The sequence below is a fragment of the Burkholderia sp. KL41 genome (genome assembly GCF_057005415.2).
This window is the reverse complement of sequence record NZ_CM189268.1, coordinates 287,545-344,327: the sequence shown is the minus strand read 5'-3', so window position 1 is coordinate 344,327 and position 56,783 is coordinate 287,545. Positions and strand designations below refer to the sequence as shown.

Annotated in this window: 50 protein-coding genes and 3 pseudogenes (2 of these 53 only partly in view); 22 read left to right on the top strand and 31 right to left on the bottom strand. The window is 67.8% G+C overall.

Annotated features, from left to right (window positions below):
- The 3 genes from PQB87_RS35615 to PQB87_RS35605 all read left to right on the top strand — a co-directional run.
- Positions 1–941 carry the 3' portion of an MFS transporter gene (locus PQB87_RS35615; RefSeq protein WP_489244991.1) on the top strand. Its footprint begins 541 nt before the window's first position, so the window shows 941 of its 1,482 coding nt (coding positions 542–1,482); its start codon lies beyond the left edge, outside the window; its stop codon occupies positions 939–941.
- Positions 942–1,011: 70 nt separating this feature from the next.
- On the top strand, positions 1,012–1,320 hold the full coding sequence (locus PQB87_RS35610) for an EthD family reductase (protein ID WP_059555396.1): 309 nt from the start codon (positions 1,012–1,014) through the stop codon (positions 1,318–1,320).
- 128 nt (positions 1,321–1,448) lie between these two features.
- The gene (locus PQB87_RS35605) at positions 1,449–1,748 is read left to right on the top strand and encodes a hypothetical protein (RefSeq protein WP_059699531.1); all 300 of its coding nucleotides are present in this window, start codon (positions 1,449–1,451) and stop codon (positions 1,746–1,748) included.
- A 122-nt stretch (positions 1,749–1,870) separates the two neighbouring features.
- Here PQB87_RS35605 and PQB87_RS35600 read toward each other — a convergent pair.
- A pseudogene (locus tag PQB87_RS35600) lies at positions 1,871–2,065 on the bottom strand (response regulator transcription factor); the annotation flags it as partial.
- A 338-nt stretch (positions 2,066–2,403) separates the two neighbouring features.
- On the opposite strand from PQB87_RS35600, the pseudogene PQB87_RS35595 reads away from it, so the two are divergent.
- From PQB87_RS35595 to PQB87_RS35580, 4 genes and pseudogenes are all read left to right on the top strand, one after another.
- Positions 2,404–2,565 (top strand): annotated as a pseudogene (locus PQB87_RS35595) (transposase domain-containing protein); the annotation flags it as partial.
- 81 nt (positions 2,566–2,646) lie between these two features.
- Entirely contained in the window at positions 2,647–2,856 is a 210-nt protein-coding gene (locus PQB87_RS35590) for a hypothetical protein (protein ID WP_059813205.1), read from the top strand.
- A gap of 199 nt (positions 2,857–3,055) precedes the next feature.
- Positions 3,056–3,628: a hypothetical protein gene (locus tag PQB87_RS35585; protein WP_133295599.1), complete on the top strand. Its 573-nt coding sequence runs from the start codon at positions 3,056–3,058 to the stop codon at positions 3,626–3,628.
- 161 nt (positions 3,629–3,789) lie between these two features.
- The gene (locus PQB87_RS35580) at positions 3,790–4,434 is read left to right on the top strand and encodes an NUDIX hydrolase (protein ID WP_489244989.1); all 645 of its coding nucleotides are present in this window, start codon (positions 3,790–3,792) and stop codon (positions 4,432–4,434) included.
- A 97-nt stretch (positions 4,435–4,531) separates the two neighbouring features.
- On the opposite strand, the gene PQB87_RS35575 is transcribed toward PQB87_RS35580, so the two are convergent.
- A complete protein-coding gene (locus tag PQB87_RS35575; RefSeq protein WP_489244987.1) occupies positions 4,532–5,044 on the bottom strand; it encodes a hypothetical protein in 513 nt (170 codons plus the stop codon).
- A gap of 45 nt (positions 5,045–5,089) precedes the next feature.
- On the bottom strand, positions 5,090–5,740 hold the full coding sequence (locus PQB87_RS35570) for a GntR family transcriptional regulator (protein ID WP_502291569.1): 651 nt from the start codon (positions 5,738–5,740) through the stop codon (positions 5,090–5,092).
- A gap of 53 nt (positions 5,741–5,793) precedes the next feature.
- Between PQB87_RS35570 and PQB87_RS35565 the strand changes: the two genes are divergently transcribed.
- Positions 5,794–6,960 carry a pyridoxal phosphate-dependent aminotransferase gene (locus PQB87_RS35565; RefSeq protein ID WP_489244984.1) on the top strand — a complete coding sequence of 389 codons (1,167 nt, stop codon included), beginning with the start codon at positions 5,794–5,796 and terminating at the stop codon, positions 6,958–6,960.
- A 177-nt stretch (positions 6,961–7,137) separates the two neighbouring features.
- Here PQB87_RS35565 and PQB87_RS35560 read toward each other — a convergent pair whose 3' ends face one another.
- The gene (locus tag PQB87_RS35560; protein ID WP_060067447.1) at positions 7,138–8,484 is read right to left on the bottom strand and encodes an MFS transporter; all 1,347 of its coding nucleotides are present in this window, start codon (positions 8,482–8,484) and stop codon (positions 7,138–7,140) included.
- Positions 8,485–8,781: 297 nt separating this feature from the next.
- Here PQB87_RS35560 and PQB87_RS35555 point away from each other — a divergent pair, with 297 nt between their 5' ends.
- The 3 genes from PQB87_RS35555 to PQB87_RS35545 all read left to right on the top strand — a co-directional run bounded on the left by PQB87_RS35555 (position 8,782) and on the right by PQB87_RS35545 (position 13,000).
- Complete coding sequence (locus PQB87_RS35555) at positions 8,782–9,819, top strand: LacI family DNA-binding transcriptional regulator (protein ID WP_174392705.1); 1,038 nt, start codon at positions 8,782–8,784, stop codon at positions 9,817–9,819.
- A gap of 189 nt (positions 9,820–10,008) precedes the next feature.
- Positions 10,009–11,790, top strand: a complete 1,782-nt coding sequence (locus PQB87_RS35550; RefSeq protein WP_048027410.1) for an IlvD/Edd family dehydratase — start codon at positions 10,009–10,011, stop codon at positions 11,788–11,790.
- A 31-nt stretch (positions 11,791–11,821) separates the two neighbouring features.
- Positions 11,822–13,000: a fumarylacetoacetate hydrolase family protein gene (locus tag PQB87_RS35545; protein WP_489244982.1), complete on the top strand. Its 1,179-nt coding sequence runs from the start codon at positions 11,822–11,824 to the stop codon at positions 12,998–13,000.
- Between the two features lie 186 nt (positions 13,001–13,186).
- On the opposite strand, the pseudogene PQB87_RS35540 reads toward PQB87_RS35545, so the two are convergent.
- Positions 13,187–14,161: pseudogene (locus PQB87_RS35540) on the bottom strand (methyl-accepting chemotaxis protein); the annotation flags it as partial.
- 291 nt (positions 14,162–14,452) lie between these two features.
- On the opposite strand from PQB87_RS35540, the gene PQB87_RS35535 reads away from it, so the two are divergent.
- Both PQB87_RS35535 and PQB87_RS35530 read left to right on the top strand, forming a co-directional pair.
- Positions 14,453–16,039 (top strand): methyl-accepting chemotaxis protein, encoded by a 1,587-nt coding sequence (locus PQB87_RS35535; protein ID WP_489244980.1) that lies wholly within the window; start codon positions 14,453–14,455, stop codon positions 16,037–16,039.
- A gap of 476 nt (positions 16,040–16,515) precedes the next feature.
- Positions 16,516–18,621: a TonB-dependent siderophore receptor gene (locus tag PQB87_RS35530; RefSeq protein ID WP_233345082.1), complete on the top strand. Its 2,106-nt coding sequence runs from the start codon at positions 16,516–16,518 to the stop codon at positions 18,619–18,621.
- Positions 18,622–18,657: 36 nt separating this feature from the next.
- Here the strand turns inward: PQB87_RS35530 and PQB87_RS35525 are convergent, their stop codons facing one another.
- From PQB87_RS35525 to PQB87_RS35500, 6 genes are all read right to left on the bottom strand, one after another.
- On the bottom strand, positions 18,658–19,911 hold the full coding sequence (locus tag PQB87_RS35525; RefSeq protein ID WP_059686181.1) for an arsenic transporter: 1,254 nt from the start codon (positions 19,909–19,911) through the stop codon (positions 18,658–18,660).
- Between the two features lie 37 nt (positions 19,912–19,948).
- Positions 19,949–21,214: an MFS transporter gene (locus PQB87_RS35520; RefSeq protein WP_111939616.1), complete on the bottom strand. Its 1,266-nt coding sequence runs from the start codon at positions 21,212–21,214 to the stop codon at positions 19,949–19,951.
- Positions 21,215–21,227: 13 nt separating this feature from the next.
- Positions 21,228–21,773: a hypothetical protein gene (locus PQB87_RS35515; RefSeq protein ID WP_021163229.1), complete on the bottom strand. Its 546-nt coding sequence runs from the start codon at positions 21,771–21,773 to the stop codon at positions 21,228–21,230.
- A 40-nt stretch (positions 21,774–21,813) separates the two neighbouring features.
- Positions 21,814–22,584, bottom strand: coding sequence for a hypothetical protein (locus tag PQB87_RS35510; RefSeq protein ID WP_489244978.1), 771 nt, complete (start codon positions 22,582–22,584; stop codon positions 21,814–21,816).
- A 168-nt stretch (positions 22,585–22,752) separates the two neighbouring features.
- Entirely contained in the window at positions 22,753–24,138 is a 1,386-nt protein-coding gene (locus tag PQB87_RS35505) for a sigma-54-dependent transcriptional regulator (RefSeq protein ID WP_489244977.1), read from the bottom strand.
- Entirely contained in the window at positions 24,120–25,616 is a 1,497-nt protein-coding gene (locus tag PQB87_RS35500) for a sensor histidine kinase (RefSeq protein ID WP_489244975.1), read from the bottom strand. The genes PQB87_RS35505 and PQB87_RS35500 overlap by 19 nt, the downstream gene beginning before the upstream one ends.
- A 193-nt stretch (positions 25,617–25,809) precedes the next feature.
- Between PQB87_RS35500 and PQB87_RS35495 the strand changes: the two genes are divergently transcribed.
- Positions 25,810–26,766, top strand: coding sequence for a mannuronate-specific alginate lyase (locus tag PQB87_RS35495; protein ID WP_489244973.1), 957 nt, complete (start codon positions 25,810–25,812; stop codon positions 26,764–26,766).
- 189 nt (positions 26,767–26,955) lie between these two features.
- Here PQB87_RS35495 and PQB87_RS35490 read toward each other — a convergent pair whose 3' ends face one another.
- From PQB87_RS35490 to xylA, 6 genes are all read right to left on the bottom strand, one after another.
- Positions 26,956–27,285: a hypothetical protein gene (locus PQB87_RS35490; RefSeq protein ID WP_059686194.1), complete on the bottom strand. Its 330-nt coding sequence runs from the start codon at positions 27,283–27,285 to the stop codon at positions 26,956–26,958.
- Between the two features lie 38 nt (positions 27,286–27,323).
- A complete protein-coding gene (locus PQB87_RS35485; protein ID WP_059686195.1) occupies positions 27,324–28,559 on the bottom strand; it encodes a sugar ABC transporter permease in 1,236 nt (411 codons plus the stop codon).
- Positions 28,556–30,115 carry a D-xylose ABC transporter ATP-binding protein gene (xylG, locus tag PQB87_RS35480; protein WP_060372528.1) on the bottom strand — a complete coding sequence of 520 codons (1,560 nt, stop codon included), beginning with the start codon at positions 30,113–30,115 and terminating at the stop codon, positions 28,556–28,558. Before xylG ends, PQB87_RS35485 begins: the two co-directional genes overlap by 4 nt.
- A gap of 60 nt (positions 30,116–30,175) precedes the next feature.
- Positions 30,176–31,204 carry a D-xylose ABC transporter substrate-binding protein gene (gene xylF / locus PQB87_RS35475; protein ID WP_489244970.1) on the bottom strand — a complete coding sequence of 343 codons (1,029 nt, stop codon included), beginning with the start codon at positions 31,202–31,204 and terminating at the stop codon, positions 30,176–30,178.
- A 109-nt stretch (positions 31,205–31,313) separates the two neighbouring features.
- Complete coding sequence (gene xylB, locus PQB87_RS35470) at positions 31,314–32,792, bottom strand: xylulokinase (RefSeq protein ID WP_489244968.1); 1,479 nt, start codon at positions 32,790–32,792, stop codon at positions 31,314–31,316.
- A gap of 4 nt (positions 32,793–32,796) precedes the next feature.
- Positions 32,797–34,119, bottom strand: a complete 1,323-nt coding sequence (xylA, locus tag PQB87_RS35465; protein ID WP_489244966.1) for a xylose isomerase — start codon at positions 34,117–34,119, stop codon at positions 32,797–32,799.
- 264 nt (positions 34,120–34,383) lie between these two features.
- Between xylA and PQB87_RS35460 the strand changes: the two genes are divergently transcribed.
- Both PQB87_RS35460 and PQB87_RS35455 read left to right on the top strand, forming a co-directional pair.
- A complete protein-coding gene (locus PQB87_RS35460) occupies positions 34,384–35,577 on the top strand; it encodes a XylR family transcriptional regulator (protein ID WP_153491436.1) in 1,194 nt (397 codons plus the stop codon).
- Positions 35,578–35,604: 27 nt separating this feature from the next.
- Positions 35,605–36,693, top strand: a complete 1,089-nt coding sequence (locus PQB87_RS35455) for an aldose epimerase family protein (RefSeq protein WP_060316254.1) — start codon at positions 35,605–35,607, stop codon at positions 36,691–36,693.
- Positions 36,694–36,803: 110 nt separating this feature from the next.
- Here PQB87_RS35455 and yjfF read toward each other — a convergent pair whose 3' ends face one another.
- The 4 genes from yjfF to PQB87_RS35435 form a co-directional block, all read right to left on the bottom strand.
- On the bottom strand, positions 36,804–37,892 hold the full coding sequence (gene yjfF / locus PQB87_RS35450) for a galactofuranose ABC transporter, permease protein YjfF (protein WP_060198959.1): 1,089 nt from the start codon (positions 37,890–37,892) through the stop codon (positions 36,804–36,806).
- Positions 37,889–38,929, bottom strand: coding sequence for an ABC transporter permease (locus PQB87_RS35445; RefSeq protein ID WP_060067481.1), 1,041 nt, complete (start codon positions 38,927–38,929; stop codon positions 37,889–37,891). The genes yjfF and PQB87_RS35445 overlap by 4 nt, the downstream gene beginning before the upstream one ends.
- The gene (locus PQB87_RS35440; RefSeq protein ID WP_489244962.1) at positions 38,926–40,440 is read right to left on the bottom strand and encodes a sugar ABC transporter ATP-binding protein; all 1,515 of its coding nucleotides are present in this window, start codon (positions 40,438–40,440) and stop codon (positions 38,926–38,928) included. The genes PQB87_RS35445 and PQB87_RS35440 overlap by 4 nt, the downstream gene beginning before the upstream one ends.
- Positions 40,441–40,512: 72 nt before the next feature.
- Entirely contained in the window at positions 40,513–41,475 is a 963-nt protein-coding gene (locus PQB87_RS35435; protein ID WP_060067485.1) for an ABC transporter substrate-binding protein, read from the bottom strand.
- A 234-nt stretch (positions 41,476–41,709) separates the two neighbouring features.
- On the opposite strand from PQB87_RS35435, the gene PQB87_RS35430 reads away from it, so the two are divergent.
- Together PQB87_RS35430 and PQB87_RS35425 are read left to right on the top strand one after the other, a co-directional pair.
- On the top strand, positions 41,710–41,937 hold the full coding sequence (locus tag PQB87_RS35430; RefSeq protein ID WP_489244960.1) for an MFS transporter: 228 nt from the start codon (positions 41,710–41,712) through the stop codon (positions 41,935–41,937).
- Positions 41,934–42,233: a hypothetical protein gene (locus tag PQB87_RS35425; protein ID WP_502291568.1), complete on the top strand. Its 300-nt coding sequence runs from the start codon at positions 41,934–41,936 to the stop codon at positions 42,231–42,233. Before PQB87_RS35430 ends, PQB87_RS35425 begins: the two co-directional genes overlap by 4 nt.
- A gap of 74 nt (positions 42,234–42,307) precedes the next feature.
- Here PQB87_RS35425 and PQB87_RS35420 read toward each other — a convergent pair whose 3' ends face one another.
- From PQB87_RS35420 to PQB87_RS35400, 5 genes are all read right to left on the bottom strand, one after another.
- A complete protein-coding gene (locus PQB87_RS35420) occupies positions 42,308–43,006 on the bottom strand; it encodes a hypothetical protein (protein ID WP_489244956.1) in 699 nt (232 codons plus the stop codon).
- A complete protein-coding gene (locus tag PQB87_RS35415) occupies positions 43,003–43,338 on the bottom strand; it encodes a C40 family peptidase (protein WP_489244955.1) in 336 nt (111 codons plus the stop codon). Before PQB87_RS35415 ends, PQB87_RS35420 begins: the two co-directional genes overlap by 4 nt.
- Before the next feature lie 131 nt (positions 43,339–43,469).
- The gene (locus PQB87_RS35410) at positions 43,470–43,649 is read right to left on the bottom strand and encodes a LysM peptidoglycan-binding domain-containing protein (RefSeq protein ID WP_489244953.1); all 180 of its coding nucleotides are present in this window, start codon (positions 43,647–43,649) and stop codon (positions 43,470–43,472) included.
- 47 nt (positions 43,650–43,696) lie between these two features.
- On the bottom strand, positions 43,697–43,960 hold the full coding sequence (locus PQB87_RS35405; protein ID WP_153491431.1) for a hypothetical protein: 264 nt from the start codon (positions 43,958–43,960) through the stop codon (positions 43,697–43,699).
- Between the two features lie 14 nt (positions 43,961–43,974).
- Complete coding sequence (locus PQB87_RS35400; protein WP_059686220.1) at positions 43,975–44,253, bottom strand: DUF4148 domain-containing protein; 279 nt, start codon at positions 44,251–44,253, stop codon at positions 43,975–43,977.
- Between the two features lie 269 nt (positions 44,254–44,522).
- Between PQB87_RS35400 and PQB87_RS35395 the strand changes: the two genes are divergently transcribed.
- The 3 genes from PQB87_RS35395 to PQB87_RS35385 all read left to right on the top strand — a co-directional run bounded on the left by PQB87_RS35395 (position 44,523) and on the right by PQB87_RS35385 (position 50,782).
- Positions 44,523–47,750: an efflux RND transporter permease subunit gene (locus PQB87_RS35395; protein WP_489244951.1), complete on the top strand. Its 3,228-nt coding sequence runs from the start codon at positions 44,523–44,525 to the stop codon at positions 47,748–47,750.
- Between the two features lie 65 nt (positions 47,751–47,815).
- Positions 47,816–49,195 carry an efflux RND transporter periplasmic adaptor subunit gene (locus PQB87_RS35390; RefSeq protein WP_489244949.1) on the top strand — a complete coding sequence of 460 codons (1,380 nt, stop codon included), beginning with the start codon at positions 47,816–47,818 and terminating at the stop codon, positions 49,193–49,195.
- A gap of 30 nt (positions 49,196–49,225) precedes the next feature.
- Positions 49,226–50,782 (top strand): efflux transporter outer membrane subunit, encoded by a 1,557-nt coding sequence (locus PQB87_RS35385; protein ID WP_489245172.1) that lies wholly within the window; start codon positions 49,226–49,228, stop codon positions 50,780–50,782.
- Here PQB87_RS35385 and PQB87_RS35380 read toward each other — a convergent pair.
- Complete coding sequence (locus PQB87_RS35380; RefSeq protein ID WP_489244947.1) at positions 50,763–52,295, bottom strand: heavy metal sensor histidine kinase; 1,533 nt, start codon at positions 52,293–52,295, stop codon at positions 50,763–50,765. The two genes, PQB87_RS35385 and PQB87_RS35380, sit on opposite strands and share 20 nt — an antisense overlap.
- A complete protein-coding gene (locus PQB87_RS35375) occupies positions 52,292–52,969 on the bottom strand; it encodes a heavy metal response regulator transcription factor (RefSeq protein ID WP_021160488.1) in 678 nt (225 codons plus the stop codon). Before PQB87_RS35375 ends, PQB87_RS35380 begins: the two co-directional genes overlap by 4 nt.
- A gap of 200 nt (positions 52,970–53,169) precedes the next feature.
- On the opposite strand from PQB87_RS35375, the gene PQB87_RS35370 reads away from it, so the two are divergent.
- Entirely contained in the window at positions 53,170–53,427 is a 258-nt protein-coding gene (locus PQB87_RS35370) for a DUF4148 domain-containing protein (RefSeq protein ID WP_489244946.1), read from the top strand.
- Positions 53,428–53,704: 277 nt separating this feature from the next.
- Here PQB87_RS35370 and prnD read toward each other — a convergent pair whose 3' ends face one another.
- The 3 genes in view from prnD to prnB are tightly spaced (at most 58 nt apart) and all read right to left on the bottom strand, a layout consistent with a single transcriptional unit that may run on beyond the window.
- On the bottom strand, positions 53,705–54,817 hold the full coding sequence (gene prnD / locus PQB87_RS35365; RefSeq protein ID WP_431208859.1) for an aminopyrrolnitrin oxygenase PrnD: 1,113 nt from the start codon (positions 54,815–54,817) through the stop codon (positions 53,705–53,707).
- 24 nt (positions 54,818–54,841) lie between these two features.
- The gene (gene prnC / locus PQB87_RS35360) at positions 54,842–56,542 is read right to left on the bottom strand and encodes a monodechloroaminopyrrolnitrin halogenase PrnC (protein WP_021160484.1); all 1,701 of its coding nucleotides are present in this window, start codon (positions 56,540–56,542) and stop codon (positions 54,842–54,844) included.
- A 58-nt stretch (positions 56,543–56,600) separates the two neighbouring features.
- Positions 56,601–56,783, bottom strand: the end of a protein-coding gene (gene prnB, locus PQB87_RS35355; protein WP_060223802.1) for a monodechloroaminopyrrolnitrin synthase PrnB. 903 nt of this gene lie beyond the right edge of the window; 183 of the gene's 1,086 nt are visible here — the last part of the coding sequence; its start codon lies beyond the right edge, outside the window; its stop codon occupies positions 56,601–56,603.

The window sequence follows — 56,783 nt, the reverse complement described above, 5'->3', positions numbered from 1 at the left end:
CGCTGGCGATGCTGGTCGTCCTGTTCGGGATTCCGCTGTTGAAGGAAACGCGTGCGCAGCATGCGCGCAAGCTCGACCTCGGCGGCACGGCGCTGTCGATGCTGACGCTGGGCGCGCTGATCGTGCCGCTGATCGAGGGGCGCGAGGCAGGCTGGCCCGTATGGGCATGGGTGTCGCTGCTCGCGGTGCCGGCCCTCGCCGGGTTCTTCTGGCGCTACGAGCGCCGGCTGGGCAGCCGCGGCGGCGCACCGCTGCTCGATCCGGCCGCGCTGCGCGCACCGGGGCTCGGCCGCGCGTTGCTGATCGCGCTGCTGCTGTACTCGATCGGCGCGTTCTTCCTGCTGTTCTCGGTGTATCTGCAGAATGCGTTGCACGTCGACGCACTGAGCGCGGGCCTCGTGTTCTTGCCGTTCGGCGTCGGGTTCCTGCTCGGCCCGTTGTCGACGCCTGCCTGCACGCGTGTCATCGGCGCTTACGTCAATCCGTTCGGCATGAGTCTGGAGATCGTCGGGCTCGTCGGCCTCGCGTGGTTGATCGATGCCACGCCGATCGGGATGCCGCTCGCTGCCGCGCCGCTCGCCGTCGTGCTCTTCGTCATCGGTTTCGGACAAGGTCTCGCGCTGCCGACGCTCATGCGCATGGTGACGGGGCGCGTCGCACCGGCGCTGTCCGGCATGATCGCCGGCATCGCCAGCTCGACGCTGCAGGTCAGCACGTCGCTGAGCGTGGCGATCATCGGCGGCATTTTCTATACGACGCTCGGCACGCGCCACGATCCGGCGGCCATCGCGCATGCGTTCATCGTCGCACTGCTGTCGATCTCGGTGTTCCTCGCCGTGGGCGCCGCGCTGGGCATCTCGCTTGCACGGGCGGGCGCCGCGCACACGTCGATGCGGGCCGCCGCGCGTCCGCGCTTCGGCCCCGAACGCGAACGGCCGTGATCGTTTGTATTTGCCCGTATTTTCCCGTACCGACATTCATCGCCGCGTCAGTCCGACCTGGAGGTTCTTCGTGTATTTCATCGTCTCCTATCGCCGAGCCGCGGGCACGCGATTCGATGCCCGTTACTACGTCGAACGACACATTCCGCTGGTGGAAAAATCCTGGAAGCCGTACGGGCTCGACGCTATCGACGCTTTCTTTCCAGCACGTGAGGATAGCGAACTGATCGTCGTGGCGATGTGCCGTTTCAAGGACAGTGCTGCGCTGGACGCTGCGTTCGCGTCCGCGGAGACGGCAGACGTCATGGCAGATATCGATGCGTTCACCGACATCGAACCCGATCGACTCATCACGGACGTGTTCCCGCGCGTGTCGTAGTGGCGATCGCGCGCCGCCATGCATCGGTTTCGGCCGGCGCCATCGGTCACTTGTCCGATGGCGCCGCGAACGATCGGGTGTCAGGATAGGCAACCGTCACGCGATACCGGACCGGGAGGATCACTGCAATGTCGGGACGTCAGATCTTCATCGTCGCATTGGCGAGCGGCCTGCCGCGTGCGTTCGGCGTGCTCGCTATCGTGTCGGGCCTGTTTCGGATCGGCACCGCAGTGCATCGCGGGAAACACGCCGACGCGCCGGCGCAAATGGTCTCGGGTGGAGCGCGAATGGCGCTGGCCGGTGCGCTGCTTTCCTGCGAAGCCGTCGGTGCCGTCTACTTCGCAATCGCGACGTTGGGGTACGGTTGGGCCGACACCGACGCGACAGCCTCGGATCGCAGGGAGCGGATCAACGACTGGTCGACTTGAATGGTGCAACCGCCATCTTCGATACGCGGGATAAGCCACCGGACAGGCGGAGCGTCAAAGGTCGCGCCGGCCCGACGGGCCGTCCGCGCACACACGAAAGCGAATCCGCGTCGCGGAGCGCGTCAGAGCAGCCCCAGCGCCGACGCCTTGAGGGTCGCCGCGGCGCGCGTCGAACATTCGAGCTTGCGGAACGCCTTCTCGACATGGGTGCGCACCGTGCTCGGACTCATCGCGAGCGCCTGCGCAACCTGCTTGTTGCTCGCGCCGCGGGAAATTGCCCGCAGGACGTCGATTTCCCGCGCGGACAGGCGCGGGCCAACGGCCGACGTCGGGATGTGCTGCGCGGTACGGAAAACGTCACGCATATCACGGTGGAGGGTCGGCCTGTCGAATCGGCCCGGCACGCGGCGATTGCGCGCCCTGCCCCACGGGTTAAGGGTCAGGAGCAAGTGTAGCCGGGAATCTGACAAGCAAAAGTCGCCCATCTGATAATAGGAGTTATCAGATGTGCAGGTTCTAGGACCTCCCCTAAAAAAGCAGCCGCGCCCCCTGTTTTTCCCGCCCAGAGTGACTGATGATCCGGATAGCCCCGGCGTCGACGCGACGCAAGCGACCGCCCGGCCTAATACGTCGATCCAGCAACGCCACGTCCCCTAACGCGAGTGCCAATCTGTACTCGCTCGTCGAGACCTGCAAGGCCAACGGCATCGACCCGTATCGCTATCTCACCTGGCTGTTCCAACGCCTCCCGCTGGCGACCACCGTCGACGACTACGACGCGCTGCTGCCCTGGAAAATGCCGGCCGACCTGCGCTGATCCACTTCCTTACCGCACCTCAAGCGCTCCACCGATTTACTCTGAGGGACGTCGTTCGTGGATCGCAGTTTGGATCGCCACATGCAACTCACACCGCACTTCACACTCAAGGAATTTACGCGCAGCGATACCGCGCGCGCTCGGCAGGTCGACAACACACCGTCGCCTGCGGCCGCTGCGATCTTGCGGCGGCTCGCGCAGACCCTTGAGCAGGGCGACCGCGGGGGTGTGCGGCAACACGCCTCCCGGTTGTTTTTGGTGCGTGCTATGTGGGGTACTCGTTATTGCTGAATGGCGAGTTATTTTATTTCTTAATTTATATTTATTTCGTGTAATTGAGTGTAATTGATCTTCCGCGCACGAGCTTCTATATTTTTTTGTGCGCGGGCTTTCTTATTTTGCGCCGTGAATTCAAGCGGATTTGAATTTTTTGCCAAAATCATGATGGCTAGGTCGCATTCGTCGTCAAATTGAAAACCGGAGAACGAAAATGTCAAATTATGTGCAATATGGCAAGAATATCCGCATTAGCAATCTTTACGGAGGTGAAGGTAATCCCAGCTATCTCGGCATCAATACCAAACAGACTACGAGTATAACCAGCGCCCTGGACCCCATTGGAACGTACAAGTCATTTAGCGATTATGTAAATGAAACGCAATGGACAATAGGGTTGGTGGAATCCTCTGGTGACGGCAGCTCCGTTTATAGTGGCGATACGATTACCCTGGTAAATGCTAGTGATGGTGGTAATTTGGCATTATTCAACAGCTATGCCCCGAGCGATTCCGGCTACCCCGTGGCAACAACCACTGATACGGATGATGCTCTGGTTACTATCAACTGGACCATCATTATTACCACCAAAAAAAGCGGCAAAGATGTCGGCTTGAATTACGAGGACAACATAATTTTGGTGGCTAATTTTAATAATTTGGCAGGCGTTCTGGACACCAACGGCGCAGGTAATAATAAACCCTTCCAATATTTGGTCACGGGTTCGCGTCTCGCCAATCGTGACGGCGGCAGCGGCACATGGAAGGTACTGACAGTGCAGGGCTGAGCTTAAATTTCGTGAACCTCAACTGTTGGGGACACTGATGGCGGGCGTAGCCCGCCATCGGCAGAGCGGAAATAGATCGGTCAAATCTCGCAACATCGATCGTTCGGCAGTCGAATCAATGCGGAACGGCATCGTGCACAAAATAAAATTTTGGAGGCATCATGGCTTCTGTTTATGCCGTCTTATACGATAAAAGCGGTACGTTTCTAATGGCTAAAAAGCAGATGAAGTCATATTATACCCAAGCCGGCGGGGGGAAGGTCAATGCGCTTGGGTGGACGATAAATAGCGGTCCCGGAGAATATGCATTGCCTGGAGGCAAGCTAGAGGAACCTAACATCGAGGACGGTGCTAGGCGCGAGTTCCTGGAGGAAACTGGATTCAATTTGCCGCTTAGCCCCGATAATAATCCGCCGGAAACAGTGAAATTCAATGTGAACGGTGAGGCATTGCCGCCCAATGCAACGAACTATGCTTTTTCGGCAGTATATTTTTGCGCAAGCGAAGAAGATGTGAAAAATACGTGGAGTAATATATCAGAAATCGCCCTACCTAATTCCAGGGATATTGTCGGGGCGATTATGCGCAGAGACATTAAAACGTATTCAGAAATAACTTTATATGCAAGGAAGCACGGTATAAAAGAGTGGCCGGCCGATAACGAGCTGAAATGGGTTTGGCGCTGGAGTTTTTCTAACAAAAATGACTGGGCCAATATAGAATCAATGAAGAACGATGACAATATAGGTTGGTACTACTGCATTTTGGAGTATTTGTGTTTTCACATTCTAAATCGCAAGGCGTAAGGTTTTCGGGTGAATGTTAGTTCGATCCGAATGACGGCATCTGGCCGAATGCCGATCAATACGACAGGGGAGCCATTCCGAGGCGGCGGTCACCATCTCAATCCTCGTCTTCGACCCAGAGACAACCGGACTGAAGGGCACCGATCACGAGGACCCCTGTGTCGAACGTGGCTTCGGTAACCGAATACCCGTTATGGGTGAAGTACCGAGCTTGAGCGCCGAACTGCTCAAGAAATTCTGCTGTCAGCTGTTCCGCCTGAGCCGCGGTCATTAATTCAGCGCGGTACGCTTGGTCGCGATGTAGCGCCTCAGCAATAATCCAACGTGCCTCACTTTCATCGATTTCGCGGTAACAGGCGTCGTCATCGCGCAACTCGAACGCTTTCGCTACAGCAGCGGGACTCGGCGCCGGAAATGGTAAAACTCCGCAGCGTACAATGCCGCAGCCGCGTATATCCCAGATGTCTTCGTTTATTCCCAAGGTAATTCTCTCCGGTTCAAACAACTCGTCGACGATCTGCGCTGGCCTGTCGACTGACCGCATCTGGCCGGATGCCGCCCGACGCGTTTGACTATAGCTACCCCAGAGAAAACGCCAGCCATTCCCCATACCAGCCTTCCGCACCGGTCAATGCCCCCGGCCTGACCCACATCCCTACCGCCCACGCAACGCCTGAGCCAGCGCATCCCCCGCAGCCAGAATATGCGCGGACAGCGCCGCACACGCCGCGTCCACATCCCCCTCGCGTATCGCCCGAACGATGTCCCGATGTTCGTCGTTCGAGCGATCCTGCCAGTCGAGTTGCTGCCACGTCGCATACAGATGCCGTGAACTGGCCCGATGCATGTCGCCGATCGCGGCGACGAGCCGCGGCATCCCGCACGGCGCGGTCAACGCCCGATGAAACCTCAGGTTCAGCGTGCCCAGCACGGCTATGCCGCGCGCCGCGGCCTCTTGATCGAGGATCACATCGAGTTCCTCCAGCGCCCGTGCGTCGAGCGCGGGAATCGCCTCACGCAGCGCCAGCGCCTCGAAAGCCGCACGCATCTTCGCCATTTCAAGCACGTCCGCCGGCTCGAGCGGCGCCGCCCGCACGCCCCGTCGCGGTTCCACCACGGCCAACCCCTGCGCTTCCAGCCGTCTGAACGCCTCGCGTACCGGCACATGACTCGCGCCGAACTCTGCCGCGATGTGGTCCTGACGCAGCCACTCCCCCGGCGCGATGACGCCCGAGATGATGCGGTCCGCCAATGCGCTGGCGATCCGATCGGCCAGCGAGCGATCCTCCTTGACTTCCAAATTCATTCCGACCACCATGCATAGATTATCTATTAAATTGTAACAAACCCGGAGGCTCGATGCGCCACCACCGTCCTGTCCGTCTGCAGCACATTGCCGGCATCGGCGTCGATCGCATGGGGTCGATCGCCGATCATGCCGACGTCGACTTTTTGCGACTCGAAAATCTCGACACCGACCTCCCACCCACTTCAGAAGCGCTGGCCTTCACCCGAGAAGCCATCCAGCGAGACTCGGCCAACTCCTATTTGCCCTTCGTCGGTCAGGATCGGCTGCGCGCGAGCGCTGCCGCCCACGTGTCGGCGCTTTCGGGGCAGCGCTTCACGGCCGACCAGGTGGTGGTGTCGGCGGGCGGACTCTCCGGCATTCTGAATACGCTGCTCGCCACCGTCGAGACGGGCGACGAAATCATCGTCACCGATCCGACGTACGCCGGTCTGCTGAACCGCATCCGCCTGGCGGGCGGTGTGCCCAAGCAAGTCCCGTTCACCTTCACGCCGGGCGGCGAATGGAAGCTGGACCAGGCAGCACTGCGGGCAGCAATCGGTCCGAAAACGCGGGCCATGCTGCTGATGTCGCCGTCGATGCCGTCGGGCGGCTTTTTCGATGCGTCCGACTGGCAACTGATCGCGAGCCTGTGCGTGCAGAACGATCTGCTGCTGATCCTCGACAGCGCGATGGAACGGCTGCTCTTCGACGGACGCACGGTCATCCATCCCGCCGGCCTGCCCGGCATGGCCGAGCGTACGGTCACGGTCGGCGCGGCGTCGAAAGAGTTGCGCATGATCGGCTGGCGGGTCGGCTGGATCGTCGCGCCGGAATGGCTGATTCCGGATCTGGTGGCCGTGTCGCTCGCCAACGTCGTGGTACCGGTCGGCATAGCCCAGGAGGCCGCGGCGGTTGCGCTCGAACATTCCGCATCCGATCTGCCTGGCTACGTGAGCGAACTGGAGAGACGGCGGGATACGGTCGCCGCCGAACTGTCGGGACTCCCGTTCGGCATGCCGGCGGGCGGCTGGTCGATGCTGCTGCGCGTCGCCGATTTCGGTCTGACCGGATCGCAGATGTCGGAGCGGTTGCTGCGCCGGGGCGTATGTGCGACGGCCATGACCGGATGGGGCGTCGCCCACGGCGAGCAGTACGTCCGTTTCGTGTTCTCGAACGAACCGGTCGACCGGTTGCGCACGCTCGGGGACAAGGTGCGCTTCGCACTGGAGGACGCATGACGGCCGCTCACGAGAAAGCGGAGTCGCGCGCCGGGCGTCCCTGGGTGGAAGTAGACGGAATACCGCGTGTGGTGGGCGAGCAAACTCACACAAGATCGATCCGCGCGACGTGATGCATCCGGCGCCGAGGCGGCACGATGCCCCCGCCCCGGCCGGACGTAACGTCGCGCGAACGCCCTACCGCCCCACCGGCGGCCGCAGGATATCGCTCGGAATCGACGCGATCAACACGCAGCTGATTAGCAAGCAAGCGCCCAGCGCATAAGTCCCGTTGTTGATGTTGCCGGTCATCTGCTTGGCGACGCCGGTGATCATCGAGCCCGTGAAGCCGGACAGGTTCCCCACCGAATTGATCAGTGCGATGCCGGCGGCCGCGGCCGTGCCGGACAGGATCTGCCCCGGAAAGGTCCAGTAGATCGGCATCAGCGCGAGGATGCCGCAGGTGGCAATGGTCAGGAATACGATCGACAGCGCCACGTTGTGCGCGAACGCCGCGCTCAGGATCAGGAAGACGCCGCCGATCAGCGCGGGAATCGCCGCATGCAGGCGGCGTTCGCCGGTCTTGCGCGAGTGCGACGCGTTCCACACCATCGCGAAGATCGCCGTCAGGTAAGGAATGGCCGTCAGCACGCCGATGTGCAGCGGGCTGTGCACGCCCGACGCGCGGATGATCGACGGCAGCCAGAAGGCCAGCCCGTAGAAACCGGTATTGAACGTCAGCAGAATGAAGGTGAGCAACCAGACGCGCGGGCTGCGCAGCGCGGCGCCGATGCTGTGCGACTTGTGCGCGGCCTCGGATTCGAGGTTGCGCGACAGCACCGCCTTTTCGTCGGCGGACAGCCACTTCGCCGTCTGCGGGCCGTCGCCGAGGCAGGCCAGCACGATGAACGCCACCACGATCGACGGCAGCCCTTCGAGCAGCAGCATCCATTGCCAGCCGCTCATGCCCGACAGGCCGTGCGTCTGCTCCATCAGCCAGCCGGACAGCACGCTGCCGAGCGTCAGGCTCAGCGGGATCGCGACCAGGAAGCCCGACATCGCCACGCTCTGGCGCCGCGCCGGGAACCAGTAGTTCAGGTACAGGATGACGCCCGGGAAAAAACCCGCTTCGCACAGCCCCAGCAGGAAGCGCAGCGTGTAGAACATCGTGGTCGTCTGCACGTGGAAGAACTGCGCGAGCGGCACGATGAACGCCATCGACGACGACACGATGCCCCACGTGATCATGATCCGCGCGATCCAGAAGCGCGCGCCGTAGCGGTGCAGCAGCAGGTTGCTGGGCATCTCGAACAGGAAATAGCCCCAGAAGAAGATGCTGGCGCCGAGCGCATAGACGCCGTCGCTCAGGTTCAGGTCGTCGAGCATCTGCAGCTTCGCGAAGCCCACGTTGACGCGGTCCAGGTAGGCCACGACGTAACAGAGCAGCAGCAACGGCAGGATGCGCCGCATGACCTTGCGGTAAAGGGCGTCTTCGGACGAGTCGGCCGCGGCCGGTGCGGCAGCGGCCTGCGTAAGGGATGGCATCGGTCTGTCTCCTGATTGGGTCGATCTTCTTCGTACCGTCGCGTGCGCTGCGCGCATCGATGTTACCGGTAACATCCGGTACCCAAAAAAAGCCGACGAGGCGACGGGAGCGATCGGCAAGCTGATACCGGTAACACATTCGAAGGTAGCATGCGGCGACACGCGTGTACAAGTGCCGCCGGACGCGTGGTTTCCCTAGTGCGACTCTCACCGCGGCGGGCACGCCGCGCCCCGCCTGCGCGGTATGCCGCACCGGTATGATGTAGCCTTTCCGGCCTTCTCCCGATCGCGATTCCGATGCCCAGTCCCACCGCCGTCCGGCCCGCCGGGCCGCCACGCATGTCCGACGTAGCGCGCCTCGCCGGCGTATCGAAGATGACGGTGTCGCGCGTGCTCGCCGGCCACAGCGTGGCCGCCGAGACGCGCGCACGGGTCTGCGAGGCCATCGACCAGCTCGGCTACGTGGCGGATGCCGCTGCCGGTGCGCTGTCGTCGGGGCGCTCGGAATTCGTCGCGGTGCTGGTGCCGTCGCTGTCGAGTTCCAACTTCTCGGACACCGTGCGCGGCCTGACCGATGCGCTCGAGCCGCATGGTTTGCAATTGCTGCTCGGCGATACCGACTACGACCTCGAACGGGAAGAACGGCTCGTGCGGTCGATGCTGCGACACCAGCCGCGCTGCATCGCGCTGACGGGGTCGCAGCACACCGATGCGACGCGCAAGGTATTGGAGCGCTCGGCAATTCCAGTGGTCGAGATGTGGGACCTGCCCACGCGCCCGATCGACACCGCCGTCGGCTTCTCGAACGTGCGCGCCGCCCGTGCGATGGTGCGCCACCTGGCCGAGCGCGGTTACCGGCGCATCGGCTTTCTGGTCGGCGCGAGCGAACTGGATCGCCGCGGCCTGGACCGGCTCAAGGGCTACCAGGCGGAGATCAAGGCGCAGGGGCTGGGCGAACCGCGCGTCGTGCGGCTGGGCGAATCGCCGATCACGATGAGCCACGGCGGGCCGGCGATGGCCGCGCTGCTGGAGCAATGGCCGGATACCGACGCGGTGATGTGCGTGAGCGACATGTCGGCGTTCGGCGCGATCATGGAGTGTCACCGGCGCGGGCTCGCCGTGCCGGCCGACATCGCCGTAGCCGGCTTCGGGAACTTCGAAGTGGCGACCTGCTGCCATCCGACCATCACGACCGTCTCGGTCGACGCGTACGGCATCGGGCTGCGCACGGGCGAAGCGTTGCTGGCGGCGCTGCAAGCGCGTGACGGCGGCGAGCGGACCGAATCGAAAAGCATCCGTATCGACTACACGATCATCGCGCGGGAAAGCGCCTGACGGGCCGACGGCCGCACGCATCCCGACCGCCACGCGCGCGGCTTCGTACCGCCCCCTGCCCTCATCACCTTCGCCACGCGCGCACGAAATCCCTTCCGCTGCGCAAAAAACCCGTGCTAACATCCAAACGATGTTACCGGTACCATCCGGCATGCAGAATGAAAAAAGCCCCTCAGGAGACAGCCTGCCATGTCACACACCCCTCGCCGCCTGCGCAGCCAGGAATGGTTCGACGACCCCGCGCACGCGGACATGACGGCACTCTATGTCGAGCGCTTCATGAACTACGGGTTGACGCGCGAGGAACTGCAGTCGGGCCGCCCCATTATCGGCATCGCGCAGACGGGCAGCGATCTCGCGCCGTGCAACCGCCATCACATCGAGCTGGCCGAACGCACCAAGGCGGGCATCCGCGACGCGGGCGGCATTCCGATGGAGTTCCCCGTGCATCCGCTCGCCGAGCAAAGCCGCCGGCCCACCGCCGCGCTCGACCGCAATCTCGCGTACCTCGGGCTGGTGGAAGTGCTGCACGGCTTTCCGCTGGACGGTGTGGTGCTGACGACCGGCTGCGACAAAACCACGCCCGCGTGCCTGATGGCGGCTGCCACCGTCGACATGCCCGCGATCGTGCTGTCGGGCGGCCCGATGCTCGACGGCTGGCACGAGGGCAAGCGGGTCGGATCGGGCACGGTGATCTGGCATGCGCGCAACCTGCTCGCGGCGGGCGAGATCGACTACGAAGGCTTCATGCAGCTGACCACGGCCTCGTCGCCGTCGATCGGCCATTGCAACACCATGGGCACCGCGCTGTCGATGAACAGCCTCGCCGAGGCGCTGGGCATGTCGCTGCCCGGCTGCGCGAGCATTCCCGCCGCCTATCGCGAGCGCGGCCAGATGGCTTACGCGACCGGCAAGCGCGCGGTCGAGCTCGTTCGCGAAGACCTGCGCCCGTCGACAATCATGACGCGCGCGGCATTCGAGAATGCGATCGTCGTCGCGTCCGCGCTGGGCGCATCGACCAACTGCCCGCCGCACCTGATCGCGATTGCGCGCCACATGGGCGTCGAACTGAGCCTGGACGACTGGCAGCGCCTGGGTGAATCGGTGCCGCTGCTCGTCAACTGCATGCCGGCCGGCGACTACCTCGGCGAGAGCTTCCACCGCGCCGGCGGCGTGCCCGCCGTGCTGCGCCAGCTCGATTCGGCCGGGCTGCTGAGGCGCGACTGCCTGACCGTATCGGGCCGTGCGATCGGCGAGATCGCCGACACCGCGCAGGACGCCGACCGCGACGTGATCCGCACGCCCGACGCGCCGCTCAAGCATGGCGCCGGCTTCATGGTGCTGTCGGGCAACTTCTTCGACAGCGCGATCATGAAGATGTCGGTGGTGGGCGACGCGTTCCGCCGCACCTACCTGTCCGAGCCGGGCGCGGAGAATACGTTCGAGGCGCGCGCGATCGTGTTCGACGGCCCCGAGGACTATCACGCGCGCATCAACGATCCCGCGCTGAACATCGACGAGCGCTGCATCCTCGTGATCCGCGGCTGCGGCACGGTCGGCTACCCGGGCAGTTCCGAAGTCGTGAACATGGCGCCGCCTGCCGAACTGGTGAAGCGCGGCGTGACGTCGCTGCCGTGCATGGGTGACGGACGCCAGAGCGGCACATCGGCCAGCCCGTCGATCCTGAACATGTCGCCGGAAGCGGCGGTCGGCGGCGGCCTCGCGCTGCTGCGCACGAACGATCGCGTGCGCGTGGACCTGAATCGCCGCAGCGTCGACGTGCTCGTCGACGAGGACGAACTCGCGCGCCGCCGCGAAACCGAAAGCTTCACCGTGCCGCAGGCGCAAACGCCGTGGCAGGAACTCTATCGCCGGTTCGTCGGCCAGCTGTCCACCGGCGGCTGCCTCGAACCGGCCACGCTGTACCTGAAGGTGATCGAGCAGCGCGGCAACCCGCGCCATTCGCACTGACCCACCGCCCCCGACTCTTGCCGAGCTGACCATGCATACGCCTTCCGTTTCCGATTGCCTGCCGCACGACCTCGACCACGCGCTGCTGATCGGCCGCGTCTGGCGGCACGACGGCGCCCACGCGGGCCCGAGCGTCGTCGCCGTGCGCGGCGGCGAAGTGTTCGACATCACGCGCACCGTGCCGACCACCGCCGACCTGTTCGATCGCCCCGATGCAGCCGCCATCGCGCGCACCGCTGCCGGCGATTCGCTCGGCCGTGTCGAGCCGTTGTTGCAGGCCGCGCTGGACGGCACGCCGGGCGCGACGCACCTGCTCGCGCCGTGCGACGTGCAGGCGATCAAGGCGTGCGGCGTGACCTTTGCGGTCAGCCTGATCGAGCGCGTGATCGAGGAACAGGCGGGCGGCGATCCGGCCAAAGCGCGCGAGGTACGCGACACCATCGCCGCGACCATCGGCACCGATCTATCGAAGATCGTGCCGGGCTCGGAAGCCGCGCTGCGCCTGAAGGCGGAGCTCGAACGCCGCGGCGCGTGGTCGCAATACATGGAAGTCGGCATCGGCCCGGATGCGGAGGTGTTCTCCAAGGCGCAGCCGATGTCGGCGGTCGGCTTCGGCGCGGACGTCGGGCTGCTGCCCGTGTCGGTGTGGAACAACCCGGAACCGGAGATCGTGCTGGCGGTCGCCCGTGACGGCAGGCCGGTGGGCGCGACGCTCGGCAACGACGTGAACCTGCGCGACATCGAAGGCCGTTCGGCGCTGCTGCTCGGCAAATGCAAGGACAACAACGGCTCGTGCGCGATCGGCCCGTTCGTGCGGCTGTTCGACGACGGCTTCACGCTCGACAGCGTGCGGGCATGCAGCGTGTCGCTGCGCGTCGAAGGCGCGGACGACGGCTTCGTACTCGACGGCATCAGCCACATGCGCGAGATCAGCCGCGACCCGGCCGACCTCGTCGCACAGACCTGCGGCGCGCATCACCAGTATCCGGACGGCTTCATGCTGTTCCTCGGCACGATGTTCTCGCCGATCCAGGATCGCGACGCGCCCGGCGGCGGATTCACGCATCACCTCGGCGACCGCGTCACGATCTCCACGCCCGCGCTCGGCGCACTCGTCAACACCGTGCGGCTTTGCACGGAGATCGCACCGTGGACCTTCGGCGTGCGCGCGCTGTATGCGAATCTGGCGGCACGCGGGCTGCTTGCCTGAGCGGAACGGCAGCAACACCGGCCTCCCCACGGGTGATCGATCGCAGTCAGCCACGGCGTGGGCGACGTACAGCGGACCGGTGCAGGATACGAACGAAATCCCGCCCGTCGTCGGCGGGTGCGCCAGCCGGACTGGCTTCGCCGCGCCGCATGAAACCGGGGCCCGCCGGCCCCGTCACGCGAACCGTCACGCCGCCACCGCGCGCTCCGCGAGCCTGAACTCGCCGACCGTCTGCGCGAGCCGGGCCGCCTGCTCGCGCAGCGACGTCGCGGCAGCCGCCGATTGCTCGACCAGCGCCGCGTTCTGCTGCGTCGTATCGTCGAGCTGCGACACCGCCTGATTCACCTGCTCGAGCCCCGTGCTCTGCTCCTTCGCGGCGACGCTGATTTCGGCGATCACGCTCGTGATGTTGCGCACGCCGTCGACGATTTCGTCCATCGTCGCACCGGCCGTCTGCACGAGCCCGGAGCCGCCCTCGATCTTCTCGACCGACGAGTAGATCAGCTGCTTGATTTCCCGCGCGGCCTGCGCGCTGCGCTGCGCGAGCGCACGCACTTCCCCGGCGACGACCGCGAAGCCGCGGCCGTGCTCGTTCGCGCGGGCCGCCTCGACGGCGGCGTTCAACGCGAGAATGTTGGTCTGGAACGCGATGCCGTCGATCACGCCGACGATGTTGGCGATCTCCGCCGACGCCTGCGTGATGTCGTTCATCGTCGACACGACGTCGCGCACGACCGTGCCGCCCCGCAGCGCGACGTCCGACGCCGATTCCGCCAGACGGTTCACCTGGCTCGCCGCATCGGCCGGGTTGCGGGCCGTGCCGGCGATCTCCTCGAGCGCGGCGGCCGTTTCCTGCAGGCTCGACGCCGCGTGTTCGGTGCGGGCCGACAGATCCTGGTTGCCCTGCGCGATCTCGGCGCTCGCAAGGTTCACGGACGTGCTGAAATCGCGGATCTGCCGCAGGATCGTACTGATCTTCTCGGCGAACGCGTTGAACGCTCTCGCGATCTGCGCGGCTTCGTCCGCGCCGTCGGCCGGCAGGCGCTTCGTCAGATCGCCGTTGCCGCTCGAGACGTCCGTGAGCGCGTCGCGCACTATCAGGATGTGCTTGAAGGCCGCGTTCGTCATCGCGCCGACCAGCGCCGCCGCGATGATGGCGACACACGTCGCAAGTATCCGTGCGCGAATTGATGACAGCATGATGACTTCGGTCTCCGTTACCGCGTGATTGAAATGGGATCGCTGAACAAGGCGAACCTGATCCGTTTAACGGCACGGCGGGCGAAAACAGCGCCGTTCTCCGGCTCAGCGTGACGAATGCGGATCGCGGTCGGATTTATTTTGACGACAGGCAACCCGCAAACGATTGCCCCGCAGCGCCGGCCCTAAACCTTTCTTTCACCATTCCGTTAATCAGGAAATCTATTTGATAACCACAACCGGATTCCTCCCATGAACGATCGACGATTAACCGTTCGCACGAAGCTGACCATGTCTTTCGGACTTCTTACGTGTACGGTCGTGCTCGTCTCCGTCGTCGGCATCGTCTCGCTCGGCAACGCGAACGCGGCATTCGACGACTATGTCAACGGCACCAACGCCCGCGCGAACCTGGCCGACAAGATTCGCTTCGCGGTCGACCGGCGCGCGATCGCCGCCCGCAACCAGGTTCTCGCGGCCAGCCCGCGCGACGCGGACATCGAGAAGGAAGCGGCGCTGCAGGCCGACCGCGAAGTCGGCGCGCTGATGGGTGAACTGACGAATGCGGTCCGCGAGGGCAGCGGCGCATCCGGCAAGGCGCGCGAACTGGTTCGGCAAATCGGGGCGGTCGAGGCGCAGTACGGCCCCGTGGCGCGCGCCATCGTCGACGCGGCGGCGAACAACCGGCGCGATCAGGCGATCACGATGATCAACGAACAGTGCCGACCGCTGCTGGCCCAGCTCGTCGCGGCCACCGACACGTATGCGACGTACTCGCGCGCGCGGGCCGCCCAACTGGTGAAGGAATCGGACGACCGTTATACCTCGCGACGCCTGATGCTGATCGCGATCTGCATCGCCGCCGCCGCCGCGGCCGCGCTCGCGGGCCTCTTCATCACCCGCGGCCTGCTGCGCTCGCTGGGCACGGAGCCTGCCGTGCTCAGCGAGATCGCCGGCCATATCGCCGCCGGCAATCTCGGCGTCGAAGCCACCACCGGCGCCGCGCCGGCCGGCAGCGTACTGGCTTCGATGCGCGACATGCAGGCGAACCTGATCCGCCTGATCTCGGAAGTCCGTACCGCATCGGGCAACGTAGCGACCGGCGCCGGCGAAATCGCGTCCGGCAACCAGGACCTGTCGTGCCGCACCGAACAGCAGGCCGCGTCGTTGCAGGAAACCGCGTCGAGCATGGAGCAACTGACCTCAACCGTGCGCCTGAACGCCGACAATGCGCAACAGGCGAGCGGCCTGGCCAACAACGCATCGGAGGTCGCGCAGCGCGGCAGCTCGGCGGTCGGCCTGATGGTCGACACGATGACCGACATCAGCGCGAGCTCCGCCAAGATCGCCGAAATCACCGGGATCATCGAAGGGATCGCGTTCCAGACCAACATCCTCGCGCTCAACGCGGCCGTGGAGGCCGCCCGCGCCGGCGAACAGGGCCGTGGCTTCGCGGTGGTGGCAAGCGAAGTCAGAAGTCTTGCGCAGCGTTCGTCGAGCGCCGCGAAGGAAATTCGCGAACTGATCTCGCAATCGGTCCGGAAAATCGAGGATGGCTCGCATATCGCGAACAACGCGGGCGATACGATGAGCGAGGTCACGCATGCGATCTCGCGCGTGACCGACATCATGGGCGAGATCGCCGCGGCGTCGAGCGAACAGAGCCGCGGCATCGAGCAGGTCAATCTCGCCATTACGCAAATGGACGGGGTCACCCAGCAGAATGCGGCGCTCGTCGAGCAGGCGGCCGCCGCCTCGAAGTCGCTCGAGGAACAGGGAAACCGGCTTGCCGAGGCCGTCTCGTTGTTCCGGCTCGACGCGCGCATGGCCGGCGTGTAGGTCGGCGCCCGCCGCCCTGCCGCCGGCTCACCTCGACACAGAGTTCCAGCGCCCGTGCGCGCGTCTCGGCGAGCAAGCCCTTCTCCAGGTCGGAGAGATGATCGTCGCGGCCGATTTCGCCGATCGCCGGCTCGCTCATGCGGGTTTCCATCGCGGCTTCTCCTTCGCTGTCCGATTGCGCACGCGGTCGCATGATTTCACTCATATTTCTCGCGCAGGCGTGACGAAAGCGCTATCCGGCCGTCACCACGCCATGGTTTGTTTTCCCCGCCGTTCGGCATTTCAGGAAATCCACCCATCCCCTCGCTCGCATCCGTGCGCCCCACCGTTTCGCTCCCCGTACCAATCCTCAAAATTACGATTGCAAATGCCTCTCATTTGCATTAAATTGCCGCGCAAATGTACTGTTTGGAACACCGATGTCGGCGCAAGGCCGCCCGCCGTGCCCGAACGCGAACGACACGAAAGGGAGAGGTATGAGCAGGAAGAACTGGGCGGCCGCACCGATGGCCATCGTCGTCGGCGCGGCCGGCGTGGGCACGGCCGACGCGCAGGAGGCGACGCTGCCGACCATCGAGATCTCGGGGCAGCGCGCGAGCGCGCCGTTTCGCACACGTGACTCGACGAGCGCGACGCGCGGCGACGCGGACGTGATGGAGATCCCGTTCGCGGTCAGCAGCGTCGATGCGAAACTCGTGCGCACGGTCGCGGCGACGCGCGGCGAGGACCTGTACGACTGGGTCGCGGGCGTCGCGCGGCAGAACAACTTCGGCGGTCTTTGGGACAACTACGCGGTGCGCGGCTTCGCCGGCGACGGCAACACGTCCGGCACCGACTACCTCGTCAACGGCTTTTCGTGGAATCGCGGGATCAGCGTGCCGCGCGACACCGCCAACCTCGAGCGCATGGAAGTGCTCAAGGGGCCCGCGTCGGCGCTGTACGGGCGCGGCGATCCGGGCGGGCTCATCAGCTACACGACGAAGCAGCCGCAGTTCGCGCGCGCGAACACCGTCGGCGTGTCGGCCGGCAGCTACGGCGCATTACGCGAGACGCTCGATTCGACCGGGCCCGTGACGAAGTCGCTCGCATACCGCTTCGTCGCGATGAACGAGAACAACGGCAGCTTCCGCGATACGGTGTCGAGCAAACGCTACCTGTTCGCGCCGTCGTTCACGTGGGACATCGGCGCCGACACGACGCTTCATTACGAATTCGAGAGTGCGCGCCAGCGCGCGCCGCTCGATCGCGGCGTGGTCGCGGTGGGCGGGCAGCTCGGTGCGATTCCGGCATCGCGCTTCCTCGGCGAGCCGCGCGACGGCGACTACGACGTGCGCAACACGGGCCATCAGTTCACGCTCGAGCATCGCGTCGATGCGAACTGGTCGGTCAACGCCGGGTTCGCGCAGCGCACCACCGACCTGTCCGGCCGCTCGTCCGAGGCATTCGCGCTGCAGCCGGACGGCCGCACGCTGTGGCGCCGCTACCGGCAAGTCGCGTTTCATTCGAACGACCTGCAGGGCCGCATCGAAACGGCCGGCAAGTTCCGCACCGGCGGCATCGGCCACACGCTCGTGCTGGGCGTCGATGCGTACCGCTTCAACTACGACCAGTTCGTCGCGCGCTCGACGCCCACGGCCGCCGCGCCGTATGCGATCGACATCTTCGATCCCGTCTACGGCCAGCCGGCGCCCACGCCGCGCACCGCGACCAACCTGCTCGAGCGCGACGACGGCCAGGGGCTCTACGCGCAGGACACGCTCGCGTTCGGGCCGCACTGGAAAATCCTCGCCGGGCTGCGCTGGGATCGCTTCCACCAGTCGGTCGAGAACCGCCTGAAAGGCACGACGAGCAGCCAGGTGCAGACCGCGTTGAGTCCGCGCATCGGCATCGTGTACGAGATGAGCCCCGCCCTGTCGCTCTATGCGAACACCGCGTATTCGTTCCGGCCGAACAACGGCGCCGACGTCGACGGCCGCGCGTTCGATCCGGAGAAGGGGCACGGCTACGAAGCCGGCGCGAAATGGGCCGGCGCGCGCTGGCTCGCGACCGTCGCGGCGTTCTACGTCAACAAGCGCAACGTGCTGACCGCCGATCCGGCGAACGCCGGCTTCTCGCGCGCGGCCGGCGAGGTGCGCAGCCGCGGCGTCGAATTCGAATGGAACGGCGATCTCGGCCACGGCGTGCGCGGCCTCGTCAACCTTGCGTATGTCGACGCCGAAGTCACGCACGACGCGGTGCTGACACCCGGCGCACGCCTCGTCGACATTCCGCGCCTGAGCGGCAGCGCGCTGCTCCTGTACGAAACCGCAGTACCGTTCGCGGACAAGGCCGGTGCCGGCGCCGGCCTGATCTACGTCGGGCGCCGGGCCGGCAATACCGCGAACACGCAGGACGGGTTCGAGCTGCCGGCCTATGCGACCGTGCAGTTGAACGGCTATGTGCAGGTCAACAAGCACCTGCGTGCGTCGGTCGTGCTGAACAACCTGTTCAATCGCACCACCTACGTCAGCTCCTACAACAACTTGTGGGTCACGCCGGGCGCGCCGCGCAGCCTGTTCGCGTCTCTCGCCTATACGTTCTAGCCGGGGTTGGCCGGCCTGCGCTGTGCTTCATGCGCTTCACGCGCCGAGCACGAGCCGCGCCGCCAGCGCGAGCAGCAAGGCCGGCAACATCACGCACGCGCCGACCGCGAGGAACGCGCCGAACCCGACCTGCAACCCTTCACGCCGGATGGCCGCGAGCCACAGAATCGTCGCGAGCGATCCGGTGACGGACAGGTTCGGCCCCAGATCGACGCCGATCAGGATCGCGTCGATCACCGTTTGCGGGCTGCGCGCGGCGTCGACCGTCGAACTCGCGATGAGCCCGGCAGGCAGGTTGTTGACCAGGTTCGACGCCAGCGCGATCGCAACGCCCGCCGCGGCCGCGGCGGTCTGCTCGCCGCTTGCCGTCAGCGCGCGCAGCAGCCCGGCGAGCGCACGCACCGCTCCGCTCCGGTCGAGCGCCTCGACGAGTACGAACAGCCCCGCGACGAGCGGCAACACGCTCCATGAAATCGCGCGAACGATCGGCACGCATGCGGTGCGATCCTTGACCAGCACGCATGCGACGGTGACGATCCCCGCCGCCGCGGTCGGCAATCCGAGCGGAAGATCGAGCGCCGACACCGTCATCAGCGCGGCGGCCGTGATCGCGATGCCGGCCAGCGCGATACGCCCGCCGCCGGTGAGCGACCGCGTCGGCAAACCGGATTCGCACCGGCCGCCGAGCGCGTGCCGCTGAGTCATCCGAAGCATCAGGAACGTGCATGCGATCGATGCGACGGACGGGATCGCGAAGTGGGCGAGCCATACGCCGAGCGACGGCATGCGCGCGCCGTACAGCACGAGATTCGCGGGGTTCGAGATCGGCAGCACGAAACTCGCCGCGTTCGCGACGAACGCGCAGATGTACAGCAGCGGCAGCGGATCGGCCTTCGCCCGGCGCGCGGCCGCGATGACCGCGGGCGTCAGCACGACGGCGGTCGCATCGTTCGACAGGAAGACCGTCGTCACGGTGCCCACCAGGTAGACGAGCGCGAACAGGCGCCGGGGCGAACCCTGCGCGAGATTGACGACGCGCGTCGCGACCCAGTCGAACAGTCCTTCGCGCCGCGCGACCTCGGACAGCAGCATCATGCCGGTCAGGAACAGGTACACGTCGCCGCCCTTCGCGACGGCATCGAGCGCCGGATGCACGGGCAACAGGCCGCACACGACCAGCAGCAACGCGCCGCTCACGGCCCAGGTTGCCTCGGGCCAGCCGAACGGGCGGGCGATGACGCCCGCCGTGGCGAGCGCGGAAATCAGCCATGCAAGCGAAACGGAATTCATGGGCAGGTCGGGAATCGCAGGGAGAAGGAAAGCACGTTCAGGACGACGCGGCCGGCAGGTCGGCCGGCTTGCCGCACACGCTGCTCAGCGCTCGCGCATGGCCGAGCCAGAGCGCGAGCGCGCCCGTCGACACGGCGCCCAGCACGACGAATGCGACCGGATAACCGAAGTGCTGCGCGAGCACGCCGCCCAGCACGGGACTGAGCGCCGCGCCGATCCCCTGCGCGGTCGCGACGGCGCCCTGCCCGGCGTTCACGCGGCCGGAGCCGTGCAGCAGGCGCACGACCAGCGCCGGCACGACGACGCTTTGCAGGCCGGCACCGATGCCGTCGAGCACCTGCACCGGCCAGACGCCCGCCTCGCTCATCAGCACGGCGGCAAGCACGCCCCTCACCGGCAACACCAGGTAGGAAAGCAGCAGCACGCGCCAATAACCGTGCGCGCGAATTAGCCGGGGCGCGACCCATGCGGCCGCGATCATCACGAGCTGTGCGATGACGATGGTTTGCGCGGTGAACATGCTCGCGTTGCTGCGATGCGTGGCGACCACGCCCATTCCGTAGAGCGGCAGCATCGCCGCGTTGCCGAGATGAAACAGCGCGAGCGACGCGCCGAGCAGGACCAGCGGCCGGTTCGAGACGAGCGTGCGCAAGCCGCCGGCGGGCGGCGCCGACGCGCCCATGGGCGGATCATCGCGCACGGCATGCGTTCGCGGCTCGACAGGGTCCCTGTCGAGGCCGCGTGCGCACGCGTGGTCGATGGCCCGTGCGGGAATCGCCAACGTACTCGCGATCGCGAGGAGCGTGAACACGGCGACGAGCGCGAACACCGCGTCGAATCCCGCATGCCAGCCGAGCCATCCGGCGAGCGCCGCGCCGACCACGTTGCCCGCATGGTTCGCCATCTGGTTGCGGCCGAACTGCCGGTCGAAACCCTGCCGGCGCGCGATGCCGAGCGTCACGCCCGCGACGGCCGGCGCCAGCGCCGCGCCGCCGACGGCGGCCAGGATCTGCGACGCCGCCACCGCCGGATAACCGTCGGCGAACATCAGCGCCAGCGAGGCCAGCGCCGTCACGGCGGTGGCCGTGACAATCAGCGCGCGCTTCGCGCGCAGCGCATCGACGAGCGCGCCGGCCGGCGGCGTCGCGGCCATCGCGGCGAGCCCGGCCAGCGTCATGACCGAGCCGATCGCGTCGGCGCTCCAGCCGCGCGACAGCAGGATCACGCCGACGAACGGGCCGATGCCGGCCTGCACGTCGGCCAGGAAGAAATTGAGCGCCTCGAGCGCGCGCGCCGCTCTCATCGTCGACGGGCAGTCATTCGTCGTCCACATCGACGAGCTCGGCGATCTCGCTCACTTCGAGCACCGCGCCGTACCGCGTGACGACGCCTTGCCCCCACGCCATGACGTGGATACCGGCGCGCAGATAGTCGCTCAGCTCGGCTGCCGCATGCGGCGGCATCCGCAGCACGACACCGTTCGTCAGCAACGCGCCGTTCAGCTCGCCTTTCGGGCCGTGCAGCGCGAACGCGACTTCGCCGCTCATCTCCATCAGCTTGCGGCCGCCATGCGGCGGCTTAGGCGCACCGGGCACGGGCCCGTTGTCGACGATGTCGACGCCGTGGCGCCCGGTCAGCTGCACCGCCACGATCATCGCGGCGCCGCGCGACTTGACGCCGCGCACGCGGATGCGGTCGCCCACCTCGACATGGCGAACCAGTTCGCGGCCCAGGTGCGGCGGCACGTGAACCTGCAGGTCGCCGTTCAGGATCAGGCCGTCGATGTCCCCGTGCGGGTTGAGCAGGAACTGTGTGACGCGGCCACGCGTTTCGGGCAGGCAGGCGGGATCGATCCAGTGCATGGCAGGACTCCTTGTGGGATGGCAGGAAGACGACGCGCGATCAGCGCACGACGTCGTCATAAAGATTCACGACGCGGCCCGGCGAGCCGAACGCGGTGGCCTGCAGCGCTTCGCCGTAGGCATTGCGCGTGCCGTATCCGACCGCGGCAACGCGCGCGCCGGGTACGAGCAGCGCGCCGAACTGCTGGGCGGCCGGCACCGTCAGCTTGACGATCGCGCCGCTGTCGAGCATCACGCCGTCCGGCTCGCCGCGCGGTGCGCGCATGACGCGCCGCACGACACCCGACACGCTGAGGCGGGCCAGATTGACGCCGCGCAGCGCGGGCGGCATCGGCGCGGCGGATGGCGGCGGCTGGTCGGACAACGATGCGCCGCTGCGGTCGTTGCGCACGACGCGCGCGTGGATGTCGTCGCCGACGCGACGTTCGCCGGCCACCGTTACCCGGTCGCCCGGCCGCGCGAGCGCGATCAGCTGCGTGCCGAGATGCGGCGGCACGCCGACGAGCGTCCCGTCGGTCAGCACGAAACCGTCGACCGCGCCTTCCGGGTTGATCGTCAGGCGCGAAAGCGTGCCGGACACGAGTGTGTCGGAGGCGACGGGCGACAGCGGCGGAGGCGGAAGAGGAGCCGGTTCGAAACCGGCGCGCGGCGGCGCACCGGGCGGTTCGTCCGCACGCGGCGGGGGTGGAACCTGCGCGGCGCAGGCGGTCGCCGCGGCGATCAGCGCGGCGGCGCACAGTCCGGCACAGCTGCGGCGCACGGCGACGCGGCGCGGCGGCCGCGAACGCGCGGCGCGTGGGGTCGACTTCATGGCGGGCTCCGGCAACGGGTTGCGATGCCGTGATATCTGCAACACGCGTGCCAGCACGCATGTGCCCGCCGGGCCGTGTATCGAACGATGAACCGTGCAACACGTGTCGGGATTCCCGACACGTTTTACCCGCCGTTGTCGGGAATCCCGACAGGCGTCATGGCGCCGCTAGTCGTCGCGCTCGATGCCCAGATGGGCCATGCGCGCATAGAGCGACTGACGGCCGATGCCGAGCTGCCGTGCCGCCTCCGCGCGATTGCCGTTCGCGCGCTCGAGCGCGCGCAGGATCGCGGCGCGCTCGACCGCCGCCAGCGCGTCGGGCAACGGCATGTCGAACAGCGGCGCGGGCAGCGCAAGCGCGTCGTCGCCGGGTGCCGGCACCGCCACGACGCCGAGCCCGAGATCGGCCGCGCCGATGGCCGGCCCGGGCGCCAGCGCGGCCGCCCGCTCCATCACGTTGCGCAGCTCACGCACGTTGCCGGGCCAGCGATGATCGAGCAACGCCCGCTGTGCGTCGTTCGTCAGGTGCAACGGGCGCGCGCCTGCCGCGCACGCCAGGAAATGCGCGGCCAGCGGCAGGATGTCGGCCACGCGATCCGCGAGCGGCGGCAGGTGCAGCGGAATCACGTTCAGCCGGTAGAACAGGTCTTCGCGAAACGTGCCGGTCGCGACGGCCTCGGCGAGATCGCGATGCGTCGCGGCCACCACCCGGATGTCGATCGCCGTCGGACGATCCGCACCGAGCGGCGTCACCTCGCGCTCCTGCAGCGCGCGCAACAGCTTGGCCTGCATGGCCGTGGGCATGTCGCCGATCTCGTCGAGAAACAGCGTGCCGCCGTCGGCCTCGACGAGCCGCCCGGCGCGATCGACGTGCGCCCCCGTAAACGCGCCGCGTCGATGCCCGAACAGTTCGCTTTCGAGCAGGTCGGCCGGAATCGCCGCGCAGTTGACCGCGACGAACGGCCCGGCATGCCGCATCGACGCGGCATGCAGCACGCGCGCCGCCACTTCCTTGCCGGTGCCCGTCTCGCCGGTGACGAGCACGGTCGCGTCGCTCGTCGCGGCCCGGCCGATCTGCTTCTGCACGTCGCGCATCGCGGCGCTCACGCCCAGCAGCCGGGGGCGGGCCGACGCGGGTTCGCGCGCAAACCCGCCGCCGTGCGGCTCGACGGCCGCCGGCGGCGCGTTCGCGGAAACGATGCGCGCGAGCAGTTGCGCGATGTCGCGACGCCCGATCGGCTTGGTCAGGTGATCGAACGCGCCGAGTCGCATCGCGTCGATCGTGTTGTCGCTGGTCGCATGCGCGGTCAGCATCACGACCGGGATCGCGGCCAGCGCGGGATCGTCGCGCAGCTGCGCGAGCACCGCGAGCCCGTCCAGGTCGGGCAAGCGGAAATCCAGAAAGATGCAGTCGACGCGGCCGCCGTCGCGCAGCGCGCTCAACGCCGCGCGCCCGGCTCCGGCTTCGACGACCCGATGACCGAGATCGGCGAGCGTCTCGGCCAGGCCGTCGCGAAATGCCGCGTCGTCGTCGACTATGAGGATGGTTGCCATGGGATTTCAATGACGAAGGATGCGCCGCGCGGGGCGTCGTCGAGCCACGCCTGGCCGCCATGCGCCGCGGCCACTTCACGGACGACGGCAAGACCGAGGCCGGTACCGTCCGCCCGCCCCGTCACGAACGGCTCGAAAATCCGCTCGCGCTGTTCGGCGGGAACCCCGGGTCCGGTATCCGACACGGTGATCCGCAGCCAGTCGCGTCCGGCGAACGTGCGACGCGCGGCGGCGAGCGTGACCGCACCGCCGTCGCCGGCATGGCGCAGCGCGTTGAGCAACAGGTTGTCGAGCGCGCGACGCATCTGGTCGGGATCGAACATGGGGAACGCGGCGGGCTGCGCAAGGCGTTCGCCCTGCTCGCCGGGCAGCCATGCGAGATCGATCGCCTGCCGCTGCGCGAGCTCGCGGTGCGTGTCGACGACCTGCGCGAGCCACGCGTCGACGTCGACGCGCGTCGCATGCGGGCTGACCGGCTGCGTCAGCGCGAGCAGGCCCGACAGTTGCGCATCGATGCGTTCGATCTGCGCCAGGATCACGCGCAGCGCGTCCTGCTGCCGTCGGCTGTCGCCGGCCAGCGCGTTTTCGGCTTTCAGCCGCATCGCGCCCATCGGGTTGCGAATCTCGTGCGCGACCTGCGCGGCCAGTTTGCCGAGCATCCCGAAGCGTTCCGCCTGCGCGAGCCGCGTGCGGAGTTCGGCGGCCTGCTGTTGCAGTTGCTCGGCGCGCCGCGCATGCGTGTTGAACGCATCGATGATCCGGTCGAGATCGGGCTCGCCGACATACGGCAGGTGCGGTGCGCGGCCGTCGGGCGCCAACCCGGCTTCGATCCGCGCGAGATTGCCCTTCCAGCGCCGCAGCGCGATCGCGAGCGCCGCCGCGATCGCGAGAATCACCGCGAGCACGCCGGCAAGGCCCGTCGCCAGCAGCTCGCCGTGCCGGCCGAGCGGCGGGCGGGCGCGCGTCAGCATCCAGACGAACAGGCCCGATCCGGCGCGGACCGGACACGCCGCCGCGATCACGGCATCCTGCGCGCCCTCGACGGCATTCGACGTCGTGGCACGCGTCGCGGCGGCCGCGCGCAGCGTGCGGAGAATCAGCGGCGTTTCCGCGTCCGGCACGTCGCGCTTGATGCCGCTGCCTTGATAAGTCGGAAAGGAATACGCGAGAAAACCGCTCGCCGCGGGTGCGCCGCCGGCCGTCCAGAAACCGCCTTCCATGTCCGGCGCGCGCGCCAGAACAATATCGAGAATCGCATGCATCAGCGCCGAATCGGGCTGCGCGCCGGCCGGCGCGGACGCATCGTAGCGCGACGCGACCGCTTCGCAGGCCGCTTCACCAGCGGCCCGCGCGCCGGCGATCTGCTGCCCTTCGGCGGAACTGGCCATCACCCAGACGACCGCGACGAGCGTCGCGCAGAGCGTCGCGACGAGCGCCCAGAGCATGACGAGTTGAGTGGAAAACGGCGGACGCTTCATCGGATCGGGCAGGCGGTCGAGGGCGACAGGATAACGTAAAGCATACGACGCCGGGATCCGCGCCGCCGGCCTGCCGGATCGGGCAGGCCATCGCGCCGGACGGCAGCGGCCGCCATCGGGAAAGGCCGCTGAAAGATCGAACCGCTAGACTGCCTCCGGCTCGACGCCTCCAACCCTCCCCCTCGAGGACCGCATGCGCGCCCTTTCTTTCCGAAGGCTATCGGTCGCGTTGTTCGCCGTCGGCGCGCTGCTCGGCGCCGCGTCCGCCAGCCGCGCATGCGACGTGCCCGCGCCGGTGCGGACGATCGATCCGCCCGGCTATTACGACGACCCGACCGGCTACGCGCGCGACGTGAAGCCGATGCGCGATTTCATCGCGAAGCTGAACGCGGCGGCGGAACACGCCGACTGGTCGTGCGCGCTGACCCTGCTCGACAGCTGGGCGCAAGCGGATGCGCTGATGGGCAAGATATCCGGTTATCAAGGGTATGACGAGCGTTCGTGGGCCGGCACCGACTTCGCGATGGTGATCCTGCGCATGCCGCGCGGCATGCGCGAAGCGAACCGTGCGCAGTTCAACGCAATCGACCCGTGGCTCGAACGCATCGCGATCGCCACCCGCGATTCGGAAGCGATCAACCACCTGCACAACAACCTCGTGTATTGGGCGGGCCTCGACCTGATCGCCATCGGCACCGTGACCGACAACGCGAGCCTGATCGATTCCGGCCTGCTGCGGGTACGCGAAGGAATCCGCGACATCGCCACCGACGGTTCGCTCGCGCGTGAGGTCAAACGCGGCAACCGCGCGCTGCACTATCACACCTTCGCGCTGCTGCCGCTCGTGTTCGCGGCGGAACTCGTGCAACGGCGCAAGATCGACCTGTACCGCGAGAACGGCGGCGCGATCGGCCGCCTCGCCAACCTCGTGATCGACGCGGTGGAGAATCCCGACAGTTTCAGGACGATCACGCCGGTCAGGCAGGACCTGTTCCCGTGGACGTTCCGCGACGAGCTGAGCTGGGTCGAGCCGTACTATGCGCGCTTCGGCGATCGCCGCCTGCCGGCGATCATCGCGCCGCGCCGCCCGTTCAGCGAATGGCGGCTCGGCGGCGACGTGACCGCGGTGTGGGGTGCACCGCTGCCGTAACGGTCGCCGCGCGCGTTCGGGAGGTTTTGCCGTCGCGAACCGCCGCGACGGCGAAACGCGCCGGGCCATGATCACGGATCGTGTCGACGCCCGTTTCAGCCGCTTTCCAGTACGAAATTGTTCGGGCGACGCACGACCTCGCGCAGCCTCGCGCGAACGGCGTGCCGGCCAGGCCTGGCCATTCACGTATCAGCGCGCAGCGCCCGGGACGGGCTCGTTCATCGCGTCGCCGTATCGCTCCGCGCGCTCGACGATGCGCGCGAGCCGGATGATGTCGGTCAGCGCGAAATCGTTCGCATCCGGCCTCGGACGATCGTGCTCGTCCGCCACGCGCATCGCGAACGCGAGCGCTTCCGAGCGCTCGCGCAACAACGTGCGCAGCGCATCCGCGATGATCCGGCGGTCGCGCGGATCGCCCAGGCCGAGCGCGGCCCCGCGATCGTATTCGACGGCCGGCGTCGCGAGCGGCGACGCCGTCAGCATGGCGATCCCGCGCATCGGTACCGTGTTCCGTTTCATGTCCACCTCCCGTTGACGGGCGGCCAGGGCGCGACGCCTCACCGCCGGTTCGACCGCGACACCACGTCGATCCACACCGCGAGCACCAGCACCGCGCCCTTGACGATCATCTGCCAGTACGCGTCGACGTCGAGCATCGACATGCCGTTGTCGAGGCTCGCCATCACGAGCGCGCCGATCAGCGCGCCGTACACGGTGCCCGAGCCGCCGCGCATCGACGTGCCGCCGATGAAGCACGCGGCGATCGCGTCGAGTTCGCCCATCGTGCCCGCCGACGGCGAACCGGCCGCGAGCCGCGCGGTGTTCACGATGCCCGCGAACGCGCACATCAGCCCCATCAGCGCGAAGATCGCGAGCTTCACGCGGTCGGTATCGACGCCGGACAACCGCGTCGCCTCGAGATTCGAGCCCACCGCATAAATGCGCCGGCCGAACACGGTCTGCGTCGCGATCCACGAGAACACGCCGAGCAGCGCGAGCAGCAACAGCACCGGCACCGGGATGCCGCCGTAGCGGTCGAGCGTCGCGACGAACGCGAACAGCACGGCCCCCGCGCCCACGATCTTGACGGCGTCCTGCCACAGCGGCGCGACCGCGAGCCGGTAGCGACGCCGCGTGCCGCGCTGGCGCACGACCAGCAGCGCGACGAGCGCGAACAGCAGCAGCGCGAGGCCATCGCCGGCCACGCGCGGCAGGTAGCCCTGCCCGAGGAACACGAAGCCGTCGGACACCGGGGCGATCGTCGAGCCGCCCGTCACGCCGAGCAGGATTCCGCGAAACGCGAGCATCCCGCCGAGCCCGACGATGAACGACGGCACGCGCCGGTAGGTCGACCACCAGCCGTTGAAAAGCCCGATCAGCACACCGAGCGCGAGCACCGCCGGGACCGTCGCGGCGACGGGCCAGTGGCGGTTCACGTCGAGGATCGCCGCGACGCCGCCGAGCAGCCCGAGCAGCGAGCCGACCGACAGGTCGATCTCGCCTGCGATGATCACGAACACCATCCCGCACGCGAGCATGCCGGTGATCGACATCTGCCGCAGCAGGTTCGACACGTTGCGCGGCGTGACGAACGCGCCGTCGGTCAGCACCGAGAAGAACGCCCAGATCGCCGCGACCGCGAGCAGCAGCGCGAGGATCTTGTAGCGCACGAAGACCTGGCGAAGCTGGCTGCCGGTCGAGCGCCCGGCCGGGTGCCCTGCTTCGTGGCCGCTTGAACGGCGCGCATCCGCGTCCTGCGTCGCCGGGGTGGAGGAAGAAAGTTCGGAATTCATGTCGCACTCGTTGCGGTGGGTTCGGTCGGCCGCCGGCCGGATTTCAGCGCGGCGCCGAGGATCTGTTCCTGTGTCAGGCCGTCGTTGACGAAGTCGCCGCGCAGCTCGCCTTCGCCGATCACCAGCACGCGATCGGCGAGCCCGAGCACCTCGGGCATTTCCGACGACACGACGATCAGCGCGACGCCGCGCTTCGCGAGCGCGAACACGAGGCGGTAGATCTCCGCTTTCGCGCCCACGTCGACGCCGCGTGTCGGCTCGTCGAGAATCAGCACCTGCGGCTCGGCCAGCAGCATCTTCGCGAGCACGGCCTTCTGCTGGTTGCCGCCGGACAGGCTCGCGATCGGCAGGAACGGATGCGCGGCACGCACCGACAGCCGCTGCATCTCGGTGCGGATCGCGTCCAGCTCGGCGGCCGCGTCGATCCGGCCGCGCGCCGCGAAGCGCCGCAGCACCGTCAGCGTGATGTTGTGGCCGACACCGAGCTGCGGCACGATGCCGTGGCGCTTGCGGTCCTCGGGCACCATCGCGATGCCGGCGCGGATCGCATCGGCGGGCGTGCGGATCGACAGCGGCCGGCCGTTCATCAGCACGGTCGCCGTGCTCGCGCCCGGATACGCGCCGAAGATCGCCTGCATCAGCTCGGTACGACCCGCGCCGACGAGCCCCGCGACACCGAGGATCTCGCCGCGCCGCACGCTGAACGACACGTCGTCCACCCGCTTGCGGCGCGGGTTCGTCACGTCGCGGCAGGTGACGTGGCGCGCTTCCAGCACGACGTCGCCGATCTCGTGCGGCTCGCGCGGATACAGATCGCGAATCTCGCGGCCGACCATCATCGCGATGATCCGGTCGGTCGTCAGCGCGCGCATCGGCTCGGTCGCGACATGGCGGCCGTCGCGGATCACCGTCACCGTGTCGCACACCGCCTCGACCTCGTCGAGCTTGTGCGAGATGTACACGCACGCGACGCCGCGGCGCTTCAGGTCGCGCACGATGTCGAGCAGGATGCGCGTTTCGGACGCGCTCAGCGACGACGAAGGTTCGTCGAGGATCAGCAGCTTCGCGCGCTTGTTCAGCGCCTTCGCGATCTCGATCAGCTGCTGGTGGCCGCCGCCGTAGTTCATCACCGGCTGCGCGACGTTGATCGAGTCGATCCGCAGTTCGTGCAGCAGTGCCTCGGCACGCTGCACCATCGCCGCATAGTTCATGCGCCCGCCCGGCAGCGTGATCTCGTTGCCGAGAAAGATGTTCTCGGCCACCGACAGCTCGGGCACGAGCATCAGTTCCTGGTGGATGATCACGATGCCCGCACGCTCGGTGTCGCGCACGCCGGACGCGACGAGCGGCGCGCCCTCCCAGCGGATCTCGCCCTCCCACGTGCCGTGCGGATACACGCCCGACAGCACTTTCATCAGCGTCGATTTGCCCGCGCCGTTCTCGCCGCACAGCCCCACGCATTCGCCCGGCCGCACCACCAGGTCGATGCCGTCGAGCGCCTTCACGCCGTCGAATTCCTTGACGATGCCGCGCATCGTCAGCAAGGGTTCGGTCATTCGCTCATGCCTCGCAGTGTGCGCGCGGACGCACCGGTGGGCCGCCCGCGCGCCGCGCCGTTACTGGCTCGCCAGCTGCGCCTGGGTATAGAAGCCGTCCTTCACGACGACGTCGACGTTGCGCTTGGTCAACAGCGTCGGCTGCAGCAGCACCGTGTCGACCTTCTTCTTGCCGTTGTCGTATTGCGCGTTGAACGCCGGTTTCGTGCCCTTCGCGAGATCCACCGCGAGTTTCGCCGCTTCGCTCGCGATCAGCTTGAGCGGCTTGTAGACGGTCATCGTCTGCGTGCCGGCGATCACGCGCTTGACCGCCGCGAGATCCGCGTCCTGCCCGGACACCGGCACCTTGCCGGCCAGGTGCTGCGCGGCGAGCGCCTGGATCGCGCCGCCCGCGGTGCCGTCGTTCGACGCGACGATCGCGTCGATCTTGTTGTTGTTCGCGGTCAGCGCATCCTCGACGATCCGCAGCGCGGTCGACGCGCTCCACTCCGGCACCCACTGCTGGCCGACGACCTTGATGTCGCCGCGATCGATCGCCGGCTTCAGCACCTTCAGCTGCCCTTCGCGCAGCATCTTCGCGTTGTTGTCGGTCGGCGCGCCGCCGAGCAGGAAATAGTTGCCCTTCGGCTTCGCGTCGACGACGCCCTGCGCCTGCAGTTCGCCGACCTTCTCGTTGTCGAACGAGATGTAGGCATCGACGTCGGCGTCGAGGATCAGCCGGTCGTACGACACCACCTTGATGCCGGCCTTGCGCGCTTCGGCGACCACGTTGCCGAGCGTCTTCGAGTTGAACGGGACGATCACGATCACGTCCACGCCGCGCGAGATCAGGTTCTCGATCTGCGAGATCTGCCGCTCCTCGCTCGCGTCCGCGGACTGCACGGACACCTTCGCGCCGAGCTTCGTCGCGGCGGCCACGAAATAGTCGCGGTCGCGCGACCAGCGCTCGACGCGCAGGTCGTCGATGCAGAAGCCGATTTCAGGCTTGTCCTTGCTCGCATGCGCGAGCGGGGCGCCCAGCGCGAGAACCGCCAGCGCGGCGGCGCCGGCCAGTGCATTCAATACGGTACGACGCGTTACGGATTTCATGTCTGTCTCCATTCCTCTCTTTATTGGACTACTCCACGAACGCCGGGCAGCCGCCAAAGCCGGTCGCCCATCGTCTTGCCACCGCTTCGTGCGGCCTGTCACACGCCCGTCACGCGCCTGTCGCAAACACCGGTTCGAGCGCCCGATACAGCGCGCGAAACGTCGGCCGCCGCGCGTCGCGATACCACGCGTGGCGCGCCATGTCGGGCTCCCGTACCGCGACGACGGGCGGCTGCGGGCACACCGCGTCGAGCGGCGCATCCGGTTCGAGCGCGAGATGCGCGAGCCGCGCGGCGCCGAGCGCCGGGCCGACTTCGCCGCCCGCGCGCAAGGTCAGCGCGCGGCCGCTCAGGTCGGCCAGCATCTGCGTCCAGTACGCGCTGCGCGAGCCGCCGCCGATCACCGTGATGCCGTCGGGCGCAAGCCCGGCCGCATGCAGCGCGTCGATCCCGTCGAGCAGCGCGAAGCCGACGCCTTCGAGCGTCGCGTTCGCGAGATCCGCGCGCCGCGTATCGGGCGTCATCCCGTAGAACACGCCCTTCGCATTCACGTCGTTGTGCGGCGTGCGCTCGCCGCTCAGGTAAGGCAGGAACCACGGGCGCTCCGCGCGTGCGTTCGCTTCCGCGTCGGCGAGCAGCGCGGCAACGCCGTCGTAGCCGGCCAGTTGCGAGGTGAAATCGACGCAGCCGGCCGCGTTCAGCATCACCGACATCAGGTGCCATGTGCGCGGCAACGCGTGACAGAAACTGTGAACCGCCGATTCGGGATTCGCGCGGAAACCGTCCGACACCGCGAAGTAGACGCCCGACGTACCGAGCGACAGCAGCGCATCGCCGGGCTGCACGATCCCGACACCCACCGCGCCGGCCGCGTTGTCGCCGCCGCCCGCGACGACCGGGATCTCGCGCAACCCGAGCGCGCGTGCAACGGCCGGCAGCAGCGTGCCGGTGATGCGGTTGCCCTCGAACACGGCGGGCATCTGCGCGCGCGAGAGCCCGCATGCGGCGAGCAGCGTGTCGTCGTAATCGCGCTTCGCGACATCGAGCCACAGCGTGCCGGCCGCATCCGACGGATCGGTCGCGAACGCGCCGGTCAACCGGTAGCGCAGATAATCCTTCGGCAGCAGCACATGGGCGATCCGCGCGAATACGTCCGGCTCGTGCCGGTGCACCCACAGCAGCTTCGGCGCGGTAAAACCCGGCATCGCGAGATTGCCGGCGACGGCGCGCAGCGTGGGCGCGAGCCGCTCGAGTTCCGCGCACTCCGCATCCGCGCGGCCGTCGTTCCACAGGATCGCGGAGCGCAGCACGTCGCCGCGCGCATCGAGCAGCGTCGCACCGTGCATCTGCCCGGTCAGGCCGAGCGCATCGATGGTGCGCGGATCGATGCCGGCCGCGCGCGCATCGGCGACGAGCGCCGCCAGCGCGCCGCACGCCGCGTCCCACCAGTCGCGCGGCGCCTGTTCGGACCAGCGCGGCCGCGGCCGGCTCACCGCCAGCGGCCGGCTCGCGCTGGCCCGCACCGCGCCGTCGCGGTCGAGCAGCACGGCCTTCACGCCCGACGTACCGAGGTCGACTCCGATGTACATGGCGTCAGCGCAGCCCGTAGATGGCCTGGTTCACGATGTTCTCGAGCCGCTCCTGCCCGCCGCTCGCATGCTGCGGGTTCACGCCGCGCGCGAGCGCGTCGGCGGCGAGCGATTCCAGCGTGTAGCCGCCCGACAGGATCTCGCGGCCGAACGCGCTGTCCCACTGCGCGTAGCGCTGCCGGCGCAGCGCGTCGAGCCGGTCGTTCGCGACCAGCACGGCGGCGCGCTCGAGCGCGAGCGCGAGCACGTCGATCGCGCCCACATGGCCGTGGAACAGGTCTTCCGGATCGACGCTCTGGCGCCGCACCTTCGCGTCGAAGTTCATGCCGCCGGTGGTGAAGCCGCCGTGGCGCAGGATCTCGTAGAACGCGAGGGTCAGCTCCTCGACGCTGTTCGGGAACTGGTCGGTGTCCCAGCCGTTCTGCGGATCGCCGCGATTCGCGTCGACGCTGCCGAACACGCTGAGCGCGAACGCGTTCGCGATCTCGTGATGGAACGAATGGCCGGCGAGCGTCGCGTGGTTCGCCTCGATGTTCACGCGGATCTCGTTCTGCAATCCGAATTGCGTGAGAAAACCGTGCACGGTCGCGACGTCGTAGTCGTACTGGTGCTTGGTCGGCTCCTGCGGCTTCGGCTCGATCAGCAGCGCACCCTTGAAACCGATCCGGTGCTTGTGCTCGACGACCATCGACAGGAAGCGCGCGAACTGCTCGCGCTCGCGCACGAGATCGGTATTGAGCAGCGTCTCGTAGCCTTCGCGGCCGCCCCACAGCACGTAGTTCTCGCCGCCGAGCCGGTGCGTCGCGTCGAGCGCGTGGCGCACCTGGGTCGCCGCCCACGCGAACACGTCGGGATTCGGGTTGGTCGCCGCGCCCGCCGCGAAGCGCGGATGCGAGAACAGGTTCGCGGTGCCCCACAGCAGCCGCACGCCCGTGGCCTGCTGACGCTCGCCCAGGTAGTCCGTCATCCGCGCGAAATTCTCGACGTACTCGCGCAGGCTGTCGCCTTCCGGCGCGACGTCGGTGTCGTGGAACGTATAGAACGGCGTGCCGAGCTTCGTGAAGAACGCGAACGCCGCATCCGCCTTCTGCCGCGCCCGCTCGAGCGGGTCGCCCGGCTGCTGCCACGGCCGCCGGAACGCGCCCTGGCCGAAGATGTCGTGCCCCGGCCACACGAACGTATGCCAGTAGCACACCGCGATGCGCAAGTGTTCCTCGAGCGTCTTGCCGAGCACCTGCTTCGTGCGGTCGTAATGGCGGTAGGCAAGCGGGTTGTCCGATTGCGGACCTTCGTAGCGAATCGCGGGAATCTGTTCGAAATACGACATGGCGTCTCCGTCCGGTTTCTTGTTGCAGTGCGGCGCGCGGCGCGTTGGCGTGCGGGCCGAATTCGATCTGGCTGGATCGTGCCCGCGCGCCCCCGCCCCCGCAATTGCGAAATTGCGCAGCACGCTTAACGTTTCTTGCCAGCGCGCTGCGCACCGCACGCGTTCCGTCCTACAATCGCCGGACACCAGACAAGCGCGCGGCACCGTCCGCGCCCCCGGAGACAACGGCGCGACGCCCCGCACGGCACGCGCCTCGAGACCGAGATGACCCGCGCCCCTTCCAGCCAGACACCGCACCGCATCGCGCTGCTGTTCAACGCCAACAAGGTCTACGACCGCGAGATCATCAGCGGCATCGGCCAGTACCTGCGCTCGACGCGCGTGGTGTGGGACCTGTTCCTCGAGGACGACTTCCGCTGCCGGCTCGCCGGCATCGAGCATTTCGACGGCGACGGCATCATTGCCGACTTCGACGATCCGGCCGTCGCCGACGCGCTCGCGGGCTCGCCGCTGCCGATCGTCGCGCTCGGCTCGTCTTACGAAGATCCCGCGCAGTATCCGGACGGCGTGCCGTATATCGCGACCGACAACGCGAAACTCGTGTCGCTCGCGTACACGCACCTGATCGGCGCCGGGCTCGCGCACTTCGCGATGTACAGCCTGCCCGACGCGCCGCAGAACCGCTGGGCGCAGCAGCGCGAGCTGGCGTTCGACCGGCTCGCGCGCGCGGATGGCCTCGACGCGCCGATCTACCGCGGGCTGTCGACGAGCGCATCGGCATGGAATCACGCGATCGAGCAGCTGACCGGCTGGCTGCACGCGCTGCCGAAACCCGTCGGCATCATCGCGGTGACCGACGCGCGCGCGCGGCACCTGCTGCAGGCCTGCCTGATCGCCGGCCTCGCGGTGCCGGAGCAGGTCGCGATCATCGGCATCGACAACGATCCGCTCACGCGCACGCTGACACGCATCCCGCTGTCGTCCGTGATCCAGGGCACCGAGGAAATGGGCCGGACCGCCGCGCACCTGCTGCACCAGATGCTGCGCGGCGTGCGTTTTCCCGACCGGCGCATTCTCGTGCCGCCCGTCGGGATCAACGTGCTCGAATCGACGCGCCACCAGCCGCTCACGAGCCCCTACGTGATGCGCGCGCGCCACTTCATTCGCCAGTACGCGTGCCAGGGCATCAAAACGGAACAGGTCGCCGACTACGTCGGCGTGTCGCGCTCGCTGCTGGAGGAACACTTCCGGCGCGAACTGCAGCGCACCGTGCACCAGGAAATCCTGCGTCACAAGCTCGAAGCGGCGCAGGCGCTGCTTGCCGGCCGGCAGGCGTCGAGCGCCGAAGTCGCGATCCGCTGCGGGTTCACGTCGCTTCAGTACATGTACGCGGTATTCCGCCGCGAGCTGGGATGCACGCCGCGCGAATACCAGGAACGCACGATCGCCGCGCACTGAAGCCGGCCTTACCCATCGAATCCACCCATGCATATCGATACCGACTCTCCCCGCCCGGCGCCCGGCGTCGCACGCGTCCCATCCGAACCGTGGGGCACGCTGCCCGACGGCGACGCGGTGCGGCGCTACACGCTGCGTAACGCGCACGGGATGCGCGTCGTCGTCAGCGACCTCGGCGCGACCGTCGTGTCGTGGCTCGCGCCCGACCGCACCGGACGCTTCGCCGATATCGTGCTCGCGCACGACACGCCCGCCGAATACGTCGAATCGGGCGCCTACCTCGGCGCGACGGTCGGCCGCTGGGCGAACCGGATCGCCGGCGCGCGCTTCACGCTCGACGGCGTCGACTACCGGCTCGATCGCAACGAGCGCGGCAATCTGCTGCACGGCGGCGCGAACGGCTTTCACCGCCAGCGCTGGACCGTCGTCGACGACTGCGGCGGGTTGACGCTGCAACTCGATTCGCCGGAAGGCGACGCGGGTTTTCCGGGCAACGTGAGCGTGCAGGTTCGTTATGCGCTCGACGACGACGGCACGCTGACGATCGACTACACCGGCGTCACCGACGCGCCCACGCCGCTCAACCTGACGAATCACAGCTATTTCAACCTCAGCGGCCGCGCGGGCGGCGACGTGCGCGGCCACGTGCTGAGCATCGACGCCGACGCGTTCCTCGAAGTCGACGACGCGCTGATCCCGACCGGCACCGCCGACGTGACCGGCACCGCGTTCGACTTCCGGCACAGCGCACCGCTCGGCGCGCGCCTCGACTGGCCGCACGCGCAACTCGCGCGGGCGCGCGGGTTCGACCACTGTTTCGTGCTGCGCGACGGCGCGCACGCACTCAGGCCCGTCGCGGCGATCTACGATCCGGAAAGCGGCCGCGAGCTGCTCGTGTCGACGGATCAGCGCGGCCTGCAACTCTATACGGGCAACTACCTGGACGGCGTGCGCGTGAGCGGCGGCACGCGCTGCGCGCGACACGCTGCGCTGTGCGTCGAAGCCGGCGGCTTTCCGGATCAGGTCAACATGGACGACCTGCGCGACGCCGTCATCGTGCAACCGGGCGCCGTCTATCGACAGACCACGCAGTACCGCGTCGGCGTTCGCGCCTGACGCGGTGCGCGCCGACGGCGCGGCTACGTCGCGCACCGCTGCCCGGTCGATCCCGCTCCGCTGCACCGCACGCGCGGTGTGATGCCCGGTGTGATCCCCGGTGCGATCGCCTACGCGCGCCGCATCGTCGACACGAGCGCCGCATCCTCGCCCGTCCCGGCCGGCCGTGCCGATGCGGCGTCGGCCGGCCGCGGCCGCTCGCCCAGCCCCGTGCCGCCAGTGCGCCGCCGCGCGGCATGCCGCTCGATCACCCGCTGCAGCACGCAGAACACGCACAGCAGCGCGCCGATCACGATCCGCGTCCACCACGAGCTCAACGTGCCGTCGAACGTGATCAGCACCTGGATCGTGCCGAGGATGCCGACCCCGAACACCGAACCGATCACGTAGCCCACGCCGCCCGTGAGCAGCGTGCCACCGATCACGGTCGCGGCGATCGCGTCGAGCTCCATCCCCTGCGCCTGCAGCCCGTAGCCCGACAGCACGTACAGCGTGAACACCACGCCGCCGAGCGCCGAGCAGAAGCCGCTCAGCGCGTACACGCCGATCTTCGTGCGCGCGACCGGCAAGCCCATCAGCAGCGCCGACCGTTCGTTGCCGCCGATCGCATACACGTTGCGGCCGAACCGCGTGAAATGCGCGACGTAGATCGCGGCGGCCAGCGTCGCGAGCGCGATCAGCGCGCCCGCGCTCAGCGTGCCGCCGCCGACCGGCACGCTGATGCCCGCGATCGCATGAAACGTCGGCTCGTTGATCGTGATCGACTGCGTCGTGATCAGGAAGCACGCGCCGCGCGCGAGAAACATCCCCGCGAGCGTGACGATGAACGGCTGCAAGCGGAAGGTGTGGATCAGCGCGCCCATCGCCGCGCCGTACAGCGCGCCGAACGCCAGCACGAGCGGCACGATGACCCACACCGGCCAGTGCAGCCGCTCGGCGCCGACCGCGCAGAGGATCGTTGTCAGCGCAACGACCGAGCCGACCGACAGGTCGATCCCGCCCGACACGATCACGAACGTCATCCCGATCGCGACGATCAGCAGGAACGCGTTGTCGACGAGCAGCCCGGTGAGCACCTGCATCGAGAAGAATCCCGTGTACATCACGGACCCGAAACCGAACAGCGCGACGAACAGCAGGATCGTCACGACGATCGGCAGCGTGCGCGGGTCGGCGAGCCGGCCAAGGAATCGGGTCATCGGGGCGTCGCTCCGGTGGTGGCGCGCGAACGCGCGGAAGGCAGCAGCCGTGACGCGTGCCGGACGACCAGCGCGCGCGCCGCCTCCGACTGGATCAGCGTCACGACGATCACGACGACCGCCTTAACGACGAGCGTCGCCTCCGGCGGCACGCCGATCGAATAGGTCGTGTAGGTGAGCGTCTGGATGATCAGCGCGCCGAGCACGGAGCCCGCGAGGCTGAAGCGGCCGCCGAGCAGCGACGTGCCGCCGAGCGTCACCGCGAGGATCGCGTCGAGTTCGAGCAGCAGCCCGGCGTTGTTGCCGTCGGCGCTGCGCACGTTCGAACTCGCGAGGATGCCGGCGAGCGCCGCCATCACGCCCGAACACAGATACACGCCGAACACGACCGCCCCCGCGCGCAGCCCGACGAGCCGCGTCGCGACCGGATTCACGCCGATCGCGCGTATGAACAGCCCGAGCGCCGTGCGGTTCACCAGCAGCGCGGTCGCGGCGATCGTCGCGATGGCGATCCACACCGCGCATGGCACGGTCGCGAGATAACCGCCGCCGAGCGCGAGATAGCCGGGCGCGCCGATCGGGATGATCTGGCCGCCCGTCAGCAGCTGCGCGACGCCGCGGCCGGCCACCATCAGGATCAGCGTCGCGATGATCGGCTGCATCCCGACGAACGCGACGAGCAGCCCGTTCCAGGCGCCCGCGAGCAAGCCGACGCCGAGCGCGGCGGCCAGCGCGGCACCGACCCGCGACGGATCGGCGTCGAGCACGATCGCCGCGGCCGCGCCGGCGATCGCGACGATCGCGCCGACCGAGATGTCGATCCCGCGCGTCGCGATCACGAGCGTCATCCCGAGCGACACGATCACGAGCGGCGCCGCGCGGTTCAGGATGTCGACCGGTGCGCCGAACAGGTGGCCGTCGAGCAGCGCGATCGACAGAAAACCCGGACGATGCGCGACATCGAGCGCGAACAGCAGCGCGAGCGTCAGCACCGGCCACGCGAGCGAATGACGAAACAGCGTGCGCAGCGGCGTCATGACTGGCCTCCCGCGATCAGACGGTACACCTGCTCCTCGGATGCATCGGCGCCGCTCAGCTCGGCGACCTTGCGACGGTCGCGCAGCACCGCGATCCGGTGGCTCACGCGCACGACCTCGCCGATCTCCGACGAGATGAACAGGATCGCGAGCCCGGTCTTGCACAGCGCGAGCACGCGCTCCATGATGTCGAACTTCGCGGCGACGTCGATCCCGCGCGTCGGTTCGTCGAGAATCAGCAGCTTCGGGTCCGTCGCGAGCCAGCGCGCGAGCAGCACCTTCTGCTGGTTGCCGCCCGACAGCAGGCCGATCGGCTGCTCCGCGTCGCGCGCCTTGATGCCGAGCCGGGCGATATACGACTCGGCGATCTCGCGCTGGCGCGCGCGCCCGATCAGCCGCCACCAGCCGCGCCGCGCCTGCAGCGCGAGGATGATGTTCTCGCGGATCGACAGCGCGGCGACGATGCCCTCCTTCTTGCGGTCTTCCGGGCAGTACGCGATGCCGTGCCGCACCGCGTCGTGTGGCGACGCGAGCCGCGTGCGCGTGCCGTCGATCTCGATCGCGCCGGTGTCCGGGCGCTCCGCGGCAAACGCGAGCTGCGCGGTTTCGGTACGCCCCGAACCGAGCAGCCCGGCCAGCCCGACGATCTCGCCGGGCCGCACGTCGAGATCGAGCGCGCTCATCATCCCGCGCCGGCCGACCTGCCGCATCGACAGGAACGGCGCGGCGTCGCCCGCGGTGCGCGCGGCGGCCGCGGCACCCGCCTGCAGCGTATCGGACATCCGCTCGCGGCCGGTCATCTTCGCGACCAGCACATCGACCGGAAGGTCGCGCGCCAGGTACTCGCCTTCGCGCTCGCCGTTGCGCATCACGGTGATCCGGTCGGACACCGCATAGGTCTGCTCAAGGAAATGCGTGACGAACAGGATCGCGATGCCCGACGCCTTCAGCCGGCGCAGCACGTCGAACAGCCGCGCGACCTCGCCGTCGTCGAGGCTCGACGTCGGCTCGTCGAGGATCAGCACGCGCGCGTCGACGGAAACGGCGCGCGCGATCGCGACCATCTGCTGCACGGCGATCGGGTACGCGTCGAGCGAGCGCGTGACGTCGAGCGACAGGTCGAGTTCCGCGAGCGCCGCGCGCGCACGCGCATGGATCGCGTTCCAGTCGATCGCACCGCGCCGCATCGGCTGACGGCCCGCGAAGATGTTCTCGGCGACCGACAGGTTCGTGCACAGGTTCACTTCCTGGTAAAGCGTCTGGATCCCGGCCGCCTCGGCTTCGCGCGGCGCGGCGAAGCGCACGGGCCGGCCGCCGACGCGAATCTCGCCCGCGTCGTGCGCATGCACGCCGGTGAGCACGTTGATCAACGTCGACTTGCCCGCGCCGTTCTGCCCCATCAGCGCATGGATCTCGCCGGGAAACAACCGGAAGTCCACGCGCTGCAGCGCGCTGACACCCGGAAATGACTTGTCGATGCCGGTCATCTCGACCACCGGCGATTGCGTCATGACCCCTCCGTCGAAACGGTTGCGAAGCAGTTGCGACTCGGGCGGCAGCCGCGCCGCCGCCCGCGCGGGACATCAGTACTTGCGGGTCGGCAGCACCTGCGCCGCGACGTTCATCGGGAATACCGTCTCGTTCGTGACGATCCGCTTGGGCAGCTGCTTGCCGGCGACCACGTCCTTCACCGCGCTCATCAGCTGCGGGCCGAGCAGCGGGCTGCATTCGACGTCGACGTTGATCTTGCCGGCGATCATCGCCTGGAAACCGCCCTTCGTCGCATCGAACGACACGACGCTCACGTCCTTGCCGGGCTTGATCCCGGCTTCCTCCATCGCCTGGATCGCGCCGAGCGCCATGTCGTCGTTGTGCGCGTAGACGACGTTGATCTGCTTGCCGTAGGTCTTCGCGAACGCTTCCATCACCTGCTTGCCGCCGGCGAGCGTGAAGTCGCCGCTCTGCGACGCGATCACCTTGAATTTCGGATTGTTCTTGATCACTTCGAGCAGGCCCGCGCGGCGATCGTTGGCCGGCGCCGAGCCGACGGTGCCCTGCAGCTCGACGATGTTGATCGGGCCCGCGTCGTTCTTGTAGTGCTCCTCCATCCAGTGGCCGGCGCGCCGCCCTTCCTCGAGGAAGTCCGAGCCGATCATCGTCACGTACAGCGACGGGTCCTTCACGTCGACCGCGCGATCGGTCAGGATCACCGGGATATGCGCGGCCTTCGCTTCGGTCAGCACCGGTTCCCAGCCCGATTCGACGACCGGCGAGAACGCGATCACGTCGACCTTCTGCGCGATGAACGAGCGGATCGCGCGAATCTGGTTCTCCTGCTTCTGCTGCGCGTCCGAGAATTTCAGGTTGATGCCGGCGTCCTTCGCCGCGCCCTTCACCGACACGGTGTTCGCGGTGCGCCACGCGCTTTCCGCGCCGACCTGCGAGAACCCGAGCGTGATCGGCTTTTGCTGCGCGAACGCGCCGTGCGCGAACACCGTCGCCGCGGCGACGAGCGCGCCGGCCGTCAGCTTCCTGAAAAATGTCATGGTCCGTCTCCGATGATGTCGTTGTATGCCGCTGCGCTGTTGTGGTTCTGCTTGGCGCGGGGATGCGGGTCGGGACTGCAGACCGGGCTGGCGCGTGCGGCCGGCCCGGTCTGCATGCCCCGCATCAGTCTATGAACAAGTCCGATAACCTTCCAATGAAATATTGGATTCAGGCGATATCGGAATCGGCATACGTATAAACACCTAAACGGGCTGGGGGACGGCGCGGCGGAGATGGGGAAAGGCGCCGGCTATACGAGTGCGCAAGGCGCGATCATGGGCGGCTTCCTGAACTGGGGCGGCACGCCGGGCTCGGTCGCGAGCGGCTGGCTGATGGATCGCTTCGACCGCTACGGGGTGAGCGCCGCGAGTTTTTGCGTGCCGGTACGGTCGCTCCGGGCCGTGCACGGGATGCAGTCGACGTTCCGGGCCCGGCAGATGCTCGCCTTTGCTTGGGGATGATTCATTCCCGGCGCCCATACCTGCATGAACGCGCTGACCGCGCGCTTCTATCCGACCGTCGCGCGTTCGACCGGCTTGAGCTGGTGCATGCGTTCCGGCGCCTGGGCGCGATCGGCAGCGCATTTGCCGGTGCGGCCCCCCTGAGCGCGGGGCTGAGTCTCGGCCAGATTCTTCCGCTGATGGCCGACGTGCCGCTGACCGGCGCGGTAGCGAGGCTCGTGAAGCGCCGGGCGCTGGCCGACGAATCGAAGGGAACGGCCGTGATTTCTGCGGCGGAGGTTTCCGCGAATACCTGACGAGAGCCGTCGCGACAGAACTCAGATCCGGCAGGTCGCCACCTTCCTGTCGGTCTCGCCAACCATCTCCGCGGTCAACGAGCGGATAACGACTTGTGTCCCGTTGCCTTCAACGCGACATTGACATCATCGCGCGTGTTGACGATACGGCCTTCCACCTTGCAATCCGATTGCACCGGCTTCGCCCCGTCTGCAAATCCCACGCCGCCGAGATCGGTTGCTACCCATTGCGCGTTGCGCCTTTCAAGCGCGAACTTCATGATCTCGACCTGGTCATCCGTCATCTCCAGGCTGCCGTCCTTATCCGTCAAACCAACACATGCGAAGGCGGCATCACGATCCTTGATCAGGTCGACCACGAAATAGCGGTAATCCTTCAGGTCCGGTTCGCTGTCGTTCAGCCGGTGAACGGCAGCCAGTATATGGGCGCGGTCAGGGTCGCTCTTGTCCAGATCGCGGGCATACGTCACGTTGGCGACGGTCGCGACGAGGATCAATGCGCATGCAGTAAGCCTGGATAGCTTTGTCATCAAGATTCGAGAAAAATAGGTAACCGGGATCGCCCCGTCATCGAGCGGCAGAGCGAACGTCTCGCTGGACATCGCAACACCCCGCCTCGGGCAAAAGTACATCCAACGAGTCGATGCGGCCGTCATCGATGTGCTGCCGTCATCCGGCACAAGCGCCAGTCGATAGTCGTCATCCGTTACGTCATAGCCGATCGGGAAGCGATACGCTACCACCAAAGACGGCGACAGATGGCTTTTGTTCACCTCATGCGCGTTGCCCTGGTTCCTACCCAACGTTGCCAACGATTGCAGATGTTGATGAGCATCGAAGCGATCGCGCCGTACACCGGCTTGTTCCCCTTGGTCGGCTTCCCCCACTTCAGGAAACTGCTTGCCATCGCATTGGTCTTTCCCTTCGTCCCCTCATAGCCCGCGCGCTGCAAACGCCAGTTCAAGAACGCCGCACAGTATGCTGCGGAATTCGGATCAGCGTTGGTTTGCGACGTCGCACCGAAATACGCCTTGATGTGCCCGGTGGAAACGTCTCCTCCCTTGCGCTTGATGCCGACGCGACACTCCTCCTCTGCATACGTCATCCACGGTGCATGCCTGGCACTCAGTGCCTCGGTTTTCGGGTGATCGCTCTCGTCCCGGGAACGGACAGCATGCACTTCCGGCGCCGGCTTTGGACGGACGATCCGGCGCCCACAGGTGCCGCCGCAGATGATTAGCCTGCCGCCACCGGTGCGGCGGCCGTTGCCGCGTCCGGTGACGAAGACGGATGCGCATGTGCCTTCGGTACGGCCAGCACCTGATGCGGATACAGAAAGTGCGGCGATGCAATGCCGTTCAGACGCGCCAGTACGCGATAGCGCGTCGAGTATTTGTCACGGCGTGTTCGTCGCATCACCCGCGCCGGCCGGATGACGGGCCGGTCGCTCACGACGGCCAGGATTACCGCGCATCGCCATCGCCGGCCACGCCGAGCCGCCGGCCGATGCCGCTGTCGCGACCGCGCGACGTCTCGCCGCCCCGATTCGGCACAACGCCGGCCGCATGCGGCCGACCTTCGTCGGCCGCGCGCGCCGGGTTCAGCGCTTGCAGCACGCTCGCTCGCCCGCCGTCGTCATCGGGCAATTGCGGCATCCCGCGTGCAAAGGCCGGCGCGACCGCCGCCGCGAGCAGCGCGGCGATCGCCAGCCGGGAAAGGCGTTTCATCGCCTGTCTCCCGGTCACTGCGCGCTGACGGCCGGCACCGGCGTCGACGCGGTCGCGGTGGCCTGCTCGCCGTGCGCGATCGCATAGAGCTCGCGATTGCGCGCGACCGTCTGCGGGCTCGGCGGATAGTCCCAGTTCGACATGGGCACGGTGCCGTCGCGCTGCGCCTGAACGAGCTCGGCGATCACGTCGGCACGGGTCGGGCCCGACGACGACGCTTGCGCGAAAGCGGCAACCGGCGTGCCGATGGCGAGGGCGAGCAGCGCGGTCGCTGCGATCAGTCTGCGATTCATGATGAAACTCCCCAGAACGGTTCGATGAGGACGCATCGTCGATGCGCCGCCGGCGGTGCCGCGGATGCGGTTCGCCGCCCGACATCTTCATTCTGGTGACTGCGGCCGGCACGACGCTGACCGCCACATGACAATCCTGAAATCTGCGGCGCCACGCGCAGATAACCGTTTCGTAATCTTCGAGTCAGGGCCGGGTCAACGCGGCAACGGCAGACTGCACGCTCGTCGCATCCATCGCGGCGCCCTTGCCCTGCTTCGAGGAAAACATCATGTGGATCGTCCGGCTGGCATTGCGCAGGCCCTATACGTTCGTCGTGCTTGCGCTGCTGATCTTCATCGCGGGCACCCTCGCGATCCTGCGCACACCGACCGACATCTTTCCGAACATCGACATCCCGGTCGTCAGCATCGTCTGGTCGTACAACGGCTTTTCCGCCGAGGACATGGCCAAGCGCATCACGACCAACTACGAGCGCGCGCTCACGTCCGACGTCGACGACATCGAGCACATCGAATCGCAATCGCTGAACGGCGTGTCGGTCGTGAAGATCTTCTTCCACCCCGGCGCGGACATCAATCGCGCGATTGCCGAAGCCTCGAGCAACTCCGCGTCGATCCTGCGGATCCTGCCGCCGGGCACGCTGCCGCCGAACATCATCACGTACAACGCGTCGACGGTGCCGATCCTGCAGCTCGGGCTGTCGAGCAGCACGCTCGCCGAGCAGCAGCTGTACGACCTCGGCAACAGCTTCATCCGCACGCAGCTCGCGACCGTCCAGGGCGCGGCCGTGCCGCTGCCGTTCGGCGGCAAGGTGCCCGAGATCGTCGTCGACCTGAACATGCGCGCGCTGCAGGCCAAGGGGCTCGCGCCGATCGACGTGGTCAACGCGATCAACGCGCAGAACCTGATCCTTCCCGGCGGCACCGCGAAGATCGGCGCGCGCGAATACAACGTGCAGATGAACGGCAGTACGCAGACCGTCGCCGCGCTGAACGACCTGCCGGTGAAGACCGTCGGCGGCAACGTCGTCTATGTGCGCGACGTGGCCCACGTGCGCAACGGCTACGCGCCGCAGACCAACATCGTGCGCAGCGACGGCAAGCGCGCGGCGCTGCTGACGGTCGAGAAGACCGGCAGCGCATCGACGCTGACGATCATCGGCCAGGTGAAGGCGATGCTGCCGAAGATCGCGGCCGGCCTGCCGAAGGCGCTGCACATCACGCCGCTCGGCGACCAGTCGGTGTTCGTGAAAGCGGCGATCCAGGGCGTCGCGCGCGAGGCGCTGATCGCCGCGTGCCTGACGGCGCTGATGATCCTGCTGTTCCTCGGCAGCTGGCGCGCGACGCTGATCATCGCCGTGACGATCCCGCTCGCGGTGCTGACGTCGCTGTGCGCGCTGGCCGCGCTCGGCGAGACGATCAACATCATGACGCTCGGCGGGCTCGCGCTCGCGGTCGGGATTCTCGTCGACGATGCGACCGTCGCGATCGAGAACATCACGCACCACCTCGAACGCGGCGCGCCGCTCGAGGAGGCGATCCTGACCGGCGCGGGCGAGATCGCCGTGCCGACCTTCGTGTCGACGCTGTCGATCTGCATCGTGTTCGCGCCGATGTTCCTGCTGACGGGCGTCGCGCGCTACCTGTTCGTGCCGATGGCCGAAGCGGTGATCTTCGCGATGATCGCGTCGTACTTCTTCTCGCGCACGCTGATCCCGACGCTCGCGATGGTGCTGATGCGCGCCAAGGGGCACGGCAAGACGCCGCGCGGCATCTTCGCTCGCTTCGCGCGCTTCCAGGCCGCCTTCGAGCACCGTTTCGAAGCGGTCCGCGCGCGCTATCGCGCGCTGCTGTCGGCCGCGATCGCGAACCGGCGCCGCTTCGCGGCCGCGTTCCTGCTCGCCTGCGTGGCTTCCACGAGCCTGTTCGCCGTCGCCGGGCAGGATTTCTTCCCGTCGGTCGATACCGGCGAGATCCGGCTGCACCTGCGCGCGCCGACCGGCACGCGGATCGAGGAGACCGCGCGCCTGACCGACGAGGTCGAGACGCGGATCCGCTCGGTGATCCCCGCGAACGAACTGGCCGGCGTGCTCGACAACATCGGCGTACCGGTCAGCGGGATCAACCTGACCTACGACTCGTCCGATCCGGTCGGCGCCGGCGATGCCGACATCATGATCACGCTGAAGCCGAACCACCGGTCGACCGCGCAGTACGTGACGAAGCTGCGCAACCTGCTGAACCAGGCGTTCCCGGGCGTGACCTTCGCGTTCCTGCCGGCCGACATCGTCAGCCAGATCCTCAACTTCGGGTTGCCCGCGCCGATCGACATCCAGATCGTCGGCAACCGGCTCGATGCGAACCGCGCGGTCGCGAACCGGTTGCTCGCGCAACTGCGCGGCGTGCGCGGCCTCGTGGACGCGCGCATCCAGCAGCCCGGCGACGCACCCGCGATCAACGTCGACGTCGATCGCACCAAGGCGATCCAGGCCGGGCTCCAGCAGCGCGACGTGGCGCAGAACCTGCTGATCGCGCTGTCCGGCAGCTCGCAGACCACGCCGAACTTCTGGCTGAACCCCGCCAACGGCGTCAGTTACCCGGTGCTGGTGCAGACGCCGCAGTACGACGTCAATTCGCTGCAGTCGCTCGCGAACATCGCGATGCCGACCGCCGCGCAATCGCCGCAGACACCCGCGGGCGGCCCCGCGGCCGGCGCGGGCGCGCAGAACCTGCTCGGCACGCTGGGCACCTTCTCGCGCGCCGAGCAGCAGGCCGTCGTGTCGCACTACAACGTGCAGCCGGTGCTCGACATCTTCGCGTCGGTGCAGGACCGCGATCTCGGCGGCGTGACGGCCGACGTGACGAAGCTCGTCGACGCCGCACGCGCGCAACTGCCGCCCGGCTCGTCGATCGTGCTGCGCGGCCAGGTGCAGGCGATGCACCAGTCGTTCGCGGGGCTGCTGAGCGGCCTCGTGCTCGCGATCGCGCTGGTCTACCTGCTGATGGTCGTGAACTTCCAGTCGTGGCTCGACCCGCTCGTGATCGTCAGCGGCCTGCCCGCGTCGCTCGCGGGCATCGCGTGGATGCTGTTCGTCACGAACACGACGCTGTCGGTGCCCGCGCTGACCGGCACGATCCTGTGCATCGGCATCGCGACCGCGAACAGCATTCTCGTCGTCAACGCGGCGCGCGAGCTGAGCGCCGGCGGCACGCCGCCGTGGCAGGCCGCGCTCGACGCGGGGTTCAGCCGGTTCCGCCCGGTCGTGATGACCGCGCTCGCGATGCTGATCGGCATGCTGCCGATGGCGCTCGGCCTCGGCGACGGCGGCGAGCAGAACGCGCCGCTCGGCCGCGCGGTGATCGGCGGCCTCGCATTCGGCACGGTGTCGACGCTGCTGTTCGTGCCCGTCGTGTTCGGCTTCGTCCATGCGTGGCTCGAACGGCGACGCGATGCGGCCGCCGCACGCCGCGTGACGGACACGCCGGCACTGCCTTGAGCACGGTTGCCCGGATACCTGGATACCCGCCGATTTCCTCCGACTCGCCCGACTTCGAACCCATCATGAACGACTCGACCGAACCTCTCGCCCCGCTTTCCGCCGAAACGGCGGCGGTGCCGCCTGTCGCGCGCGACACCGCACCCGACGCGCCGCTGCCCCATCGCGGCCGCAGGCTCGCCGTGCCGCTGGTCGCGCTCGCACTCGCCGCCGCGCTGCTGGCCGCCGGCATCGTGCCGCGTATCGATGCACGCGCCGCGCAGCGCGTGCAGGTGGCCGCGCAGCAGGCGCTGCCGGTGTCCGTGATCCGGCCCGGCGCCGCGCCGGCCGACCAGACGCTCACGCTGCCGGGTGCGGTGATGCCCTACGCGGAAGCGTCGATCTACGCACGCACGAGCGGCTACATCGCGCACTGGAGTGCGGATATCGGCACGCACGTGAAAGCCGGGCAGACGCTCGCGCAGATCACGGCGCCCGACCTCGACGCGCAGTTGCGCCAGGCGCACGCCGACACGTCGACCGCGCAGGCGAACTACGACTACGCGAAATCGACCGCGCAGCGCTGGCAGGAGATGCTGAAGACGCAGTCGGTATCGCAACAGGACACCGATACGAAGGTCGCCGACATGAACGCGAAGCGCGCGATGCTCGCCTCCGCGCAGGCGAATGCCGCCCATCTGAACGAACTCGTGTCGTACGAATCGGTGACGGCGCCGTTCGACGGCGTGATCACCGCGCGCAACGTCGACGTCGGCACGCTCGTCACGGCGGGCGGCACACCGGGCAGCCCGGGGCTGTCGGGCGAGCTGTTCCACCTCGAGCAGACCGACACGCTGCGCGTGTTCGTCGACGTTCCGCAGGATAGCGCGACCGGCGTATCGGCCGGCACGCCCGTGTACCTGACCACGCAGCAGTATCCGGGCCGGCGCTTCGCCGCGCGCGTGGCGCGCAGCGCGGGCGCGATCGATCCCGTGACGCGCACGCTGCGGGTCGAGATCGACGTCGACAACCGCGACGGCGCGCTGATGCCGGGCGCGTATGCGCAGGCGCACCTGCTCGTCGCGAGTGCGGCGCCCGCGTTCGAGCTGCCGGTCAGCGCGCTGCTGTTCCGGCCGAACGGCGTGACGGTCGCGACCGTCGCCGCGAACGGCACCACCGCGCTGAAGACCGTGCAAATCGGCCGCGATTTCGGCACGCACGTCGAGATCGTCGCGGGGCTGGCCGCGACCGATCGGGTGATCGACAACCCGGGCGATTCGATCGCCAGCGGCGAGACCGTGAAGATCGTGGCGGTCGAGCCCGGCGCGGCGCAGGCGGCTGCGCGGGCCGGCTCGGCTACCGGCGTGCCGGTGGCGCCTCACGCGGTAGCGGCCGCGACAGCACCGGCCGCCGTCGCGGCGCCCGCGTCGACGCCGGTTGCGACGTCGACGCAGGCCCACGGCTGACCGTTCATGACAACCCGCGAGATCTCCACCATGTGCCTCTTTCGTCCGCTTCCGTTCGCGCGCCGCGTCGTCGCGCTCGGCATCGCCGCCGCGTTGACCGCATGCTCGACGCTACCCGCCTACTCGCCCCCCACCGTCGCGGTGCCTGCGCACTATGCGGGCGTACCGGCTGCGGGCATACCGGCTTCGGGCGTACCGGCTACGGGCGTACCGGCTTCGGCCGCCCCCGTCTCCCAACCCGGCTGGAACGTCGCCACGCCCGCAGATGCCGCATCACGCGGCCCGTGGTGGACCGTCTTCGACGACGCCGCACTGAACGCGCTCGAAGCCCGCGTCGACATCTCGAACCAGACCGTGAAGAAAGCCGTCGCCGATCTCCAGCAGGCGCGCGCGACGGTCGGCTACCAGCGTGCGGGGTACCTGCCGACCGTCACGGCCGGCGTCGCGCAGAGCCGCTCGCGCTTGTCGCAGAACAAGCTCGGCTCGTCGCTCGCCGGCAAGACGACGCCCGACTACCAGGCCGGCGTCGCCGCGAGCTGGGAACCCGACCTGTTCGGCCGCGTGCGCGACGCCGTGACGGGCGCGCAGGCGAATGCCGACGCGAGCGCGGCCGACCTTCAGGCCGTGAGGCTGTCCGTCACGGCCGAACTCGCGACCGACTATTTCGCGCTGCGCTCGCTCGACACGCAGAAGCAACTGCTCGACGAAACGGTGCGCGCGTATGCCGATGCACTGACGCTGCTGAAGCAGCAACTCGCGGCCGGCGCGATCGACGCGTCGGCCGTCGCGCAAGCCGAGACGCAGCTCGAATCGACGCAGACGCAGGACACCGACATCGACGCGTCGCGCGCGCAACTTCAGCATGCGCTCGCGACGCTGGTCGGCGAAAGCGCGTCGACCTTCACGCTGCCGCCGCGCGTGCAGGCATTCAACGTGCCGACGATCCCGGCCGGCGTGCCGTCGCAACTGCTCGAGCGGCGGCCCGACATCGCGGCGGCCGAGCGGCGCGTCGCGGCCGCGAACGCGCAGATCGGCGAGGCGCGCGCCGCGTTCTTTCCCGACCTGGTGCTGTCGGCGAGCGCGGGGCTCGAAAGTTCGTTCTTCGCGCCGTGGCTCACCGCGCCGAGCCTGTTCTGGTCGCTCGGTTCGCAGCTCGCCGGCACGCTGTTCGACGGCGGGCGCCGCAGCGCGTCGCTGCACGCCGCGCATGCGCAGTACGACGGCGTGGTCGCCGATTACCGGCAGACCGTGCTGGCCGCGTTCCAGCAGGTCGAGGATCAGCTTTCCGCGCTCGATGCGCTTGCATCGGAAGCGAACAGCCAGCAGCGCGCGACCGACGCGGCCGAACTGTCGCTGAAGCTGACGACCAACCGCTTCAACGCCGGTGCGGTCAGCTATCTCGACGTCGTGACCGCGCAGACGATCGCGCTGTCGAACCGGCGCCTGGCCGACCAGATCGCCGCGCGCCGGATGGAGGCGGCGGTCGCGCTGCTGACGGCGCTCGGCGGCGGCTGGAACAGGGGTACGGATATGGATGCGCACGCAACGGTCGCCGCGCACGCGGCCGCTACGCCGTCGGCATCCTGACGAACGTGAGGATGAAGCGCGTGCCGGCCGCGTCGCTTTCGACGCGTGCGGTGCCGCCGTGCAATTCCATCACCGAGCGCACGATCGCGAGGCCGAGCCCGGCCGTGCCGCCCGGCACGCCGCCGCTGCGTGCGGGGTCGCCGCGCACGAAACGCTCGAAGATGCGCGGCAGCAGCGCGGGATCGATCGGCTCGCCCGGGTTCGCGACGACGACGCGCACCGCATCCGCCGTTTCGTCGACGCTCATCGCGATCACGCCGCCCGCCGGCGTATAGCGCAGCGCGTTGGCCAGCAGGTTGCTGACCGCGCGGCGGAACAGTTCGAGATCGGCGGTCAGTTGCCCGTGCCCGTCGACGCGCAGCGTCGATCCCGCTTCGTCGGCCAGCCCTTCGAAATAACCGGCGATACGCTCCAGTTCGTCATGCACGTCGAACGCACGCTGCCGCGTGACGAAACCCGGATGCTCGGCGCGCGCGAGAAACAGCACGTTCTCGATCATCCGCGCGAGACGGTCGTATTCCTCGAGATTCGATTCGAGCAGCGCCTGGTACTCGTCGGGCGAACGCGGCCGCGCGAGCGCCACCTCGGTCGCGCCGCGCATGTTGTTCAGCGGCGTGCGCAGATCGTGCGCGAGATCCGCGCTGAATTGCGACAGGTGTCCGAACGCCTGCTGCAGGCGGCCGAGCATCGCGTTCTGCGCGTCGACGAGCGCCGTCAGCTCGCGCGGCGCACGCGACGCGTCGAGCCGCGTGTCGAGCTTGTCGACGGTGATCCGGCCCGTGTTCGCGACGATCTCGCGCAGCGGCGCGAGCGATGTGCGGATCAGCCAGTAGCTGAGCAGCATCGCGAACAGCGCACCCAGGCCGCCGGCGATCTTCAGCCGGTCGCGGTAGCCGTCGAGCATCGCGGCGCGATCGCTCATGTTGCGCGCGATCGCGATCCGGATCGTCGAGTGGTCGCGCAACTGCGCATCGCTGACGACGCCGCGCACGGACACGCCGCCGCCGGCCGTCCAGGTCGCGATCCGGTCGGTGGTGATCCGTTCGTTCGCGGGCACCGGCGTCGCGTGCGGCGGGAACAGCTCGGCGTCGGGCAATGCCGGCAGCGCGGGCGAGGTGGGCGAGGTGGGCGAGGTGGGCGTCGATGCGGCTGCCGCCGGCTCGGGCGAGTCCTCGAACCCGGTGCGCTCGACGTTGTGGCGCGCGAGCACGTTGCCCTGCCCGTCGACGACGGCGATCGACAGCGCCGCGTTGCCGAGCACCTGGCTCGTCAGCCGGTCCGCATGCGTGCGCACCGCGTCGAGCGAATCGAGCTCGCCCGCCAGCCGGCGCGTGTGCCGCGCGGCGAGCACGATGTCGAGGTCGTCCTGCGTGCTCACCTGCCGCTCGAGGGCCGTATACACATAGGTGCCGACAAGCGCGAAGACGGCGAGCATGGTCGCGCCGAACGCGAGCGCGAGCGTCGCGCCGATCGAGCGGCCGATCAAGCGGGCGATCAAGCGGCCGAGCGTCATGCGGCGTCCTTCGGTTCGAGCACGTAGCCGACGCCGCGCACCGTATGGATCAGCTTGACCGCGAAATCGTCGTCGATCTTCGCGCGCAGCCGGCGGATCGCGACTTCGACGACGTTGGTGTCGCTGTCGAAATTCATGTCCCACACATACGACGCGATCTGCGTGCGACTCAGCACCTCGCCCTGCCGGCGCGCGAGCAGTTGCAGCAGCGAGAATTCGCGCGGCGTCAGGTCGATCCGCACGGTGCCGCGCTTCACGCGGCGGCGCACGACGTCGATCTCCAGGTCGCCCACCGCGATGCGCTCCGTCTCGCGCGGCGGCCCGCGCCGTGCGAGCGTGCGGATCCGCGCAAGCAGCTCGACGAATGCGAACGGCTTCACGAGGTAGTCGTCGGCGCCGAGTTCGAGGCCGTGCACACGATCCTGCACGTCGTCGCGCGCGGTCAGGAACAGCACGGGCGTCGCGTGCGTGTCGCGCAGCCGCTTGAGCACGCTCCAGCCGTCGAGCACGGGCAGCATCACGTCGAGCACGATCACGTCATAGCTCTCCTCCTGCGCGAGCGTCAGGCCCTCGCCGCCATCCTTCGCGAGATCGACGCTGAAGCCGGATTCCTCGAGCCCTTTCTTCAGGTACGCGCCGGTCTTCGGTTCGTCTTCGACTATCAGGATGCGCATGGTCGGCTCCGTCGCATGGGGTGGTGACATGCGCCGATGTTACCGGGAAACGCGGCGCGCGAGCCGCATCGTGCAAGCGCGAAACGGGCGGATTACAAAACCGTAATCAGCGGGTCAGCGTCGTGACTGCCGCGGCAAACAGAATGGGATACGTGGGGCCGCCCCACTCGCCCGTTCGTTCAACCCACCAGGGAGTCGCCATGAAACTCTTCACTGCCTTTGTCGCCGCCGCGCTGAGCCTGCCGTTCGGTACACAGGCCTTCGCCCAGTCCACGCAGGCGCCGCTTACGCGCGCCGAAATCTACCAGCAGCTGATCGATGCCGAAGCCGGCGGCCTGCTGCCGACCGACCGGAACGACTATCCGCCGTCGCAGGCGCAGATCGCGCGCAATCGCCAGCTTTACGCGCGCGCGCATCCCGATGCGGCGCCGGTCGCGACGGCATCGGCCGGCAATTGATCTCCGCCTGTGTTCGGCAGCCGGATCGCGCGCCGACCCGGCGCCTGTCGGCGGATTTCGCGGCGCCCGCAGCCGTGCCCGCGAAATCCTTGTCGCTCAAGCGCTTGAGCGCAGCGGCCCGACGGCCGCCCTCCTGCCCGACGACGTGAAACGATGAACGCGAAAAAAAACGGGCCGTGCTCGGCCCGGGCGTGCGGGCCGCATGCCGTGCCAGCGCGATCCTGCTCATTGGCCGGTTCCCGGCCGCCGCCTCACGCCTCGCCTCCCGCCTCGCCGCTCACTCGCGACGGTGCGGTCGAGCGCCCGTCTCGGCGACGCGGTCGACCCAGCCCCGGTAGAACGCGCGGTACTTGAGCACGAGCTTGTCGTACCTGCTGTACGCACCGCCGCCGTCCGGCTTCATCCCGTTCCAGATCCTGACGTCGTACCCCGCGGCCTGTCGGGTCTGCAACCCGAACAGCACGTAGTCGGTCGCGCGGCGCAGGGCGCCGCCCACCTTCTTGATCGAGATGAGCATGTGCATGACGTTTTTGCCGTCGCTCACCGGCGTCACGCACTGGAGCAGCTTGTATTTGAAGTCTCCGTCCAGCGCGACGGTCATCACGCACCCGCCGGGGTAGCCGTCGAAGTGCAGGTTCATCTGCGACATGTTCAGGCCGAGCGCGCGCGACAGCATGCCGAGGGGCCCGAAGTACCGGTTCACGGTGAAGTCGATCCCGGCACCGAACCACGCGCCCGCCCGGGCCAGCGACTCGACCTCCGGCCACGGGCGCCAGTCGTCGAACAGCTTGAGTTCGAAGGCCGAGATCGGGAGCGCGTGCACCGGGGTCGCGTGTTGCGCGTCGTAGAAGTTCTCGACGATCCGCAAGACCGCCGTCGTCGTCTCGAACGCGAAATGCAGGTGCATGAAGTCGCCGTTGTCGACGTCGGCCGCGGCGATTTCGGGCAGCGGGTGCAGCGGCTGCGGGGAGCCGTACCAGACCCACACGTAGCCGTACCGCTCCGCGGTGACCCACGTCGGCTGACGCGCGCCGCGCGGAACGGGCTCCAGCTGCCGCACCACCTGGCTGTGCCCGGGGATGTGAACGCACCGGCCCTGCTCGTCGTACCGCCAGTGGTGAAACGGGCACTGGATGCACCCGTCCGTGACCCGCCCGTCGGCCAGGTTCGCGCCGAGGTGCGAGCAGTGGCGATCCATCACCACCGCCCGCCCGGTCGCGCCGCGCCACGCCACGCACGGACGGCCGAACAGCGTCAACTCCGTCGGCTTGTCCTTGAGGTCGTCCGAGCGCATCGCGACGTACCAGCTCGCGGCCACGCGCGTGGTCGCGTCGTACACCCCCGGGGCTTGCTCCGTGGCGACCGCTTGATCGAATTGAACGTCGTTCATCGTTTTCCTGGCGGTGTCGGCCGGCTACTTCAGCGCCAAGCCGATGCGGGTCGTGATGTACGCCTTGAGCAGCGCGAACATCGGGTTGTAGTCGAAGTACCGTTTCACCTCTGCCGGTGCACTGGTTTGCGTCCAGTGCATCAGCTTCATCGCCGGCACCAGGCTGTACTTCGAGTTGTTGAGTTGCGGCCTGGCCCCGGTGATGCAGTACCCGAAGCCGAACATCGGCCTGGCGAACTCGCGTTCGTCGATGAGGGCGTGAATCCGCGCCGCGGCCTCCCCAGCCTCCTTGTGCCCGGCGCTCACGGCCTCGACCTCGGCCTTGGCGTCGTTGAACAACTGGTAGTACCCCTCCATGTCCGCGCACAGGTATCCGAGGTACGGAGGGTCGTTGTCCAGGTGATCGAGGTCGCCTTCGTCACGCGACGCGCGGAACCTCGCATGGGCCTGCACGAGCCGGAACTGCCCGAGGATCGTGCCGACCGCCCACAGCCGATGGAACGCGTCCCACAGGCGGAAGTCCGCGAACGCCGTATAGCAGCAACTGACGAAGTCGTCGTTGTGGTCCAGCAGCTTCTGCTGCAGGCGCTCGATGTACTCGAAACGCTCGGGAGAAAAGTCGTCGTCGCGCAGCGCCTTGATGAGGCGCGCCGCGAGCGCATGGATGGTCACCGCGGTGTTCTCGAGCCCCCGGGAGAACAGCGGGTCGATGAACCCGTTCGCATGCAGCATCAGGCAGTAGCGGTCGCCGACGCAGGCGCTCGACGAGAATTGCAGGCGGTCGGTCTTGACCCAGTCGCGCACCGGCACGGCGTCGCGGAACTGCGCCGCGATGCTCGGGAACCGCGCGAGGAACTCGTCGAATTCCTGCTGCGCGGAGATGTCCGTTTTCGGGTAGACACGCGGGTCGAGCTGCAGGCCGACGCTCACCAGGTTGTTGGTCGATCGCGGATGGTTGTTGAACGGAATCACCCAGAGCCAGCCGCCCGCGAACATGTGGTGCAGGGTTCCCTCGTGCCAGCGCCAGCGCTGCCCCTTGACCTTGAAGATGTCGTCGAACGGCTTGACGCCGAGCATGTGCGTGTAAATGCTGCGCGAGTGCGTCTTGAAGCGGCACGGCTCTTCGCGGAGCTTGAACTTGGTCGCGAGCGGCGCGCGCGGCCCGCCGCAATCGATCATGTACCGGCCGGTGAACCGTTCGCCCTGGGCGGTGGTCACCGCGACGCCGTCCTTGTCGGCGTGGTATTCGGTCACGTTCGTCTTCTGGCGCACCGTGCAGCCGTACTTGATCGCGGCCTGCAACAGGTAGGCGTCGACGTCCTGGCGGTAATAGTGGCTCTCCGGGCCCCACGGCAGCTCGGGAATCACGCACTGCGTGAATTCCTTCGGGTCGTGCTCCTGACCGGGCTTGTGGAACACGAAGCCGAAGTTGCGCTTGATGCCCGTGCTCGACGCGACGTAACGCTGCGTCGCGTAGAACGACGTGATGCGGTCGAGCTCCGGAATGCCGTAGCGATCGGCGATGATGCGATTCATCAGGGACGTCTCGGGGATCGACGATTCGCCGATCGTGAAGCGCGGGTGCGACGACTCCTCGATGATCAGCACGCGAAACTGCTGGTTGGCCAGGATCGCCCCCATCTGGGTGCCGGACATGCCCGACCCGAGGATGATCACGTCGAAGTGGTTGCTGTCGCGCCCGTTCGCGGGGCTCTTTTCAGTCATGAGGGCACACTCTCCTGGTGAGATGGAACACATGGCCGCACGCGTCGGGCGTCGGGTGTCAGGGCTCGTCGAGCGCGGCGCGCAGGCGGGACCGCACGGCACGCGTGAGCGTGAGCAGATCGCCGAGCATGCTGGGCGCGTATCCCCCGCTGCCGATCGTCGGGCCGCTTCGCCCGACTTCGTATGCCCGCTCCGCCAATTTGACGTGCGGCGCGCGGAAGCGCAGCAGGATCTCGAAGAC

Coding starts and splice junctions, on each gene's coding strand:
- PQB87_RS35605 (WP_059699531.1), top strand. CDS start 1,449: ATGTCGGGACGTCAGATCTTCATCGTCGCATTGGCGAGCGGCCTGCCG.
- PQB87_RS35590 (WP_059813205.1), top strand. CDS start 2,647: ATGCAACTCACACCGCACTTCACACTCAAGGAATTTACGCGCAGCGAT.
- PQB87_RS35585 (WP_133295599.1), top strand. CDS start 3,056: ATGTCAAATTATGTGCAATATGGCAAGAATATCCGCATTAGCAATCTT.
- PQB87_RS35580 (WP_489244989.1), top strand. CDS start 3,790: ATGGCTTCTGTTTATGCCGTCTTATACGATAAAAGCGGTACGTTTCTA.
- PQB87_RS35575 (WP_489244987.1), bottom strand. CDS start 5,044: ATGGGGAATGGCTGGCGTTTTCTCTGGGGTAGCTATAGTCAAACGCGT.
- PQB87_RS35570 (WP_502291569.1), bottom strand. CDS start 5,740: ATGAATTTGGAAGTCAAGGAGGATCGCTCGCTGGCCGATCGGATCGCC.
- PQB87_RS35565 (WP_489244984.1), top strand. CDS start 5,794: ATGCGCCACCACCGTCCTGTCCGTCTGCAGCACATTGCCGGCATCGGC.
- PQB87_RS35560 (WP_060067447.1), bottom strand. CDS start 8,484: ATGCCATCCCTTACGCAGGCCGCTGCCGCACCGGCCGCGGCCGACTCG.
- PQB87_RS35555 (WP_174392705.1), top strand. CDS start 8,782: ATGCCCAGTCCCACCGCCGTCCGGCCCGCCGGGCCGCCACGCATGTCC.
- PQB87_RS35550 (WP_048027410.1), top strand. CDS start 10,009: ATGTCACACACCCCTCGCCGCCTGCGCAGCCAGGAATGGTTCGACGAC.
- PQB87_RS35545 (WP_489244982.1), top strand. CDS start 11,822: ATGCATACGCCTTCCGTTTCCGATTGCCTGCCGCACGACCTCGACCAC.
- PQB87_RS35535 (WP_489244980.1), top strand. CDS start 14,453: ATGAACGATCGACGATTAACCGTTCGCACGAAGCTGACCATGTCTTTC.
- PQB87_RS35530 (WP_233345082.1), top strand. CDS start 16,516: ATGAGCAGGAAGAACTGGGCGGCCGCACCGATGGCCATCGTCGTCGGC.
- PQB87_RS35525 (WP_059686181.1), bottom strand. CDS start 19,911: ATGAATTCCGTTTCGCTTGCATGGCTGATTTCCGCGCTCGCCACGGCG.
- PQB87_RS35520 (WP_111939616.1), bottom strand. CDS start 21,214: ATGAGAGCGGCGCGCGCGCTCGAGGCGCTCAATTTCTTCCTGGCCGAC.
- PQB87_RS35515 (WP_021163229.1), bottom strand. CDS start 21,773: ATGCACTGGATCGATCCCGCCTGCCTGCCCGAAACGCGTGGCCGCGTC.
- PQB87_RS35510 (WP_489244978.1), bottom strand. CDS start 22,584: ATGAAGTCGACCCCACGCGCCGCGCGTTCGCGGCCGCCGCGCCGCGTC.
- PQB87_RS35505 (WP_489244977.1), bottom strand. CDS start 24,138: ATGGCAACCATCCTCATAGTCGACGACGACGCGGCATTTCGCGACGGC.
- PQB87_RS35500 (WP_489244975.1), bottom strand. CDS start 25,616: ATGAAGCGTCCGCCGTTTTCCACTCAACTCGTCATGCTCTGGGCGCTC.
- PQB87_RS35495 (WP_489244973.1), top strand. CDS start 25,810: ATGCGCGCCCTTTCTTTCCGAAGGCTATCGGTCGCGTTGTTCGCCGTC.
- PQB87_RS35490 (WP_059686194.1), bottom strand. CDS start 27,285: ATGAAACGGAACACGGTACCGATGCGCGGGATCGCCATGCTGACGGCG.
- PQB87_RS35485 (WP_059686195.1), bottom strand. CDS start 28,559: ATGAATTCCGAACTTTCTTCCTCCACCCCGGCGACGCAGGACGCGGAT.
- xylG (WP_060372528.1), bottom strand. CDS start 30,115: ATGACCGAACCCTTGCTGACGATGCGCGGCATCGTCAAGGAATTCGAC.
- xylF (WP_489244970.1), bottom strand. CDS start 31,204: ATGAAATCCGTAACGCGTCGTACCGTATTGAATGCACTGGCCGGCGCC.
- xylB (WP_489244968.1), bottom strand. CDS start 32,792: ATGTACATCGGAGTCGACCTCGGTACGTCGGGCGTGAAGGCCGTGCTG.
- xylA (WP_489244966.1), bottom strand. CDS start 34,119: ATGTCGTATTTCGAACAGATTCCCGCGATTCGCTACGAAGGTCCGCAA.
- PQB87_RS35460 (WP_153491436.1), top strand. CDS start 34,384: ATGACCCGCGCCCCTTCCAGCCAGACACCGCACCGCATCGCGCTGCTG.
- PQB87_RS35455 (WP_060316254.1), top strand. CDS start 35,605: ATGCATATCGATACCGACTCTCCCCGCCCGGCGCCCGGCGTCGCACGC.
- yjfF (WP_060198959.1), bottom strand. CDS start 37,892: ATGACCCGATTCCTTGGCCGGCTCGCCGACCCGCGCACGCTGCCGATC.
- PQB87_RS35445 (WP_060067481.1), bottom strand. CDS start 38,929: ATGACGCCGCTGCGCACGCTGTTTCGTCATTCGCTCGCGTGGCCGGTG.
- PQB87_RS35440 (WP_489244962.1), bottom strand. CDS start 40,440: ATGACGCAATCGCCGGTGGTCGAGATGACCGGCATCGACAAGTCATTT.
- PQB87_RS35435 (WP_060067485.1), bottom strand. CDS start 41,475: ATGACATTTTTCAGGAAGCTGACGGCCGGCGCGCTCGTCGCCGCGGCG.
- PQB87_RS35430 (WP_489244960.1), top strand. CDS start 41,710: ATGGGGAAAGGCGCCGGCTATACGAGTGCGCAAGGCGCGATCATGGGC.
- PQB87_RS35425 (WP_502291568.1), top strand. CDS start 41,934: ATGATTCATTCCCGGCGCCCATACCTGCATGAACGCGCTGACCGCGCG.
- PQB87_RS35415 (WP_489244955.1), bottom strand. CDS start 43,338: ATGACGTATGCAGAGGAGGAGTGTCGCGTCGGCATCAAGCGCAAGGGA.
- PQB87_RS35410 (WP_489244953.1), bottom strand. CDS start 43,649: ATGCGACGAACACGCCGTGACAAATACTCGACGCGCTATCGCGTACTG.
- PQB87_RS35405 (WP_153491431.1), bottom strand. CDS start 43,960: ATGAAACGCCTTTCCCGGCTGGCGATCGCCGCGCTGCTCGCGGCGGCG.
- PQB87_RS35400 (WP_059686220.1), bottom strand. CDS start 44,253: ATGAATCGCAGACTGATCGCAGCGACCGCGCTGCTCGCCCTCGCCATC.
- PQB87_RS35395 (WP_489244951.1), top strand. CDS start 44,523: ATGTGGATCGTCCGGCTGGCATTGCGCAGGCCCTATACGTTCGTCGTG.
- PQB87_RS35390 (WP_489244949.1), top strand. CDS start 47,816: ATGAACGACTCGACCGAACCTCTCGCCCCGCTTTCCGCCGAAACGGCG.
- PQB87_RS35385 (WP_489245172.1), top strand. CDS start 49,226: ATGTGCCTCTTTCGTCCGCTTCCGTTCGCGCGCCGCGTCGTCGCGCTC.
- PQB87_RS35380 (WP_489244947.1), bottom strand. CDS start 52,295: ATGACGCTCGGCCGCTTGATCGCCCGCTTGATCGGCCGCTCGATCGGC.
- PQB87_RS35375 (WP_021160488.1), bottom strand. CDS start 52,969: ATGCGCATCCTGATAGTCGAAGACGAACCGAAGACCGGCGCGTACCTG.
- PQB87_RS35370 (WP_489244946.1), top strand. CDS start 53,170: ATGAAACTCTTCACTGCCTTTGTCGCCGCCGCGCTGAGCCTGCCGTTC.
- prnD (WP_431208859.1), bottom strand. CDS start 54,817: ATGAACGACGTTCAATTCGATCAAGCGGTCGCCACGGAGCAAGCCCCG.
- prnC (WP_021160484.1), bottom strand. CDS start 56,542: ATGACTGAAAAGAGCCCCGCGAACGGGCGCGACAGCAACCACTTCGAC.